Origin of the sequence: Mogibacterium timidum ATCC 33093 (assembly GCF_000525775.1) — a bacterium.
GTDB lineage: Bacteria > Bacillota > Clostridia > Peptostreptococcales > Anaerovoracaceae > Mogibacterium > Mogibacterium timidum.
Genome location: NZ_JALU01000002.1, coordinates 57,672 through 107,937, shown reverse-complemented (window position 1 = coordinate 107,937; position 50,266 = coordinate 57,672). Strand labels below are relative to the sequence as shown.

The window sequence follows — 50,266 nt, the reverse complement described above, 5'->3', positions numbered from 1 at the left end:
TTTGATATCATAGCCTTCTATCTCGGTATTGTAGTCATCTACGGTGTTTTCCGTTACGGTGTACTTGATCACCCTTCCGTTTTCGTACTTCGGAAGATCGGTAAAGCTGTATTTCCAGTCGGTAGCTGCTGTAGCCTTAACATTCTTAACTTCTCTTACATTCGCCAGAAGATTTACAGTGATTTCCTTAGGCCGCTTTCCGTCCTGGTCATCCTTGTCATTCCATACCTTCTTACCGTTGACTTCCGTAACTTCAGGCTTGTGGATGTTCATGATCCTGATATTTCCCGTATTGCTGTTATCTACTTCCGCAGTATAACCTTCTACCTTCGTAGTCTCTTTTACAGTATACTCTATATCTTTCCCACCAGCTTTCTTCGGAAGCTTTGTCCATGTATGAGTCCAGATATTTCCATCACCAAGCTCTACCTCTGCTCCCTTCTTTTCACCATTTGCATACAGCTGAACCTTGACGCTCTTAGGGCGCTTTCCGTCCTGATTGTTCGCATCGTCCCAACCCTTTGTAACCGTTACGCTTGTCTCTTCGGGGGTATAACTGTTCCTGATGTTATAACCGTCAATATCCGGAGTATATCCATTCACAGCATCCTCCGTTACGGTGTACTTAATCACCCTTCCGTTTTCATACTTCGGAAGGTCGGTAAAGCTGTATTTCCAACCATTAGCTGCTGTAGCTTTCACCTTCTTAACTTCTTTTCCGTTTGCCAGAAGGTTTACAGTGATCTCCTTAGGGCGCTTTCCGTCCTGGTCATTCCTGTCGTTCCAGGTCTTCTCCCCTTCTACCTTTGTTTTCTCCGGAACATGTTTGTTGCTGATGATTATATTTCCCTGATTCTCATTATTATAGGATGCAGTGTAGCCGTTTATCGATTCTGCTTCCTTTACCGTATACTTTATAGTCTTTCCTGCCTTCTTCTCAGGAAGGTTATTCCATGTATAGCTCCATCCGCTTCCATCGGTAATTTCTACTTCATTTCCGACTTTATCATCATTTCCGTACAGCTGTACCTTGATGCTGTTCGGACGTTTCCCGTCCTGATTGTCGCTATCATCCCATCTCTTGGTTACAGTAACCGAAGTCTTCTTCGGAGTGTAACTGTTCTTGATGTTATAACCGCTGATTGCAGGTGTGTATTCAGCTACTGCATTTTCCGTTACGGTATATACTATTTCTCTGCCGGCATTATCATACTTGGCTACATCCTTGAAGGTATATTTCCACTTTCCGCTTGCGTCAGACTTTACCTCCATCGATTTAACAGGATTTCCGTTTGCCAAGAGGTTTACCGTGATCTTGTCCGGACGCTTCCCATCCTGATCATCGGCATCGTTCCAAGTCTTCTCTCCTGAAACCTCAGTCGTATTCTTGATCCAGTAGCCAACAAGTTCGACATCACCGTTCGGCATCTCAAACGAGCTGTCATTATCCTTGACAGTGACCTTCTGTCCGCTTTCGGTATGCCAGCCTGTAAAGATATATCCTGACATGGACAGGTCAGGCTTCACGTCAACGGTCGCATGCTGATTGTAAGTCTTGGAATCAACAGGCGCCGTAGGACTTCCTGCAGGGATTTCCTCTCCCGCCGGATTCTTGACGATTTTGTACGTTACCTTGTATTCCGACTTCTTGTTGGTAAGTGTGAAATCCTTATTATCACTTGGTGCATCCTTATCGGTAAAGCTTATTACAAACTCCTTCGATACGGCAGATAGTGATAGGTAATCCTTTGATGTTATCTCCGGATTTTCCCCCACTTCACACCGTGCATGCGACTTTCACCGCACACGGCGTTCCATCACAAGAAAGATTTTCACGTTTTAACTAAGACTTACACACTTCGTAACAAATTATTTTTTCTCTAAATTAGTGGCAATCCTGCCATTTTTCTAAGCTTATTACATTTCTCAATCTGTTTGAACGTTAAACCAAGCTCTTTTATATATTTTTGGATTGTATCTTCTTTTGTTGCATGGATGAGTATATGAACTGCCTCTGTAACAAGAATTAAGTTGCTGTAACTGTCTGTACCGCCTTGTTCAAGCGGTATCTTATGATGGCAATGTATATCGTTTGGTGTAAGTTTTATACCTGTTACTCCACATCTGCCATATTGAGCTGCAAAGAGCGAGATTCTGTTGTCTGCAAACTCTATACTTTTATCAAGCACAGGGTGTTTCATCAGCCAGACAAGTGTATCTACATCAATTTGTAGATTTTTATGAATGAAAGCTCTGCCCTCTAAAGTATATTTATTTACAACCTTTTTCTTGTGTTTTGCGTCCTTTGTCCTGATATATCCCACCGGAATTAACGGATGTCCATTAAGGAAGCGAAGCTGTTTACTTTTTCCATATTTTTCTTTGATAAATCCTTTGTTTAGTGTTCCACTGGTTTTAATATCAAGTCTATTGTTCATCTGCTTTTTAATGTGAAAGGCTATTTTAGTAAAGTCCAAACTCACGTTTGTTGCTATTTGGTAATAATTATGCAAGCCTGAAACAGTGGCATTATACTTAGCTATTGCTTTGTACTGCTCCTTTTCATTTGCAGGTCTTTTTATATCCGCAACACATTTAGAAATATTTTCTTTTGCCTTTTTCAGTGCCTTATCACTTATATGCGACTGTACAACAAACTTTTTGCCTTTTGGTTTCACCTTAAGCTTGAAGCCTAAGAACTCCGAATACCTTTGTTTTAGATTTGTTATTTTAGATTTTTCTTCACTCACATTTAGTTTTAATCTGTCTTGCAACCATTTTGTAACTGCCTGATAAGTTCTTTTTGCATCGTAGTAATTACGGCAAAATATCTTAAAATCATCAGCATATCTTACAATGTATATTTCTTTTAGGTTGCTTGTCCTTAAAGCTCTGTAGGTATGACTTTTTATCTCTGTTCCTTGACTGTTCGTTCTCTGTTTATATGGATAATGCGTGGGCATTGTCAGCCATTGAGAAGAAACCCACCAATCTAATTCGTTCAAGACTACATTAGATAGTAGCGGTGATAATATACCGCCTTGTGGTGTTCCCTTTGTTGGTGTAAATACCTTTTTATCGGGCATAACAATATCTGCTTTCAGCATTTCCTTAATGATACAAAGTAACTTTTTGTCTTGGATTCCCAAATTCCAAAGCTGCCTTATGAGCTTTGCATGATATACATTGTCGAAAAATCCTTGTATATCAATATCGACTACATAATGTAAGTGCTGTATCTGCATTAGTCTTGCACATTCTGCGATTGCATGTTCCGTATTCCTGTTAGGTCGAAACCCATAGGAGCTGTCATGAAACTTGGCTTCACATATCGGCTCCAATATTTGCAAGATACATTGTTGTACAATTCTGTCTACAATAGTCGGTATTCCTAAAGGTCTTATTTTCCCATTAGGCTTTAGTATCTCCACTCTCTTTACAGGACGTGGTTTATACCAATGAAACTGTTTTTGTATGAGAGAAATGTATTCTTCTTCATTTAGCCTTGATAGATGTTTTATTGTTCTGCCATCTACTCCGGCTGTATGACTGCCTTTGTTCCCTTTGATACTACGATAAGCGAGTTTAATATTTTCTCTTGAAGTTATCAGCTCCATTAAATTTGAAAATACTTTATTATTACCGCTATCTTCATATAAATCATCAAGGACTTTTTGCAAGTCATAGTATTCCGTATAACGGATTTTGCTTTGTTTCAGTGTTTGTTTCGAAGTGGACACAGTCACCATCTCCTTTCGGATTTGATTTTCTTTGTCATACTCGAAGCTGTGTTTGTCTTAATTTCAGTTCTTGTACTTTCCTGTGACTGGTGGCTATCCCTCCACGAACTTATTATTTTCGCTTCATAGGTACTGTGCCACCGCTTTCACCAAGATAAAGAACGGTTATATGCTGTTTTTTACAGTCATTTTCCCATTCAACACTTCATTAGCATTAGACTGCTTCCATGTTCCCGGCTTACCACGTTCCGACAATCTTATCTTTGAATACGTTTAGGTTCTTCCTCTAAGCCTGTGTTTAGTTTTCACCATATCGCCTGTAACGATATATGGATTTTCATAACAACCATTCTTACTCATCCACAAACACCCCATCTTTGATGGGAATTGCCGTTAGGCAAATTCAAACGTTTAGACTTGTACATTCGGAAGTGCGTCAGTGCTTTGGTATACACATTCTCACCATGCGTATTCGACACCCGGCATATAGGTAGCACCGTCCACCTCTGAACAGCTTTCGTGTCTGATATGAAATACCAGTCTTACGGCTACTCTCTGCCGACTTCACCGAGCTTTTGACAATGAAATAGTCTAATATTCATTGCCAATCGGAGTATCAGTGCAGGCATTTCAGGGCGTTACCCCGTCATTCTACCTATCAGATTGTCAGTTCTCCTAAGTTTTGAACTTTATGTCCTTAGACTTAGTGCATAAGCTTTTCACTTATGAACGTGTCGCACGATTGCTGTTGTCATATCCCTCCGGAGCTTTAGTCTCCACCAGGCGATATGTCTTACCGTTCAAGAGTCCTCTGATATTCAAGATACCGTTTGCATTGGTATAGAGACGGTCACCGACTTTGCTGCCGCCGTTGCTGCCGACAATCGTTATATGGTCCTTCACATATTGTGAATCCGTATCAATCCAATTTCCGGCGGGAGCCTTCTCCTGAAGCTTGAACTCCGCCTTCTCAACACCCTGTCCCGTCTTGGCGTCCGTCTTCAGGATGGCTGCGCCGTCCTTATATGTATATAGACTGATGTCACCTACGACAAAGAAGTTCCTTGCCGTCACCGACTGGTCTGAAATGGTCGCCGTGTTCTCGACGTAAGCTCCTGTCCGCATGACCGGCTTAACCAGATCAGCGTTAAAGACAAAGTTAAGATCAGTAATAGGCCAGTCCTTGATCTGATCGTATATGGTATCAACCGGTATCTGAACTCTCTGCAAGTCATTGTCCGGGGTGATGTCATATGTAGGGAAAAAACCATTGATCACCTTCTCCTTACCGACCTTGTCACAGAGATCTCCCCATGTGTACATACTCTTGGGATCCTTCGAGCCCACCTTTCCGAGATTCATCACCAGTCTGATATCCCCGTTGGGGTTCTTGTAGATGCCGTATTCCCCTTTCTTGAGCGATGCCTTGAAATCCTCATAGGACTGTCCTACGGCCGCTTCTCTCTTTGTGAAAAAATCATCAAAATTTACGTACCCTGCCTGCGTAGGATTGTAACAGTTGGTGGGCTTGCCGTCGACGTAATTCTGCCGTAAAACCGGTGTCTTCCCGTCCTTATACAGGTGTGTGCCTCTTATTGTAACGTTTTTCTCAAACTCAATATTTTTGTATGTATCGCCCGGAAGTAGGTCCTCCACATAGGTGGTCTCTGTGGCAGAATAGGAACCGAACGCCGCATCGTATCCGAACAGAAAGGCGATCGTTGTAGATGCGTCCGAGATTGTGTCGTTTTCCTTGCCACTGAGAGGAGAGGTCAACTTATACTTATAATTAGGTCTGTTCGCGTCAATGCCCCAGTGGGTGCTGGTATTGGTCGACGACGTTCCTCCGGACTTGCTGTTGCCCTTACTGAAAAAGGTTGCCGGATCGCCGGGCCCCGGCGAGGGATAGGTTCCGAAGAATTTTGCAGTCTGAGTCAGATAGTAATTCGCCTTGACATTGACAATGGGAGTTTTTTGTACCTTTTCGGACTGTAAATTAAAGTCTACTTTTTTTGTCATTCATTGTTTTCACGAAGCCGGTTTAAGCACTTACAGGCATTCACAAACACGCTACACTCTCGTATTCTTCAATGCAATTCCACAATATGTATATTCGCTGTGTTATAATTGTGTAAAATTTGAATAGAATTTAGAGCAGAAAATTAATTACATGCTGCAGGATATGAAAGGAAAGCATATTATGAAGAAATTACTGGTTGTAGATGACGAAGCTAAGATAAGAGAGGTCATCAAAGAATATTCGGAATTCAGCGGCTACGAGGTTACCGAGGCTGCCGACGGAATGAGTGCTATCGGGCTCTGCAAGCTCAACGATTACGATCTTATCATCATGGATGTTATGATGCCTAAGCTTGACGGCTTCAGCTCTGTGAAGGAAATAAAGAAAATCAAGGATATCCCTGTAATCATGCTGTCCGCAAGAGGCGAAGAGTACGACAAGCTGTTCGGCTTTGAGCTCGGAGTAGATGACTACGTCGTAAAGCCTTTTAGCCCTAAGGAGCTTATGGCTCGTGTAAATGCAGTTATCTCAAGGCGGGAGGGTGCCGATCACTCGACAAGCACTGTTATGAAATTTGACGGACTCGAGGTTAACTTCGCGGCGCGTACTATTTACATCGACGGAGAGAGGGTTAATCTCACACCTAAGGAATATGACCTGCTCTTCTATCTGATCCAGAATAGGAACATCGCATTATCAAGAGACAAGCTTCTCTCGGATATATGGGGCTATGACTTCTTCGGTGATGATCGAACAATTGATACTCACATCAAGAATCTGAGAAACAATTTGGGTCCATATAGAGACTTTATCGTTACACTAAGAGGAGTTGGATACAAATTTGAGTACGAAGACAAAGAGAAATAGATGGGATCCAAACAGCATACGTGCCATCTCGCTGATGTACTTCATGATCTTCGCCGGCATCATCCTTCTGATGATATGGTTCATGCAGAGCTTCTTTATGAACAATTACTACGAGCGCATGATGGCTCGCGAGGCGCAGAACACAGCGAACAAGCTCGGCAATTACTATTCCACCAACAAAGGGAATTTTGACGAATATGCACGCAAGGCTGCTGAACGCAACGGTCTCTACATCAGACTCGACACCAAGACTTCAACATCTGAGTACGGCAACGGAGGCTTCGCACCGGACGATTCATCCAAATATCTATTTGAGATATCCAATGCCAAGGAAAAGCTCGAGGAAAGCTCGCTGGGCACAGTCTCTCTGACGATTGCCGACAAAGGCAAGGACGCCTCCAGACTCGTATATGCGACATATCTCGGCAGTCGCTCGGACAGCACCATCCTGTACATGATCGCTCCGCTGTACCCTGTACAGTCGACAATTTCAATACTGCGTTCACAGCTGCTGTACATCACATTTATCACGCTGATGATTGCCAGCATGCTGGCAATCATCATGTCGACATGGCTGTCGCTGCCTATCGCCGGCATCACCAGGTCGGCTGTCGAGCTCAGTAACGGCAATTATAATGTTAAATTCAACGGCGGTATGTTCACCGAGACGAACGAGCTCGCCAAGACGCTCAACAAGGCGTCATACGAGATGCAGAAGACCGACTCATACCAGCGCGACCTGATTGCCAACGTATCACACGATCTCAAGACTCCGCTGACAATGATCAAGTCATACGCAGAGATGATCAACGATATTTCAGGCGATAACCCTGAGAAGCGAGCCGAACACCTCGCAGTTATCATCTCGGAGACTGACAGGCTCAACAAGCTCGTTACGGACATGTTATCCGTATCCAGGCTGCAGTCTAACTCCGCAGAGATCAACATGACGAAGTTCGACATAGTAAAGGCCGCGTCCGAGGTTGAGGAGACGTTTGAGGTACTCAACCAGCAGGAAGGCTATAACATCACATTTAGCAAGTGTCGCTCCGCCTATGTCTACGGTGACTACGATAAGCTCAAGCAGGTTATGGCTAACCTTATCTCCAACGCAGTAAAATACTGCGGCGAAGACAGATACATCCATATTGAGCTCAAGAAGGTCGGCCGCAGCGTCAGATTTGACGTAATCGACCACGGTGACGGGATTGCCGCCGAGGAAATTTCGCACGTATGGGAGCGCTACTATCGAACCAGTGCCAACCGTAACAGGAACATCGAGGGCACAGGGCTCGGCCTCTCCATCGTCAAAGGCATATTGAGTCTCCACAACGCCAACTACGGAGTCGAGAGCGAGGAAGGCAAGGGAAGCGATTTCTGGTTCGAGCTCAATACAGTTCGGAAATAGGACGAATTAGAGGTCGGATATATCCGGTTTCTGAATCTGACAATCTAGCTTCATTAGCGGTCGGAAATAGGACTAGCAGAAATTATATTCCTGCTAGTCCTTATTTACGTAAGCCTTGATGGCATCGCCGAGGCTGTCTGCTCCTATGACGCGGATACCGGTACCCGGCTTGGCTCCCTTGATGTTGCCCTTTGGCAGGATTATGGCTTCGTAGCCGAGGCGTGCCGCTTCGCTTGCTATACGGTCCGCATTCCTCACTGCCCGCAGATTGCCGGTGAGCCCGACCTCGCCGAGCGCGACGATGCGGCGAGGCGAGGTGCGCTCGCGGAACGAGCTGTAGATCGCGAGCGCGACGGCCAGGTCTGCGCCCGGGCCGTCGCGCTTGAGCCCGCCGACAACATTGACATAGACATCATAATTTAACAGAGAGATCCCTACTTTTTTCTCCAGCACAGCCAGTATCATATTGAGTCTGTTATTATCTATTCCGATTGCGCTTCGGCGCGCGAAGCCTACATTGGCAGGTGTCACCAGCGCCTGAATCTCGAAGAATACCGGACGGCTGCCCTCGTAGAGCGCCGAAGCTACCGATCCTTCCTCACGGGCATCTGAGCTCTCCAGCAGCGTGCCGGACAAGTCCCTGACCTCGGTCATACCGGAAGCACCCATGCTGAAAGCCCCGATTTCCTCGGTGGTACCGAATCTGTTCTTGACAGAACGCAGTATCCTGAGATCCCTGTCGCGCTCCCCGACGAAATTGAGCACACAGTCCACCATGTGCTCGATAGTTTTAGGGCCGGCGAGGTCGCCCGATTTGTTGACATGCGCCACAATGAAGATAGGAACATTGTTACTCTTAGCGTATTTCATGAGCAGGTTCGAGCAAGCGCGAATCTGCGTGATGCTGCCCGCAGTGTTGTCCAGCTCATCGGAATACATCGTCTGAATCGAGTCGATAACCAGGAATTTGGGCTTGACCTGTTCACAGGCCATCAGCACACTCTCAAGGTTGGTCTCGGGAAATATCAGAAGGTCATCGGAAAGATTGTCGCACACCCTGTCGGCGCGCAACTTAACCTGCTCCTCGGATTCCTCACCGCTCACGTACAACACAGTCCCATTGTTAACAGCTATGGAATTTGCCGACTGGATGATCAGCGTTGATTTGCCGATTCCCGGCTCACCGGATATCAGTATCATCGATCCAAGTACGATTCCGCCGCCGAGCACCCTGTCGAGCTCTGCGATCCCCGACGTGATCCTCGTGTAGCTGCCGGTGCCCACATTTATCAATTTGGAAGGCGCTGCCTTGTCGGTCGTCCGCCTTCTCGCATCATTGTCCTGAACCGGCTTCACCTTCTGCTCAACAATAGAGTTCCACGCGCCGCAATAAGAGCACTGCCCCTGCCAGCTCGGGAACTCATTGCCGCATTCCGCGCACATATATACAGTCTTCGCTTTCTTAGCCATTATCTCATTACTCCTTAATACCGGAATTTCTCACCTATTCTGACTCCATATGCTCCAGTGCCAATGACGCCACGAACATTCCGGAGAGTGACATCAGTACAGTTATCACGCAGACTGCACTAAAGCCTATCTCCACTCCTATCCCCGTCACGATGCATACTGCCAGCACTGCAGCCGAGATGCCTATTACCAACGTCTTAACCGCAAACTGTATGAGGTTGAGCAGGAATCGGAATGCATCCAGCACCTTGCTGAGATATACCTCTACAACCATGTGATAGTACACGTTTGTAGCATTTATCCCGATAAATGTCATAATGATCAGCAGCATTTGTATAACGGTCAGTCCCAGCACAAAGCCTCCGGGAACAGTTATGAAGGCTGCATCCAGAGCAGCTTTGATGTGCTCAAGCTTGGTCGCATTCCATGTTTTCCTAAGATTCGTATCCGGAATCATAAATATATATGGGTTTTCAATTTCCTTTTCCCACTTTGTCCGACCGATGGACGTAAACAGCTCTACGTACACGAGAATTACAGGTATCGCCAATAGATTTCCAAGACCGAGATCGATATCTATGGTGATGCCGGCGATACTTATGCACCCGAGGAAAATACAGATGTAGCTGCGCAAATTAAAGAAAAACGTAGTCTCCTTTTTATACTCCAGCAGCTGTCTATAATATATAGCTCTGGCATAATCTCCTTTATATCTGACCGTTGCCTCCTTGTACTCCTTCTTGCCCCCAAGACGCCAGCTTGACGTATCGCCCTTATTGGATTTCTTCTTGAGTTCAGCATAATCCTTCGCAAAGGTTTCCGCATCTTCGTAATAATCCCCCTCGCACTTGCTCTTGTAAGCTACCGCGGCAAGCACAGCGGTCGAGATTACATAGAGTCCGCCTGTTATGACGTTACCGACAGTCGGCCCCATGAAGAAGAGTTGAATAAATCCAAGACTCCATCCGACAATCGGAACAGCCTTGATTAGAGGATGCCCGAGAAATTGCACTAGGACTTGCGCTGACAAGCCTGAGCTGATAAACATAGCAACAAATGCCAGGCTGACGGCAATGATGAGGCCGTAGTAAATCCGGCACAGGGCTTTGATGTGCTCCTTGCTTATTACCTCATTGCCGTAACACAGTATTGCCAGACTATGCTCGCAAATAGTACCAAGAATCAGATAGGCTATTCCGAACACCAGAAACTTAGGAGTGCTTTCGGGAAATTTCACGCATCCTGTTATTAGAATTACCAATGTAACTGCCATACTGATCAGTGTTCCCCTTGCTGAGGCGTACATCAGAATTCTCTTAGGAGAGAATGGTGCCGGGAACAGGAAATGCACGTCTGCCGGAGTAAATATTATCCCCTTGCGTCTCAAATAAGTTACGATAGATAAAGTGCCCGCGTATAATTGTATCATGAGCAGCACAGTTATGAATTGATTGACATTCTTGAACTTCAATGAAGCAACCATAGTCTTGATGAGCCACAATACGTATATCACAAGCAATATCAATGTAATCCATGCCAGCGGTTTCTTGAAGTTCGACCGGAGCTTGTTTCTAAACTGGCGCACATATAAATACATCAAGGCATTCATAGCTTTGCCTCCTCGTCGGTACGATGCATGTCATCCTCACCTGATTTTTCATCGTTACATATCTCACCATCAGACTCAGAATCTGCACATTGCTGCAACTCCGTATCGTTCTCGTCATGTGACTGAGTATCTCCGGTTATTTCAAAGAAAATGCGTTCGATATCCCCATTATATTCGGGAGTATTGGAGTATGTCCCGATAAGCTTTCCATCCTTCATTATGAAGACATAATCCCACAGCTCTTTGACCATTTCGAGCATGTGCGTGCTAATCAGCACTGTAACTCCCTGCGATTTTAATTCCATTATAAGCTTCTTGAGCTCCTTGATTGCCACCGGATCCAGTCCAACCATCGGCTCATCAAGCAAAATCACACTCGGCTTGATAGCCAGTGCACAGCAGATGCTCAGCTTCTGCATCATACCCTTGGACAATTCATTACCGAGCTTGCCTTTCTTGTCGCTCATCTCAAATCGCTCCAGCAGTGAATCAAGCTCCGCGTCTATTATCTCCGAGCGGTACGCTCGCTTGATATATTCAAGATGCTCTACTACGGTGAGTGCCGGAAACAGCGCCGGCAGCTCCGGCACGTATGCAAACCTCTTCTTGGCCTCCAGACTTCTGGATGGGATTCCGTCAACCGCAATAGTTCCCTCATATCTGAGAAGCCCCGCGATACTCTTGATGATAGTAGATTTACCCGCCCCGTTGGGCCCAAGCAAAATACCAATCTGCCCCGTCGGTACGGTAAAACTCACGTCATCAACAGCTTTGAACTTACCGTAGTATTTTGAAAGTTTCTTAATCTCCAGCATTATTCCCTTACCCTTTCCTTATCCGGCTGTATTAACGCATTACGTCTGCCTGACCTTCTCTCAACCAGTCTTTCAAACCATATTTTGCATAGAGCAGACACCGGAACGGCCGCGAGCATTCCTACAAATCCGCCTACCTTATTGCCGGCAATAATCGCAATTATCACAAGCATAGGATGTACATCTATACTCTTTGACAGCAGCTTGGGATTTATAACAGCGCCGTCAATAACCTGTACCGCCGAAATGATTATAATTGAGATAAGCATCGTCTTGAGCTCACCTGTTATTACACCTGAAATTATTGTTAACCCGTACCCGACAATCGGTCCCATATATGGAATGAGGTTGGCAATTCCTGCGGTTACTCCTATCATCACACCGTACGGCATTCCAACGATTGTAAACGCTATGCTGATTAGAAGCGCTACCATAAGCCCATCGAGAGCAGCCCCTCGGAAATATCCGCTAAACACCTTGTTGACATCATTGTATATGTAATTCAGTCTGTCGTTGGCACGTTGTGACCAGAACGTTCTTATCACGTAACCCCAATATTTACGTAAATTCGCCGAATCAAACAGGAGGTAGACTGTAAACATCATAGAGAAAAGCAGTGTGCTTGCACCCGAGGCTATATTTGAGAAGAGTGTTTGGAGTCCGCTTCCGTTATTTAGCAGCCTTGTAACCCAGCCTATCAGATTCTGTTCAAATTTGACTACAAAGCCATCCCCTATATTGTATTTTGAAAGCCACAGCCTCAGTCCTCGTTCGAATGCTTCAGCCTGGCTTACGATGCTGTTTATCAGAGTGTTAATACTGCCTGAGTTCAAGGTTTGCACCTGTCTGGTTATTGCAAATACAATCGCAGAAATCGCTGCTGTTGCCACTATTGCAATCAGTATTATCGATAATACTACCGAAAGTGCGTGAAGCCGCACGCTGTTCTTATTGCCAAGCTTGGATCCTGACGCAAGCTTTACTATCAGGCGTTCCACAAGTCTCACAAGCGGATGCAATATATAGGCAATTATTCCTCCTATAATGACCGGCTTAACAATCGCGCCTACCCAGCTCAGGCCATGCAATATCATCCTGCTTATAGATTGATATTGACCCATCACAAGTATCAGCGCATATGACATGCCGACAGTAAGTATCACATATGCCATAAGCTTAAGATATTTTTTATCAAATCTGTCTCTGAATTTCATCCTCGTTGTTATCCTCTCGCCAACAAAATTCCGTTATTTATTGATGATAACAAAATAATACCGGGTACGCCAGTTGGTTCACCCGGTATTGAGCTCTATAATTATTAAGATTTTATAAAAATTCAAGCATGCGGCAGTTTACTTTCGTTCAACATCCTGCTTATGGGCCGAGATTTGAAATGTGCTTCGGGTGTCCCAAATTATCACTTGCTTTAAGCCTCCTGCTTGTGGGCCTCGACGATCTTCTGTGCCAGGTTAGCCGGAACCTCTTCATACTTGGAGAATTCCATCTCGAAGCTGCCTCTTGCCTGAGTCATAGCTCTGAGCACAATTGCATAATCGAAGAGTTCTGCCTCCGGCGCCTCTGCGTGCAGGCAGGTCTTGCCGTCATCCGCCGGATCCATGCCGAGGATGCGTCCTCTGCGCTTGTTCATATCCCCCATCACGTCTCCTGTGTACTTCTCAGGAACTGTAATATCGAGCTTCATAATAGGCTCCAGCAGACAAGGCTTAGCTTCTACGATCCCCTTCTTGAATGCGAGAGAAGCGGCAATCTTGAACGCCATCTCGTTGGAGTCTACATCATGATACGAGCCGTCGTACAGAACCGCCTTGATATTGACAACCTTGCAGCCTGCAAGAGGCCCCTTCTCCATGGACTCCAGCAGACCCTTCTCAACAGCCGGAACATAGCTCTTAGGGATTGCTCCTCCAAACAGCTCTTCGGAGAACTCAAAATTTTCCGTGGATGGAGAGAATCTGATATGCACATCTCCATATTGCCCGGCTCCACCTGACTGCTTCTTGTGCTTACCTTGCACATCCGAGGTGCCCTTGATAGTCTCTCTGTATGCGATCTTCTGAGGAACTGTCACAACATCTATGCCGTAATTCTTCTTGAGCTTCTCTTTGATGATACCTATCTGGAGATCTCCCTGCCCACCGAGCAGTGACTGATGAGTCTCCGGATTTCTCACCAGCTCAAATGACGGATCCTCCTCCATGAGCTTGAACAGTCCTTGCGCCATCTTTTCCTCATCGTTCTTATCCTTAGCCTGCACTGCTATGAAGTAGTTAGGCTTAGGGAAGTCGATTGGCTCGAAGCTGATGCCTTCGCTCTTGGGGGATAGGGTATCGCCTGTCCTGGTACCTGCCAGCTTAGCTAGTGCAAATATATCCCCGGCCACAGCCTCGGTTGCCGGAACCTGTGACTTACCTCTAACGTAGAACATAGAGCCGAGCTTTTCCATTTTCTGAGAACGCGCATTGTACAGCTCCTGCCCTGCCTTGACAGTTCCGGTTATAACCTTTGCGTAGGAAATCCTGCCAAGGAACGGATCCGCCTTGGTCTTGAATATCCAGAGAACCGGCTTATCTGCCGGATCTGTAGTAACCTCAACGTCTTCGCCCTTGATATTCTTAGCTGAATATGGCGGGTGGTCGGTAGGCATCGGCACATACCTGTTGATAGAGCGGAGCACCTCGTCAACACCCTCGCCTGTCTTGGCCGACATCTTGATGATTGGAACTACATCTCCTGTTGCAATTCCCGTCATCAGTCCGTTATAGAATTCTTCTTCTGTAAACGGCTCATCGTTGAAGAACTTCTCCATCAGAGCCTCATCCGTACCTGCAACCGCTTCGTTGAGAGCATCCTTATCATCATCGGTAACTACCGAGTTGCCGAACTTCTCTCTCAGCTGCGCCACTACCTTGTCAACGTCTACGTTATCTTTATCAATCTTGGTGAGGACTATGAATTTAGGATTCTTATGCTTGCTGCATTCCTCCCACGCCTTCTCGGTTCCTACCTGTACTCCCGCGGATGCATCCACCATGATAATCGATGATGCAGCTGTGCTGAGCGCTGAACGAATCTCACCCGTGAAGTCAAATAGGCCCGGAGTATCGAGGAAATTGTACTTATATCCCTGGTACTCAACCGGAACGAGTGTAGTGCTGATGGAATGCTTCTTCTCAATTTCCATCTTGTCGTAATCCGATGTGGTGTTACCATCCTCTACTTTGCCCATCCTGGTGATTGCGCCGGTGGCAAGCAGAGCCGCTTCAAGAAAAGTTGTTTTACCGCAGCCGCCATGTCCCAGAAGTATGACGTTTCTAATCTTATCTGTAGAATAACCTTTCATCCTTAGATCCTCCCATTGATTTTAATATTTTGTTGAGCTCGTAAAATAATTTAAACTCTCGTTACAAGTATAACATAGGTTGTTCCTGTTCAATACAATAATTTAATGTCACTAAAAAGCGCTTAAAAAGCGGCGAATCACCGTTCCCTTGCACGGAAACGAGTCATCACCGCTTATGCTTATCAATGCATTTGGCTGCAAATATATTCTAAAACTCTGCGTTCTTAGGAGTTCTAGGGAACGGCACTACGTCACGGATGTTGCTCATACCTGTCAGATACATAATCATTCTCTCGAAACCGAGTCCGTATCCGGCGTGCTTAACGCCTCCGTATCTGCGTAGATCTACATACCAATCGTAGCTCTCTCTGTTCATGCCTATCTCGTCCATCCTAGCCTCGAGCACGTCGAGTCTCTCCTCTCTCTGACTGCCGCCGATGATTTCTCCAACGCCCGGAACGAGCAGGTCACAAGCCGCAACAGTCTTGCCGTCGTCATTGAGCCTCATATAGAACGCCTTAATTTCCTTCGGATAATCGATTACGAAGATAGGCTTCTTGAACACTTCCTCTGTGAGATATCTCTCGTGCTCGGTCTGTAAATCGATTCCCCACTCAACCGGGAACCGGAAGTCTTTGTCAGCCTTCTTGAGCATCTCAACCGCTTCGGTATAAGTAACTCTCTCGAAATCCGAGTTTATTATGTTATGAAGTCTCTCGAGCAACCCCTTGTCCACGAACTTGTTGAAAAATTCCATCTCCTCAGGCGCATGCTCAAGCGTGTAGTTGATGATGTATTTTACCATATCCTCTGCGACATCCATGTCATCAGCGAGGTCTGCAAATGCTATCTCCGGTTCGATCATCCAGAACTCGGACGCATGCCTGGCGGTATTGGAGTTCTCTGCGCGGAACGTCGGCCCAAATGTATATACATTTCTAAATGCCAGCGCCATCGCCTCTGCCTCGAGCTGTCCCGACACAGTGAGGTTGGTCTCCTTGCCGAAAAAGTCCTGCGAATAATCGATAGAACCATCCTCGTTAGTTGGCGCGTTGTTAAGGTCTAGCGTAGTAACCTTGAACATCTCGCCTGCACCCTCTGCGTCACTACCTGTGATGATTGGAGCGTGTACATATACGTAGTCTCTCTCTTGGAAGAACTTATGAATCGCATAAGCAACGATGCTGCGAACCCTGAATACAGCTGAAAAGGTGTTGCTCCTAGGGCGAAGATGTGCAATCTCTCTCAGGTATTCCATAGTGTGACGCTTCTTCTGGAGCGGATAATCTGCCATCGAATCAGCCTCGACAACAATCTCTGCTGCCTTGAGTTCAAAGGGCTGCTGCGCTCCGGGGGTCAGCTCAAGCACCCCCTTAACCATGAGTCCGGCTGCGAGACGAGCCTTGGATATCTCGTCATAATTTGCAATCTTAGATGCCTCGTACACAACCTGCAGAGGAGTGAAGAAGGTACCGTCATTGAGCGAGATGAAACCGAACTGATTGGATGCACGATTACCTCTCACCCAGCCTCTGACAACAATCTCTTTACCTGCATACTCTTCTCTGTTTCGGAAGAGTTCTCTGATCTCAATATCTTTCATTAGTATATCCTTCCTATTACCGTCTTGTTCTCGCAAATGCACGAATTTATTAATTGTATCACGTTTACATGTGATTTATCGAGTGTTTGAGCCATTTTATAGCTATTTACATGTTATTTTTCGTTGTTTTCATAAACTTCCGAGCAGCTCACCCGATTCTGCTGCTTTTCTACGCTATCTTCTCGATACCGCACTTGTAGGGAGCAACCACTTCAGCAAGTCTACTCAGCACTTCACCTGAAGTAAATACTTCTGGATATCCCACCTTGAGGCTGATGCTCATACAGCGCTCACCTCTATCTATGCTTACGGTTTCAACGCTAGTTCTCTCGTCCCCGGCGATAAGGTTAATCTCCGAGTTGATTCCGTAAGGCTCTTTGTCGAAGAGCTTTAGGAACATGTCGTCGAACCTATTTGCTGTAACTGTGTATCCCCCTAATCTCTCGGGGAGTACCGGCATATTAACTTTAACTTTCATTTCTCTATTTCCCATTGTGTCCACCCTTTTCCTTCGATTTATTTTGATTTACCATGGTTAAATCCATTAATCTGCACCCAGTATAATACCCCTTTTCATCTTCCAGATTCAAGGGGTTTAACTAGGTATTGATTTTAATTCGTCGTATTAACAGTAATCGTGGATTTTGTCTCCGCACATTATCTTTACATATGTGTTATATACTTCCGGAATCGGTCTTCCAAGGTAAATCTCGAGCTCCGGATTTACGTTTTCCCCCAGAAGGCTACACAGGTATAGCCGCTCATTCAAGCCCGGGTACATCTCGACTGACATAGTTTCTATATTTTCAACCATCGGCCAATCTGCTTCTTTTAAACCAGACTTAACCACCGTATGATAGAGTCCGCACGGTGCATTGTTCTTGCTATTATCTATCATATCTCTTTCAACCAATGCTAGTCGAGTGCCGAGTATTACCACACTTCGCTTTACTCCGTCGACGATAATTTCTCGACTTCTGTGACCTAGGCCTTCTGTATGAACCCATCTGGTTGGAAGCTCGTAGTCAGAAATCGGCTCTACACCTTTAATGCTCTCGATAGGACTGTGCGCCTTCCACTGGCGCGTAACCGCATGACAGAACAACACCTTATCATTTGATAGAATCACACCTTCCCATGAGTTATCCTCGCTAAAGAGCTTGAAGAAAACCATGTATGGCGATTTTACCATCTGCGCCAAGATGTATCTCCCATCTCTAAGGCGTACCGATATGACCTTCCCTTCTCTCCAAGGAACCGCTTTTTTCTTGTTTTCCAATATACTAACCTATTTCCCTTCACTTACTTTATCTCACGAACCTTGACTTTGTTCTTCTTCAGCTGCTTCTTAATCTGCGTAAGTCTCGCTTCAGTGGCCTTATCATTTCCAATAATGATACCCTTGTTTCTCCCTTTTTTTCTCACAAACTCTATAAAATATCTGCGACCATTTAGACGCCTTCCGCGCACAAAGTGTATCTCAACCGCTTCGAGCTCCTTCAAAGGAATCACTCGGTTCCCCGGAACAATACCGCTATGAATGTATACATTCCCATTTGAGATATGTATAGGTTCTGAAAATTTTCCGCCGCTCCTGCTGACCATCATCAGCTTGCGTATCGTCGAGACAAGAATGACGGTTCCAACGGTAAATACCACTATTTTAAAGAAGTTGTTATCCCATGTCTCTTTTAGCCCAATCAAAAAATATTGATATATCTTCATTAAACAGCTTTCCTCCAAATTATCTTTTGCTTTTTATACGCAAGCACCGACTCTCGATACCTTGCTTCGCTTCGTAATCTCTTATCAATTCAGCGTATTCTTTTACATATGAATTCATAATCTTTCACCCCATAATTTCACTTTGAAACTTTGCGTTCATGCCCTTGAATTATATCAGATTTTGCCGCTAAATTATAACAGATTGCATCTCTAAATTCATTGACATTTAATACCCTCGGTGGTAGTATAACTTATTATTAAAACGATGACGAGGACAGTAGGTTCGCTTTAAGGCTATGAGAGAGGGATGGACGGTGAGATCATTCCGGCACAGGGCGCTCTGAACACCACCTCCGAGTGGCACTAATCCTGCCCGCCTAGCCGCGTTAAAAGCTTCAAAGAGTGCCGGAGCAGGAGCTTCGGAAGATGGGTGGAACCACGAATACGAATGTATGCGTCCCTTCTGACAATTTGACTGTCGGAAGGGGCTTTTTATATTCCTTCCGCGAATGAAAGGAGTTCTTATTATGATTATTACACTAAAAGACGGTAGCAAAAAAGAATACGCTTCACCGATGTCCATCATTGACATCGCCAAAGACCTAAGCGATGGTCTCGCGAGAGTTGCTTGCGTTGGTGAAGTTGATGGAGAGGTCTGTGACCTCAGAACTGTTGTGGATAAGGATGCTGAGGTTAACATTCTCACATTTGATTCCGATGCGGGAAAGCATGCGTACAGACACACATGTTCTCACGTGCTCGCAGAGGCTGTTAAGAATCTATATCCTGATTCTAAGATGACAATTGGTCCTTCAATCGAAAACGGTTTCTACTACGACTTTGACATGCCGGCTCTCACTAGAGAGGATCTCGATAAGATAGAGGCAGAGATGAAGAAAATCATCAAGAAGGGTGACGAGATTACTCGCTTTACACTTCCTAGAGATGAAGCTATAAAGCTATTTGAAGAGAGAAATGAGCCATACAAGGTTGAGCTCATCGAAGACCTTCCGGAGGACGAGATTATTTCTTTCTATCAGCAAGGAGATTTCATCGAACTCTGTGCAGGACCGCACCTGATGAGCACTAAGCAGATTAAGGCGTTCAAGCTAACTTCAAGCTCCGGTGCTTACTGGAGAGGTGATGAGCACAACAAGATGCTCACTCGAATCTACGGTACTGCCTTCAACAAGAAATCTGACTTAGAGGAGTATCTCGAGTACCTAGCTGACATCAAGAACAGAGACCACAACAGACTCGGACGCGAGATGGAGTTATTTACAACAGTAGACATCATAGGTCAGGGACTTCCTCTATTCCTCCCTAAGGGAACTAAGATGATCCAGAAGCTTCAGCGCTGGATTGAAGACCTTGAGGATTACGAATGGGGTTACGTGAGAACGAGAACACCGCTGATGGCGAAATCGACTCTTTACAAGATTTCAGACCACTGGTACCACTACAAGGACGGTATGTTTGTATTTGGTTACGAAAACCTCGACGATCTCAACAACGCAGAAGATGCAACTCGTGAGATCAGAGGTCTAGAAGACCTGAGCCTCGTTGAGAACGATGCTGACGCAAATGCATTTGCACTTCGTCCTATGACATGCCCGTTCCAGTACTATGTATACAAGGCTAAGCAGCACAGCTATAGAGACCTCCCTTACAGAATGGGCGAAACTTCAACTCTATTCCGTAACGAGGATTCCGGTGAAATGCACGGACTTACTAGAGTTCGTCAGTTCACGATTTCAGAGGGTCATCTCGTATGCACACCTGAGCAGGTCGACGAAGAGTTCAAGAACTGCGTAAAGCTTGCTAAGCACTGCCTCACAACTCTCGGACTCGAGGGAGAGGTTACATATAGAATGTCAAAGTGGGATCCTGAAAACCCTGGCAAGTACCTCGGCACTGCCGAAGAATGGGATAAGGTTGAAGCTGCAATGCGCGATATCCTTGACGAGATTGGGCTCGATTACACGGAGGCTTCCGGTGAAGCTGCATTCTACGGGCCTAAGCTAGACATTCAGGCAAAGAATGTGTACGGTAAGGAAGATACAATGATCACTATCCAGCTCGACATGTTCCTAGCCGAGAGATACGATATGTACTACATCGATAAGAATGGCGAGAAAAAGCGTCCATACATCATTCACCGTACATCGCTCGGATGCTACGAGAGAACTCTCGCTTGGCTTATTGAAAAATATTCAGGTAACTTCCCTACTTGGCTATGCGCAGAGCAGGTTAGAATCCTTCCTATCTCCGATAAGTATCAGGATTATTCAGAGGAAATCTTTGCTGAACTAAGAAGAAACGGTGTTGATGTTACAATCGACAGCAGCTCTGAGCGAATCGGATACAAGATCAGAAAGGCTCAGATGGAGAAGCTCCCTTACATGCTAGTCGTTGGACAGCAGGAAGCTGAGAATAAAACTGTTTCCGTTCGTTCGAGATTCGAAGGAGACGAAGGCAGCAAACCTCTGGGCGAGTTTGTAAACGCAATCTGCGAGGAGATTCGTACAAAGGCAATCAGAGCGAAGAAGGTCAGCGAAGAAGAGAAGAAAGATAAATAGTAGTACATACTATAATATACAGGTGATTTATTAGTGTATATTGTCAGGCTATAAGTCGTGTATTAGTATGATAATAATACGGAGAATTCGACATGCAGAGGGATAAGCGTAAAGATAAGATAATACAGAAATTGCAGTCTGCAGGTTCACCTGTAAGCGCTTCGGCTTTGGCAAGAGAGTTCGGTGTAAGCAGGCAGATTGTAGTCGGCGACATTGCAATACTGAGAGCAGAGGGATATGACATAACAGCCACACCTCGTGGATACGTGTTGCCTCTGAATCAGGAAGCAGCATCAATCTACCAGATTGCGTGTAAGCACGATAGAGCTGAGATTCTAGAGGAGTTGAATGCCATCGTCGACTGCGGCGGCACAGTACTAGATGTCACAGTGGATCATCCGATATATGGAGAGCTCGTCGGCAATCTACACATATCTAACAGGATTGAAGCAAGGGAGTTTGTAGATAGAGTTAACGAAAGCAAGGCGCCACCGCTATCTCTGCTAACGGATGGCATTCATCTGCACGCGATTATTTGCCGAGATGAAGCTACACTTGAGCTGATCAAGGAAAAGCTCCGTTCTATTGGGATACTCTTCGAGTAAATGACAAAATATTTTTTGGCAAACGACAGCATACTTTTGGAGTAGCCGATAACATTTTCTTTAATTTAATATTGACTTTTTATACAGCCTCTTTTAATGTATATACAGGTGTCATGACACCTGTATATAGTTAGGAGGCTTTTTAATGGCTAGTTTCACATCATTTCTAAAACGCAAAGACATAATCATCTCCGGAAAGAGATATGGAATTGACGCCCTCGGTGCCATGGCCCAAGGGCTTTTCTGTTCGCTTCTTATCGGAACAATCATCAACACCATAGGGGTGCAACTTCATATCACTGCCTTGTCGCAGACAGTAGCTACTATCGGTGGCATCAAATACACTGTGGGTGGACTCGCGATGGCTATGGGAGGGCCTGCAATGGCATGCGCGATTGGATATGCGCTCGCTGCTCCTCCGCTAGTTCTGTTTTCACTTATCACTGTCGGATTTGCTTCAAATGCACTTGGAGGCGCCGGTGGTCCTCTAGCAGTGCTATTTGTAGCTATTATCGCTGCTGAATGCGGAAAGGCTATATCCAAGGAGACAAAGATTGATATATTAGTTACACCCAGTGTAACTATAGGTATAGGAATTGCTTTATCCTGGTTCATCGCTCCAGCATTAGGCAACGCAGCAATGAAGATGGGAGATATCATCATGTGGGCTACAGAACTCCAGCCACTACTGATGGGTATCATAGTAGCAGTCGTTGTTGGAATAGCACTAACTCTTCCTATTTCATCCGCAGCTATATGCGCAGCTCTCGGTCTAACAGGCCTTGCTGGTGGCGCGGCTCTTGCTGGTTGCTGCGCACAGATGGTTGGTTTCGCAGTTGCATCATACGAAGATAACGGTGTTGGCGGACTAGTATCACAAGGAATAGGCACATCGATGCTTCAGATGGGCAATATTGTAAGAAACCCTAAAATTTGGATAGCTCCTACTCTCACCTCTGCAATCACAGGTCCTATCGCAACCTGCATATTCCACCTCAAGATGAATGGTCCTGCTATCGCAAGTGGTATGGGTACATGTGGACTTGTTGGTCCTTTGGGCGTTTATTCCGGTTGGGTTGCTGATATCGCAAAGGGAGCAAAGGCAGGTATCACTTCTATGGATTGGCTTGGACTAATACTTATATCCGTTGTCCTACCAGCAGTTCTAACTATACTATTCCACAAGGCTGTTAAACGCGCTGGCTGGGTTAAAACAGGAGACCAAAGACTGTAACCACTCTTTAAGCCATAGAAGATATCACACAATAGGTTTATTTTTCACCCTTTTAGTATCGGTTAATCATATCTAGCTTAGGCTAATATACCCGCTATCAATCCACTATTCAATCTTAAATCATATAACACTATTCAAAATTATCTCTTAACAACCCAACATAATTGAATAGTCTAAATCTTTGCAAAATAAAGGGAAGACTGATTTATAAAACCATGTCTTCCCTTTATTCTTATTCAGGTGTCCTGCCGCAATTATGGAATTTTATATGATTTGTATCCAAAACACCAAATCGCATCAGACAACCTTATACTATAGGGTCTCCACATTCGAATTATGTGCTTGAGCATTCTTTTTCTTTAATTTAAGAATACCAATTGAAGCAAATATGCCGGCAATTAAAACTATAATCTGATATACAAACATATATGTAAATGCTGTTTTCCCACAGTTATCCATCCAGTACCCGAATAACGTAAACTGGAACAGGTCGGGCGAGAAACCTACAGCAGCAGCAACGCCTATTGTAGACGCACTCAATGCTCTTGGTACTCCTGATTCTGTAAGTGTTGCATAGTATGCACCTCTTCCGATATATACGAAGAATGACAGTACCAATGTAACCACTAACACTGTTGCTACAGTTACGCTGGTTTTAGGAACTAGCATATATACCAATCCTATGATTCCAACAATATATACTAGTATCAAAACCTTTGCCGGCGACTTTACCTTATCAGTCGCAATTCCTCCTATAGGTGCTCCTACAAGCTGCATTCCATACTGTCTGGCAATGGCAGCCCATCCGGTTAACGTCACTGTAACACCCATCACCTGAGTAAAATATGGAGTGAAATATGTCAATGTAGACATAAACGAATATACTGCAAAAATACTAATAGCAACTAGCCATGTCGCAGGTTGCTTAGCTATAGAACCAAAGTCCTTAAAGAAGTTTGACTTTTCCTTGGATTCAGCAGCCAGTTTCTCTCTAACAGCTTTCCTTGAGGGACTCTCTAAAACAAAGAAAGCAAGTATAGTGAGCACAAACGATATAACTGCATTGCATATAACGGCAGCTCTTATTCCTCCGACACTAACTGCAAACTTTGTAAACGCCAGCATCATTGCGGAGCTGATGATTATGTTGAACAGGCCAATCGAAGTCTCATTAAAACCAAAGATTTTCCCTTGATTTTCATCACTAGCTAAATTTCTTATAATCTTGATATGTGCCGGATAGTTCAAGAACAAGCTTGCAAACGCAAAACCTATCCACATCAAAATTGCAAATCCGTATGTAGGATGTAGAAGGAATAAAATAGCGAATACGCCGTTCAAAAATACCGACAAAACATAAATTGTCTTGTAGTTGAATCTATCCGATAGCCATCCTCCGACAGGTGCTCCAAAAACGTTTCCAAATCCGTAAATTGTAATCAATAGCCCCAACTTTGTATTGGTTCCACCTATGAATTCTTTAAATGGATCATACCAAGTATATTGTAGGTAAGGTACTAGATATACAACGGACCAACATCCTCCCATTACAAGTATTGTAAGGACAAGCTTGAATTTACTTTTCATAAATCCCTCCAAATTCAATAAATAGAATTTTTTCTCTAACCACTTTATATATATTTTTTAAATACTTCTCCAAGAATTTTAATACCCTCACGAATTTGATCATCATTTACCATAGTAAAGTTCATTCTAACAGTGTTTTTAACTCCTTCATGAGCAAAAAAAGATTCCCCTGGGATATAAGCGACTCCAGCATTTACTGCATCATCCAAAATTTTGTCACTGTCAAGCCCTTCAGGAAGCTCTAGCCACAAGAACATTCCTCCATCCGGTTTTGTGTATTTTATTTCTTTTGGAAAATACCGTTCAATCATCTTGATCATCAGATCAGCTCTGTGCTTATATGTCTCCTGTATTTCCCTGATGTGTTCCTCTAAATCAAACATCTTCATGTAATATGCAACTATCATCTGTGTAATCTCAGGGCTCTGTAAATCATTAGTTTCTTTTAGTTCTTCTGCCATAGATGCAACCTTTGGTTCAGCACACATCCAAGCTACACGCATTCCCGGGCTTAGAATCTTTGAAAATGATCCCAGATACACTACCTGACCCTTTTTATCTAATGACTTAAGATCAGGTAATTGTTCATTTCTAAACCTTATTTCTCCGTAAGGATTATCCTCGATTACTACCACGTCATGTTTAGAAACAACTTCCATAAATTTCTGTCTACGTTCCAGAGTCCATGCCTTACCAGTTGGGTTCTGAAAATTTGGGATTACATACATCAATTTCGCCTCAGGTGTGTTATTAAGCACTTCTTCCAGGTGCTCAATAACTATGCCGTCATCATCAGTATCAACCCCTGCAAATTCAGCACCATAAGGTCTAAATGCGTTAATCGCTCCCAGATAACTTGGATTCTCTGTAATTACAACATCACCTTCATCGATAAACATCAACCCTGCAAGACCAATACCTTGCTGCGATCCACTAAGCACACATATATTATCTTTTGTGCACTTTACGTTTTCTTTCCTATTCATTCTATCAACGATAAACTCAAGAAGTTCCCCATTACCTTTTGTAAGTCCATATGAAAAGGCTCTAATTCCCTCCATTTCAATCATTTCATCCGTGGCAGCTTTTAAATCCTCTAAAGGATATAGTGCCGGATCAGGCAATCCTGCAGCAAAAGATATGATATTATCATTACCTGCAATCCTTTTCTGAACAGCACGAATACCGGATGCTTTTATACGATCCATACGAATAGAAAATTTCATTTTTAACCTCCCCTTATTCATTAATCAGTTCAATATACGTTAGTATATCTTTACATCCTCTTCGCCGTTAAGCACCCTGAGTGCACCTAACGCCAAAGCTATCATCTCGAACTCGCCTGCTACTACTTCTGTAGGAGCGATTGCTTTCGTCATCTTGGACACTTCGCCTGTAATGTAATCGGAATGTGCGATTCCGCCAGTGATGATAATTCTATCAATTGGCTCTGAGAAAGCCGGAACGTAAGAACTTATCTCTCTCGCAACAAAATATGCAAATGCATCGTATATCAGCTTCGCTTCTGTATCACCGTTCTCAATGCGCTTTTCGATTTCTAGAAGATCCTTAGTACCTAGATAATCATAAATACCTCCAGATGTACTAACTTTTTTAACCATCTCCTCGTAGGTGTAGTCACCAGAGTAGCATAGCTTGATAAGCGGATAAGATGGAAGTCCGCCACTTCTCTCAGGGGAGAACGGGCCGTTCGTTCTTCCGCCACTACCATCTACCATCTTCCCGTGGTTATGTGCAACTATCGAAATACCGGAGCCTAAGTGTGCAACGATAAAATTACATTCTTCGTATTTCTTTCCCAGTTTATTTGCAACGAATCTAGAGACTGCCTTGTGATTCAATGCATGAAACCAACTCGGTCTCTCTAACTCTTTAATTCCCGCAATCCTCGCCTTATCCATCATTTCATCCACGGAAACGGGGTCAACAACAAACGAAGGAATTCCAAGTTCATCACCGATAGATTTTGCAAGAACTGCTCCTAGGTTAGATGCATGCTCACCATACTTAGCCTGTCTAAGATCATCAATCATCTTGTCGTTTACCGCATATGTACCACCTTCGATAGGGCGCATTAATCCGCCTCTACCTGCTACACAACCAAGGTCTTTTAGTGAGAAGCCAGCCTCTTCAACAGATTCGATGATTAGATTTTTTCTGTATTCATATTCATCAAATACATGAGGGAAAATACCCAAATCATCCGCAGAATGAATAACTGTTTTTTTAAAAATTTCTTTATCATCTTCATAAACTGCAATCTTAGTGCTTGTCCCACCAGGATTTATAATTAGCAACTTCATATACGTTCTCCTAGTTGTTCAGTCCTTGTTCTATTAATCAGAACTATGTTCTATTTTATAAGTATTTTATTAGTTTTTCTAATCTATGTCAATCAATTTTATAATTAAGAAATTACAGCATACATGTTGAAATTTCAAAACTTCAAAGTTGAATTACATTTATAAAAAGGTTTTTCCATTTCAATTTGCTCTTGATATCAATTCAGAAAATCATTATCCTTAACATCAGAAGCCCAAGTTATTTAAATTACATCAATTTTCCAATGTGCATAGAAGAGGATGAACAGAATGAGTACTTTAAACGTAAGTGTGGAAGTAAGCGCACGTCACATACACCTCTCTCAAGAAGATATAGAGAGGCTTTTCGGAAAAGGATATGAGCTTAAAGTAAAAAAGGAAATTGCCGGTGGTTTTGTTGCAGAGGAAAGGGTAACCCTTGTTGGTCCTAAAAGAGCAATAGATAGAGTAGCGATTCTTGGACCTGCTAGAAAAGAAACACAGATTGAACTTGCTGCTACAGATGCTCGTTTAATAGGAGTAAATGCACCAATAAGAATGTCGGGAGATCTCGCCGGAACACCCGGAATCAAGATTGTCTCTGCTGACGGCACAGAAATCGAAGTAGATCATGGTTGTATTATCGCTCAACGTCATGTCCATCTTTCAGAAGATGATGCTGCCAAGTTTGGTGTAGAACAAAACCAAATAGTAGAATTATCGATTGATACAGGATGTAAAAGAGCACTGGTTTTTGGTGATGTCATTGTTAGAATCGGAGGGGAGGACAGTGTAGTCCACCTAGACACTGACGAAGGAAATTCTGCTTGTGTTGGCTCCGACTGTGTAGGGACATGCATTGCACGCAGTCTGTAAACACCGATCTATGCACATCGGATCCTTCGTCAGTTTTTTCACATACTGTGTTTATATATAGATTGATTGTATAGAATCATTATTTATCATAATATTTGTTAAATGACCTATAGATAAACGGCATAATCATAATCGCAATAATAGAATACATCGTCATCAACATAGGTATTTGCATTACCACTGTTTCTCCAAACTGATATAAAAGTGGCAACTTGATACAGTTATACACATTTATCAGTTGATCCGGTGTAATATTGAAAAATTTTTTAAATGGAAGCACTCTGCCAATAAATGGTGACAATATAAACAGTGATAATGGAAAGCACATAGCCAAAACCAGAGAATGGGTTTTGGCCGACACTAGCATTGTTATCACTACTGCAAGCATAACTCCTACATAACCTGATAACAGCATTATCATATATTTTTGTGCAAATGTGTATGCGTACATACAATAGCTATCCTCTATTTGGATTGGTGAAGATGCTCCGCTTATCCCCATAACCCCAAAGGATATGATTGACATTATGAGCATAGCTCCCCAATAAATTATAGTTGCCATAATTAGACCTGTTGCTATCTTTATTTTCGTTCCTCTGCTTCGACCCATCTTGGTGCTGAAGAAAATCGAATCTGCTCCAAGCCTGAATTCTTCTGAGAATAATCCTGCTGCGAAAAAGGATATTACAATTAACAATATCATCGAATATGTTGTCGCATATAAACCCATGGTTTTCCATGATTCTGCCGGAGCGTATTCAAAAGGCTTACGCACTTTTTGATACTGCTTCTTCAGATATTTTCTCTTCGCTTCTCGAACACCATATTCTTTTATCATGTGATCAATATTCTTTTCTCTTATAGAATATATATTCCTTGATTTGTTAATATCCAATCCATTAATTACCGACTCATCAAAATCTTTATCGTAGCAAAGAATACTAACAATCATATCTTTTATGTCACCGTATTCCTGCTCATTTACTGCATATACAGAATCCGAAATTGTACTCCCATACTTTTTATTAAGATTTTTATCTTTCTGTATTATTTCTGCAAGAATATCAGAGGTTAACGCTCCTTTATATTTTAACTTGACTTCAGTAAGTTTCCTCGGTGCCGATAAACCATTATGGACATTTCCATACTTATCTACAAACTTAACGCTCCATATTGAAAAGAAACTAAATGCAACTGCGATAATAAGCAATGCCAACAACAGAATCCTGTTAATACCCCTACTGAATAATTTGCTGAATTCACATCTAATCATTACTACCACCACCAATCTCGCCAAAATGATATAAAAAGACATCTTCAAGCGTGGTATCAACACATATTGCATTTTCTCCCGGTCTTTCTTCTGCCAAAATACGTGCTTGTGTATACTCTCCATCCGTCTTGATCGCCCCAATAGGATTTACGAAACGGGAAACAAAGCTCTCCGCTTCTTCTGTTTTTTCACGATATATCCATACCTTACAAGGAAGTTTTCTACACAATTCGCCAATTGTTCCTTGATCAATTATTCGCCCTTCCTTCATCACAAATACTTCTTTTGCTATGGCTTCAATATCAGAAACAATATGTGTAGACAACAATACAATTCTGTCATTTGACAGTTGACCTATGAGATTCCTAAACCGTATCCTTTCCATGGGATCAAGTCCTGCTGTAGGCTCATCCAATACAAGTATCTTAGGGTCATTCAAAAGTGACTGTGCAATGCCTACTCGTCTTTTCATTCCTCCCGATAATTCTTTCATTTTTTTTGATGAATCTTTTTGCATGCCCGTAAGTTCCAACAACTCATCAATACGTTTCTTTGAGATAGCTTGCCTGAGGCCTTTTAACGCAGAAATATATTTAAGATAATCTTTTACAGTAAGTTCCGGATAAAAGCCAAATTCCTGTGGTAAATATCCTAAAATATCTCTATATTTCTCATTCATTTCAAATACATCTGCACCTTCATAGTAAATAGCCCCTTCTGTAGGTTTCAGAATTGTACAAATCATTCTCATCAAAGTCGTTTTACCGGCACCATTTGAGCCTAAAAGGCCATATAGTCCGGATTGCATTCTAATCGAAACATCATCCACAACAACCGCATCTCTGAAGCTTTTTCTTACTCTATCCAAAATTAAATCCATTTATTTGTTCCTCCCGATATTTACTGTTTTTATTTAGAACCTTGCGCACATTATAGATAATCAAAGAAATACAAACGGCAAATAGCCCCATCCATATCAATGGTGTTATTTTAGAATAAATCGCTTCATTAAGTGCTACAGACATCCATATTGAATTAGCAACAATACATATAATCATAGTTGCTAATTCATTAAAAGGTTTGCTACACGAAAATGCTATTATGCATATAGTAGCCGCAATCATAACAGGGAAAACAAATTGTTTTAATATATCTACAAACAAAATATTTTGAAGTTGCGTTGCAGCAGTACAAAAGAATGTTAGAAAAATCGTATCCACAAGTCCAAAAGCTATAAGTTTTGCCGCATATACCTTTCTTAAATCAAATAATGAGGATTCCTCGATTTCCATTGATTTGCATTCCATATTTTCCCATAATTCAGGGATGATCAATATGACAAACAACGCAGCCAAAATACTCCATCCTCGATATATATAATCAACATCACCTGAAACAGACAGCCATTCACATGCCAAGAACAATAGTATCCCTTGAAGAATCCACCATCTCTTACGCATTATCTTCATCTGAATAATCAAGAACTCAGCAAAATCAATACGACTTGTCTTCTCTTTAGTAATCATAATTTCTTTTGCTTTAAGAACCGTGCTGTCTATAGCATCCTTTGACGGAGCTGATGTAATCTGCTGCGGAATATTTCTAAGCAGATGTTCTATTTTTTTATCAGAAAAATTCTTATTTTTCATACTTCACCTTCCAAAAACTCTTTTATCATTGCTTTCCCTTTTCTTAATCTATATTTTACAAGAGGCAACCCGATTCCGCATATTTCTGCAATTTCTTTCTGCTTTCTGTCAAGAAAGAAATACAGTACTATAATCTCCCGTATATCATCAGGTAATCTATCAACTGCTGCCTTTGCATCCAAATACTCTATTTCCTCACCGCAATCATCGTTGTTTGAATCGATCGTACTCATCACACGATCGATTGAAATTTCCATATTTCTCATCCTCTTTTTTTCATCAATACATTTATTTCTGGCAATTGTATAAAGATAATTTAGAAGTTTGCCATTATGCCTATATTGGTTAATTTCTTTTAATAAAGTTAAAAACACCTCTTGAGTTAAATCCTCAGCTGTATGTATATCAGCCGAGTGATATCTGCAATAATCAAATATATTCGCATAGTATTTACGGATTATTGACTCCGCAGCCTTAGTGTTTCCATCTTTTGCACTACGGATTAATATATAATCCGTATTCATGTTTATCACCAATAATCCTCCTCTTATAATCAAGTGCTAATTGTTAAAAATTCAGGTTTTCACCCTGTTTATCTCAGTGAATAAGCTTCAGCTCCTAATTCTGAAAAACTCTCTTTTATTAAATATAACGATTCATATATCCAAAAGGATAGCGTATTTATTTTATTTTTTATAATATTAGTTTTTGACATTCGCCTTCCGAGGAGAGAAAAGGGGTTCTTTTCAGGGATGCGTGTTGACATAACTCCACATTAACCGCAAAAAAAGTTATAGCCTCAATATGAAAAAGTGGTGTCCCTATGCTTCCTTTTAAAAAACTAAAGAACACCGCTTTTTATGCCCATGTTACGAAGTAGAAACAAATACGGGCTTGAAATATAAGGCTTTCAGAGGACGGTTTTGACAAGTTAAAGGGAATATACCTTTTTCCTTAAAATCGTCTTTGTACTCACTTGAATTATCAAGCTAAGTGCAACACAGTTGAATAATAGACTTCATATGGTGTTTTGAACCCCAGGCATTTTCGCGGGCGCTTGTTCATTTCATCCACTTTGCTTTGTATATATTCTTCTGACACATCATTAAGGTCGTAACTCTTAGGAAAATACTCTCTAAGAAGTCCATTTGTATTTTCATTTGTTCCTCGTTGCCAAGGATGATGTGGCAGTAGAAAATAAAATTTAACTTTTTCGAGTGCCACAGAAATTTCAGCATGTTTTGCAAATTCCATACCTCTATCAGGTGTAATTGAATGACAAGGTTGCCCCGTAAGACAGGAAATCATAGTATCTTTTACAGATACAGAATCTTTCTTCTTTGCTTTAGAACTTATGAGAAAACGACTCTTTCTGTCAACCAGAGTAACAAGGCAACCCCCGCCACTCTTACCAATAACTGTATCGGCTTCCCGGTCTCCTATGCGGATTCGGTTATTAGCTTCTTGAGGTCTGTCTGAAATATTATTACTGATTGGAATTTTGCCACGTTTTTCAATGTACCCTTTTGTATGTCGTGATTTCCCACGATGACGAAGTTTACGGATGGCACCACGATTACCATTCGAAGCACGCTCCTTGTCAGTGTCAAATTTTCCAGAATATATAGCACGATATATTGTTGTATAACTGACATACAGATCTGATTTCTCCAGTTTTAGCCGACCGCATATTTGTTCAGGTGACCATTTTAATTCCAGAAACTTATCTCTAACATATTTGAATATTTCAGGATTAGAGAACTTGAGTTTAGGTTTGCAGTTGGTACGACGTTCTAAATATTTAGTATGAGCTGCACTTGGTGAATAAGCCCCATTATAGCCATTGCGAGCTATTTCTCTGGAGACTGTAGATTTATCACGATGAATAATCTTAGCTATATAGCTTAATGCTTTATTTTGAGAGTGAAGAAGAAATAGCTTTTCTCTCTCAATTGGTGTAAGATGCTTGTAATGACTCATAGTTCCTCCTTGGATATGGGATGTCTTCACAAACACCATTATACCAAGGGTATGGGTCATTATTTAATTGTTGCACTTAGAGTGTAAATTAAAGGGTTCGAATGTTGGACTCAGTTTAGAGCCAACTTTCTAACAACGAATTGTTGAGCATACACTAATTAAGGTAGTATTATATTGCTGTTTATGATATGGTTACAGCGATAGAATTTTATTGTACGCTTTGCTTTCAAGTTTATATAAAGCTATCCATCTATAGTTTGCATTTTTTCAAGCAATTATAAGGCTGTAAACTATAATGACGAGCGGAATACAAATAGAAAGGAGAACAATTATGAAAGCGAAACTGAAAGCGACAATCCGAAAGTTGTTTACAGTGGGATTATCGTGTTTGATGATGTTTAATACGATGGTCCCGACTATGCAAGCTTTTGGTGCAGATGCCACAAAGGGTATTGAAACCAAAGTGGATCGAACAGAATTGGATAAGGCTGTACAGTCCGCAAAAGACGCCGGAGTACCTGTAAATAAAACTCAGGATATTGACAAAGGCATAGCTAAATCCAAAGCTGAAGTTGATGCCAAGATAAGTGAAATCAAGACGGATTATCAACAACAGATAAAGGAATTGGAGGAAGCTAAGAAAGCAGTAGCCAAATGCAAAGAAGAGAAGAAGGCTTATGAGATTGCTAAGAAAAAATATGACGAAGAATTAGCAAAATACAACATTGCCAAGAAAAAGTATGATGAGGAAATGGTCAAGTACAACAAGGCAATGGAAGAGCTTGAAAAAAAGAAAAAAACAGATGGCTATATGGAAGAACCAAATTCACAGACGCTTCTTTTCAAAGCGGAACCAAACGCTAAACCATCGGTTAATACAAAAATTTATCGTAGTACTGATTGGTTAAATGAAGTTGTACGAATGGGTTATCCAGTAGGGAGTGAGATTTATAATATTGCATTAAAGTATGATAGGTACTCAAATGACGAGGGAGCTTTTCGAATTTTCTTAGAAAAAAATAAGACGGTGACGGCTTATTATTCAAATTTGCAAAACTCCTATTTTGAAGGGAAAAAAATTACTAGAGTAGAATATAAGTATACTTTAAGAACACTTACAGCAAGTGGAAAGACTAAAATCCCTGCAATTCTTTATTATGATCCAACCGTTACAATCAACTATTCCGATTTGGGAGCAAATGCCGAAATTGAAATGGAAGTTACTTATTATGGAGAAGATGGTCAGCCGATTGATGTGACTGGAGCGCTGATAAGTTTTGCTTCTTTAAATCGTGACTATGATAATGGTGTGGATAGAAGCGAGTATGTTCGTGATTTTAATGGACAGTACATTCAAATTCACGGATCTTCAATAAGAGATAATGGTAATGGAGTCGCAATATCAAGCACACGATCAAATGAGCATGTTAAAAATGGTTCAAGATTTGAGGTTGTTGCTTGGGATACAAGTAATTCTCCAAATAAATGGTATGGGGCTATTGTAGGAAAAACAGTAGGGAAGACGATTAAAGTCACTTTTGGATCAAGAAACAGAAAAGCAATATGGTTTGCATTTAACTCGGACATCAAAGCAATCGGTGTACCAGTTAAGCCGGTAGAACCTGTAAAACCGACACCGCCTGAGGAACCACAGTGCCCTAATATACAGGCAAGCTATCATTATGATGTGTTGTTCTATCAACCATCTGTTGAAAAGAAAGTAAACGATCAGAATGATGCTGATATAGATAATCATGCGGTCTTGAAAGACTCTATTGTAAAATTCGTTTTGAATGTAGCGTCTTTACCTGCCGGTCATGAGAAAATTGATTCACTTGTGTTTACCGATAAGCTACCGGAAGGATATAAGCTGGATCTAGCGGGAACAAAGCAAGCGAGTCCTAATTATGATGTTGCTTATGATAAAGATGCTAATGAGATCAAATTTAGTGCAAAATCAGATTATCTAAACACGATAAATGCAGATTTGAATGCAGAAGTGAATATCTCTGCACCTGTAATAACTGGAACGGTTACAAAGGAAGGAACAACTTATAAAAACGATTTCAAATTAACTATCAATAATGAGTATTCGGTTAAGTCAAAACCGGTAAAGGTACATACCCCAACCGAGCCAAAGAAAGAAGTATTCAAGGGCGGTACAACAACTAAGATAGATGGTAAGGTAGTACAGCCAGAAGAAGAACTCACATACGAGATCACTTACAAGAACACAACAGGTAAGGACGTAAACGCTACAATCAAGGATAAGATACCTGCTCACACCAAGTTTGTATCGGCAGACAATGGTGGAACAGAATCCGGCGGAATTGTTACATGGAATGTTGCTGTACTAAAGGGTGAAAGCAAAACAGTAAAATTCACTGTAAAGGTGGATAAGAATGTTAACGGAGCACCTATCGATAACGTAGCTAAGGTTAATGACGGAACAAATGAGTACAAAACAAATGAGACTCATAACCCAACACCAACCGAGCCAAAGAAGGAAGTGTTCAAAGGTGGTACAACAACCAATATTGATGGTAAGCGTGTAGAACCTGAACAGGAACTAACATATGCAATCACCTACAAGAACACAACCGGCAAGGATGTAAACGCTACAATTACAGATAAGATTCCTGCACACACCAAGTTTGTATCAGCAGACAATGGCGGAACAGAGTCTGGCGGAATAGTTAAGTGGAATGTTGCCGTAGCAAAGGATCAGAGTGTAAAAGTTAAATTCACTGTAAAGGTGGATAATGATGTTAACGGAGCACCTATCGATAACGTAGCTAAGGTTAACGATGGAACTAATGAGTACAAAACAAATGAAACTCATAATCCAACACCAACTAAACCAAAGAAGGAAGTATTCAAGTATGGTACAACAACCAATATTGATGGTAAGAAAGTTGAACCAGGGCAAAAATTGACATATGCAATTACTTATAAGAATACAACCGGATCGGAACGTGATATAACCATTACAGATAATATACCGACATACACAACATTCGTATCTGCGGATAATGATGGTGTATTTGCTGATGGAAAGGTAACATGGACGAAAAAGGTAGCGGCTGGAAAAACCTATAAGGTAACATTTACCGTACAAGTTAACAAAGATGCTTATGAAGTGATGGTAATTAACAAAGCAACTGTTAGAGACGGATTCAACGATTCAGACACTAACGTTGTTAAGAATCCAACACCTAAGAAAACAGTTCCAGGCATACGTAAGCCTAAAACTGGTGATGATAATAACATCATACCATTCGCAATTCTTCTACTTGCATCTCTTGGAGGTCTTGGAGGTACTGTTACTATCAGGAGAAAAAGACATTAGTGTCTAATGAAGATGATTAATTTTAGATTGATTATCCTTTAGCAAAAGAGGGAATTCGTTAATCGGATTCCCTCTTTTGCGGTTATATTGGTGCTATAACTTTTTCGGTGGTCAAGCGGAAATGACGCTTTGGGATATAATGGACAGTAGAAAAAGAAGAGTGGGAGTAATCGAATTTAGATAGCCTATTAAGCTCCTAGCCGAATGTAAATCCCATATAAGGCAGATACTCACCTTGTTCTCCCCCGTATATCTCCGTCAGATCATCGTCGTCGGCAGCAAGCAGACCCAACGCAGCAGTCGATTTGCTGCCGGCTATGCCGGGCATCATGTATTCACAGCTATGCTTGCCGGATCTGGCAGCGAGCGCCTTCGCAATTGCAGTGCCAAGCTCCTTGTCGCCTCCGACTTCACTAAAGGTAAGGAGCTCGGACGCAAAGAGAGAGCCCGGCACCTCGCCGGTCTCACATGCTGCGATCGCAAGGGGCAGCGCATCCCCTGTATCGAGTCCGACATCAGCCGATGAAGCTCGGTTCACACTCGTAGCAGCTTCATCCCGCGCAGCTCGGTTCACAGCAAATCCGACCTCATTCCGCGCAGCCCCTTGCGCCCCATCCGCAGCAGCCTCGGCTGCTGTAGCCACATGCGCAGTGTGCGCAGCCTCGGCGCGCGCAGTCCGCTGCGCCCCATCTGCTGATCCTGCGCATCTGACAGCGCTGACAAGCAGTAGGCCGGCACAGCCCGCACCGGCGGCAGAGCCGGCCACGAATCGAAGCGCGCCCTCTGACAATTTGATGTGGGCGCGCTCCGCTAGAATCGCTTCCCGGTAGCAGTTGTATTTTTCGGGGGTAATATTCTCGAATTTTATTATCCAGTCGTCAGAAACCGGGAGAATATTACCATCTGTATCATCACTATTCGCCTCAGCACAGCTCACAGTCAGGGTATCGGACTCAGCGCAGCCCGCAGCCGCACAGCTCACAGTCAGGGTATCGGACTCAGCGCAGCTCGCAGCCGCACAACCCGCAGCCGCACAGCTCGCAGTCAGGGTATCGGACTCAGCGCAGCTCGCAGCCGCACAACCCGCAGCCGCACAGCTCGCAGTCAGGGTATCGGACTCAGCGCAGCTCGCAACCGCACTGCTTGCAGCCAGTATATCCCTAATTTCGCATTGCGCAGCGGCAAGATCTGCGGCTACGACGCCTTGCTCTGCGTACATGAATTCTCTGTAGCCGAGCGGAGCATAAAAATCTATCAGACTCGGCTCAGCAGGTGAGAGCATCGACAGCTTGCGGCTGCTCTCGGCCAATTCTCTGGCATATACTGTAATATGAGAGCCGTAGCCCTTACCGCGTGCGATTTTATCAGTGCAGATGGCATAGCTGATCTCGATCTGTTTGCCGTCTAGGGAAGACTGCTTCCAGGCGGGAACTACGAGCTGTCCCATATTGAACTGGGTGAGCGCTGCCTGCAGGACTTCCTTGTCATCAAGTGATTCGATGATTACAAGATCCAGATAGTCATCTTGGAAGCAGCTGTCAAAAAAGTCTATAAATTCCTTGTCGTCCCCAAATACTTTTCTGCGCAGATCGATGAACTCGCTGTCGTCGTGGGCTTCTCTGGGTCTGATGATATATTTATTTTTCATAAGCTGTATACTTCATGAGCAATATGTCAGGATGATAGCTCTCCTTGGCCTTGCGGAGACCTTCAATGCCCATGTCCTCCTCGCGGTTGATGTATTCCACGTCAGGGAACCTCTCGGAGATTGCCCTGGCAAATTCACGGTTGACCATAGTATAGCCGCCCTCGACTCCGGGGAGAGCCTTCTCAAAATGGACGTCCATCGTGAGAGGATCGAGCTGCGTTGCTGCTGTAAAAGCAACGGGCGCGCCCTTCTGGTATAGTAGTCCCCCAAAAAATCCGAGTGCCTCGTAGTGCTCGAACATCTGATCTATAGCGTCGGCCTCCCTGACCAGATCCGAGTCGCCTTTCTCCTTGTAGAACTCTGTCACAAAAGCCTTGGCAATTTGTATATCCTTGCCTCCTTCGATAAGCTTGAACTCCCATTCGCCGTTTCTCTCGAAATGCCTGATATGATTGCGCTTGGACGAAAGCTTGCGGCCACGCAGATCGCGGAGCTTCTCGACTGTGTAGATATAATCGGCATCTTCGCGGTTCTCTTCTATGTTGAACTGATCCCCGTAGATTGGTTCAAATTCCTCCATTGTCTTAGGTGTGAGTCCGCGCATCACCAGCCTCTGTCCGCGAGAGTGTGCGTCGGTGCGCAGCTCTTCGATTATCGGCTTCACGTCACCGCTGCCTTTAGGATATGCAAATATATATCCGTACTTCGGCATTCTTATGACTATACGCTCCCTCACGAACGCAATTTCAGGCTCATATGCGTGCCTCCAAATGTATAGATTTGCAAAGCTGTAGTCAGCGCCGTGACATCCGCTTGAGCAAATGACGGTCTTGACAAAGTCTTGATCTTCCAGTTTTACAGGTCTGAATTCTAACATTAGCATCTCCCTTGTGCATCCTTTTTATTGCATTGTGCGATTAGATTTTGCAAAATTGACAATTCATTATAGCACTAAATTTCAATATGTAAAGTGAATTCACAGTGAATTAGTAGGAATTTAAAAATGTACGTAAGAGCTATTGCTTTTATAAAGCCAAAAATGTTAATGTTGCAGTAGACGTTTAGAAATGACATTCGGAAGGGGGATGAAATATATATGGCTACTATCAACAAGGATATGATTATCGGAGACGTTATCAACGAGAACCCTGATCTGATTCAGACATTCTTCCAGCACGGAATGATGTGCATCGGATGCCCGGCTTCTCAGGGCGAGTCAATAGGCCAGGCAGCTGCAGTTCACGGAATCGACGCCGATCAGCTGGTGAATGCGCTCAATGCAGCATTAGAGGCATAGGACATATTCCGATTGGAATTTAGGACTTCGATACGACGCAGGGCATGATTGCCCTGCTTTTACTTTTATAGATTGCTGACAGATAATTGCAGATGGGGATTATAGGGTATGAAGAGTGAATTAAATCATCATTACATAGGGAATTCATATGGCGGCAACCAGGATTGGTTCCGAACCTACTGGATGCGGCTCGGTGGCTGCGGTGCGGAGACAGCGTGCGAGAGCAGCATTTATTTTGCGCGTGAATTTGGCATGACCGAGCTATATCCCTTCGATTGCAAGGAGATAAACAGGAAGGAGTACGTGGATTTTGCTCACATCATGGAGCCATATCTAAGTCCGAGACTGACGGGCATCAACAAGCTATCCATATATGTAGACGGTTACAGCAGATACCTGCGTGATGCCGGGGAAGAGCGGATAGCGGTGGATGCTTTTGGAGGCGATAACCCCTACAAGGTGGCTGCGGAAAAGGTCAAGCTGCAGATAGACGCGGGACTTCCCATACCGTTCCTGACTCTCAGGCATAAGGACAAGCGATATGAGGAGTACGTGTGGCACTGGTATCTCGTCAACGGATACGAGGAGACACTTGAGGGGCTTAAGGTAAAAGCTGTCACTTACAGCGAGTACAAGTGGCTCGACCTGCGCGGTCTGTGGAATACGGGCAGCAAGCCGACTGGCGGCATGATTATATATAAGGTATTAGGACAACAGAGTATAGGACATAACCACGGAAATACAATAGCGAATGCTATTATATAAGCTTCACACGTCTTATCACCATCTCCGACGCAATACCTATAGCAATTCCCGCGACGGTCCCCGATATCATCAGCACCGGCAGATAGTAGAAGATCCTTATATCTTGAATCAGGATAGCTGCTATCATCAGCTGCCCCATGTTGTGCAGGAAGCCTCCGGCCATGCTGACACCGGTGACGCTGAAGATGTCGGTTTTCTTGAGCAGGATCATTCCGATAAGGCTGATTGTCGCACCTGCGAGTGAGTACAGCATGCCAAAAACTCCCGTGAAGAGCAGACCTGCAACTACAACACGAATGGAACTTAACAGAAGCGCATGCTTGGCAGACAGCTTGTAGAGCGCAACCACTGCAACCAAGTTAGCTATCCCTAATTTGATGCCCGGAATCCCCGGTGTATATGGTATAATAGCTTCGACATACGATAGAATTAGCGCTAGAGATGCAAGCAGCGCAACGGTTGCGACACTTTTGCTGCGGCCGCGCGGTGTGCCGAGCTGTGAACCCTTTGAGCGTTTAGCTCGAGACCGAGTCATACCTGTTCGCCCCCTTTCCGCTGATTGCAACGACCACCTTGTTAGGCAGGCAGATGATGCTCTCGCCGGTTTTGCTGATCGATTTATGCTTGACGCATACCTGATTGTTGCACGACGCTTCGGACATCGTCACGGAACCGTGTTTTATTTTGACTATGTTGAGCTTATTGCCTCGCTTGATAGCGATTGTTCTATCCTCGGACAGCTTGTACACACCGTACTCTCTGCCGTCTACTGTCACATTCACCTTGTCACCCGAATGGCTTGTCATGCTGAGCCATACTGATGAGGCGATACCACACGATATGAGGATGATGAAGAGGACAATATCAGCTTTTCTTACAAATCCTTTGATCATTATATGTTATTCCCCGTCACCCCACGATATGAGGTACTACATTGATAAGAATTAAAAGACAAACCATAAAACTTTCATTATTATTCATAATAATCGCAACGGTAATTATAACACAGACCGCATGCCATAACACCAAGGATGTTGAGCCGATTTCAAAGGAGGGCTTCTATCTGGATACTGTCTGCAAGCTATCTGTATACGATATGAAGGGCGGACTGGATGCGGATCGCGCCAACAAGGCTATTGACAAGGCTTACAACCGCTGCCGCGAGCTTGAGAACACGCTCAGCAACACCATCGATTCCAGTGAGGTCAGCCGGATCAACAATGCCGGCGGAAACTGGGTTACTGTAGGGAAGGATACCCTGAAGGTCGTAAAGGCAGGTGTCAAATACGGCGAGCTGTCCGACGGCGACTTCGATATTACCATCGGCTCCGTATCGGGTCTGTGGAATTTTCAGGCGGAAAATCCGCAGGTTCCCGATTCTTCCAAAATTTCCGAGGCACTGAAGCATGTCAACTACAAGAACGTGCAGTTTGACGGCAACAAGATCAGATTGGCTGACCCGCAGGCCAAGCTTGATCTGGGAGGAATCGCCAAGGGTTATGTTGCAGACGAGATAACCAAGGTGCTGGAGCAGGAGGGTGTAACCTCGGCGGTTATCAACCTCGGCGGCAATATTGTGACTATTGGAGGTAAGCCGGACGGCAGCGATTTCGTTATAGGTATCGAGAAACCTTTTACAGACAGGACAGAGATAATCGGTACAACAAAGGCCGAAGATCAGACGGTCGTAACCTCGGGAATCTACGAGAGGCAGTTCAAGCAGGGCGGCAAGATCTATCATCACGTGCTGAGCAGCAGGACTGGCTATCCGGCAGAGACTAAACTTGAAGCAGTCAGCCTGGTAGCAAAGAAAGGTCGTTCGATGGATGTCGATGCTATGAGCACAATTTGTCTTATGAAGGGTGTCGACGGCGGCAAGGCCTTCATCAAGAAGCAGAAGGGTGTCGAAGCTGTATTTAGCGCCGAGGGCAAGGAAGTGGCCAAGACTAAAGGCATGAAGTTTGAACCGGAGAAGTAGCTGTCCTGCAGTTTAAGCAAAGTTTGAATTGAAAGGTTGGTGTAGGCATTGAAGGAGGATCAACTGTTGGTCGACATGCATCTGCACACCAACGCATCCGACGGATCTTACAGTCCGGAGGAGGTCGTGCGCAGAGTGCAGGCGTCTGGGGTGAGAGTATTCTCGCTTACCGATCACGACACGGTAGCCGGGGCGACTCGAGTGGCAGACATGGTTCCGAAGGGGATGGAATTTTACAGAGGGATAGAATTCTCTTGCAAATCCGGCACTATCAAATGCCATATCCTCGGATACTCGTACGATGAGACACATCCGGCCTTCGTAGAGGCTCTCACGGAAGCCGAAGCCAAGCGTGAGGCTAAGCTGGCTATCAGGATAGAGCACCTCAAGGAGGTGAATGGTATAGAGTTGACCGCCAATGAGATAGGTGAGCTGGAAGCGATTCCGGCTGCCGGCAAGCCGCATATCGCCAACATTCTGATGAGGCGAGGTATCCCGGGAACCAGAACTGAGGTTATAAACAGGTATCTGGAATTTGGAGTTGACAACAGGATCCCCGCAGCGCAGGCGATACGGGCTATCCGAAGGTCCGGGGGAATTGCCGTCTGGGCACATCCGCTGGGTGGTGAGAACGAGAAGCACATGGGCAGAGCCGAACTCGAGAGTAGACTGGATATCCTGCAGACCCTCGGAATTCAGGGTCTCGAATGCTACTATTCCAGATATGACGAAGCGGAGATATCCATGCTGATCGAGATGGCTCGAGAGAGAGGCTTGCTCGTCAGCGGAGGCAGCGACTTTCACGGAAAGAATAAGAATGTGTCGATCGGTGAGCTCAATACCGCCGGAAAGCCGGTTTACGATTCGGATTTGAGTCTGATAGAGGTGCTCAGGAAGCTTGGTAAATAGCAAGTTAAATAAAGCCTGCTCTTAATGACTGCTATGCGGAAGATTGATATTGCTGCGGCAAGTCGGAGCAGGGGCAGCATCGTTTAGATGCAGTCGTTAAATTCACAAAAAGAGGATATAGACTCACCTTTGGTGAATATTTATATGTCTGCCTAGCTGTATACGAACCAGATAAATACATATCCGACTGTAGCAGCCGTCAGCGTAAACGGAACACCGATCTTCATGAAGTCGGCAAAGGTTACTATCTCGCCGTTCTTGCGGAGAATCCCCACCGCAGTGATATTTGCAGATGCTCCGACCGGAGTGAGGTTGCCGCCCAGCGTTGCTCCGCAGAGCAACCCGAAATACAGCATTGTCGGGTCGATACCCAACGAAGCGGTTACACCCTGCAAGACAGGGAGCATGGTTGCAACGTATGGGATATTGTCGACAAATGCCGAGATGAGTATTGAACCCCAGACGATAATAGTGTATAGGAGAAACATATTGTTCCCACCTGTGCGCACGATAAGATTTGAAATGTCTCTTATCACACCTGCTTCGGTAAGCCCGGCAATTATGATAAACAGTCCGAACAACAGGAGCAGTGTCTCTATATCCGCGCCGTTCAAAGCTGCGATTGTACGGTCTCCATCTCTTGTTCTCGCATAGTCGATAATGATGGAAACGACTGCAAACGTCATGCAGATGGCGCCGTTCGTCATATCCGGCTTGTTAGGAAAGAATGACACGAATATCAGTGTTGCTATCAATCCGATCAACATGTAGGTTGGAACTATATTCTTGATCTCAGTAAATTCTTTAGCCTCAACAGGTTGTTTGCTTTTTCTAAATAACACCATCATAACAGGTACTGTCGCAAGAGCTCCCAATTCAACGGCAAAGAACATCCCCGGTTTTCCGTGGAATATGAAGAAGGATGAGAAATCCATCTTTGCATAAGAAGCGAGCATCATTGAAGTCGTATCTCCAACGAGTGTTGCCGCCCCCTGCAGATTTGAAGAAACTGCGATCGATAGAGTCATCGGAACCGGAGATACATTGAGCTTGCGGCAGATGGCGAGTCCTACAGGCGCAACCATTAGAACCGTTGCAACATTGTCAACAAATGCGGAAATAAATCCGGAGAAAAGGGACATGAAGATGATGACCATCATCATGTTTTTTGACCTGTCCAGAAGTATGTCGGCAAGCTTGTTCGGCATCTTTGAATCGATGAAATAATGCACGAGAATCATCGTGCCGGATATCATCAGCAGGATATTCCAGTTCACAGATTGAATCGCAGTGCTCAGTGACATTACACCGGCTATTAAAAAAACCGCTGCTGAAATCAACGCGGCATGCACGCGGAATTTCTGGAAGAAGATCATCACAACGTACATGAGTATAAACATCACAATTACTAAAATTTTCATAGGTTGGATTTTATCATAAAAGAATCTGAAAAGGGGCAGTGTGAATGAAAATTTACAATATTCCGAGCACAACAATGAAGAATGATTGCGCTATTCACCTACCGAAGAAACAGCCTTCCCCGCCGGGAATCTGTTTTGAAGAACGCCCGGCAGGAAAAACCTATAATATAAATAAGCTTGTTTTAGGCAGACCTTATGAATCTGACTAAACTGCTGTATTATTGAAGAGTGGGCAGAAACCGAAAAAGCGGTTCTTGCCCATCCGTAATTTTTAACAAATCCTATATCAGCGCTTGTAGTTTGCACAAAACATGTACAGTCTCTTATTTTAACAAAAACTCCTGCTGCTGTAAGCGGCACACAAGCCGGTGGTAAGCACGTACAGCTTCTTATTTTAACAAAAACCCGCATCAGCTATATAAATCTATAGTATAGAGGTTTATCGTTTGACATCCATTCGGCGCTAGGATCATGGGAGCCTTTGCTTGTGCAAATGCCAACATTAAAGCCCTAAAAGCTTACCAATTTGTCGCGATGTCTATCTGAGTTGGATGACTCGCTGCAAAACCTCCTGTATCACAGACGATTCCGGTTCCAAGTGATGTAGCAACCAGAGAACCCTTAGGGTGTTTATTATAGTTAGCAGCAACCATTACATATTTGCCGAGCATCTTAGCTCCATCTGCTCTGACCCAGTAGTCTGAGGACGAATACCCGTATCTGCTCATAGCAGCAACCACTCTCGACATGTTGAGGTTGTAGTAAGTCTCCTTGCCCGAAGGTCCATTGTTGGTGCCTCTGGACTTGCTGAGAATGCTTCCGTTGTAAGTGTAAGTAACAGAGCCGTCACGGCTTGAACCACCTGCTTTAGCCTCTTCTGCAGCCTTTTTCCTGGATTCTTCCTTCTTCTGTTCTTCGGCTTCCTTGATCTTGCTGTTTCCGGTTGCAACCAAAGGAGCTGAATACGTGCTGGCGGTCGCATGATCAGCGACCCTATCTGCTGCTGCATCTGCTATGTTAGGAAGAGATACGGAAGCAGCATCGACAGCAACTTCGATCTCAGTGCAATCTGGAATGTCGGATTCCTGCTTGTGCTGAGCAGTTATCTTAGCGGGGATGCCGGTACGAGTAGAATCAGATTGAGTAGCAGCTGCAACATACTTGCTCGTAGATACTACGAAAATGAGTAGTAAGCATATGAGTGACACGATGTGTGCAGTCGTTCTAATCTTAGTATAATTCATACAGTCTCCTTACGTTCAGAATAACTTACAGAGCTGATTGTACCAAACACGTCTAAATTGAATCTAAAGTCTGTGTGAAAATTCCGCACACAAAGCGATGCGAAAGTTTCGTACAAAGAACGTGCGCCTTATTTTTATATAAAATTTGTGATATCATATAGGACGAAACTCTGAAAATAGGGAAAACGAGCAGGGGGAGCTTGCCATGAATGAGAACAACAGTGTGATTGAAGCCGGAGCTGCAGCAGAATCCGTGTCAAAGCCGTTTGGGGCAAATGACTTCATTGAACGAAGGGGCTCGGAATGCGGTCGTTATTGGTACAAGGATATCAGAGAGATGACTACGCTCAAGGATCTGCTGAATGGTAGCGTAGAGCGATACAGTGAGAGAGCGGCCTTTTGGGTCAAAGCCGAGAGAGGTGGAGAATATCTGCCCATCTCGTATGAACTGCTGGCTCACGACGTTGAAGCACTTGGAACTATGTTGCTGCAGTTAGTCGATGACGAACGCCGCGTTGCGGTTATCGGCGAGGGCAGCTATGAGTGGATTGCTTCATATCTGGCAACCATGAATTCGGGAATGGTTGTCGTACCGATCGATAAGGATCTCAGCGGAGATGAGATCAAGAATCTGCTGGATGCTGCAAACTGCCATACGGTTGTGTGCTCGGCAGAATGCGCTTTCAAGCTGTCAAATATCATCACAATCGAGAACCTGATAGTCACCGAGTTCTACGGGGATAGAACGTCTCTCGACGCGAAGCCGGAATCGCTGCTCAAGGATACAAGTGCATTTGAAAGAATCGGTAGAAGGTTATACCGCTGGAGAGATTTGTTAATGCAGGGCGAAGCTGAGCTGAAGAAGGGTAACACTGCATTCACGGATGCAGAGCTTAATCCTGACGACATGGCGGTAATCCTGTTTACATCGGGAACGACCGGCACCCCTAAGGGTGTGGTGCTCAGCCACCGAAATATCACGGTCAACATCATGGACGTGTGCCGTATCGCCAACATCCATCCGTGGGACAAGACGCTGTCAATCCTGCCTATCCATCATACGTACGAATGTACACTGGGAATGCTGCTGGTACTCTACCGCGGAGCCAGCACAGCGTTCTGCGAGGGCATGAAATATATAGTTAAGAACATGCACGAGGCGCAGAATACCGTAGTCATCGTAGTACCGAGGGTGCTGGAGATGATTCACGGTCGCATCATGAAGACTATCAAAAAGTCCGGTAAGGAGAAGACGTTCAGGAGAGCCGTTAAGGCTAGCCGCAATGCACGCAGGTTCGGTATCAACGTCAGCAGGACAGTATTCAAGCAGATTATCAACGAGCTCGGCGGCAAGCTGCGCATAGTTATCACGGGAGCTGCAGCACTGGCACCTGATATTTGCAGGGATTTTGAAGACTTCGGTATCATCGTGCTTCAGGGCTACGGTATGACGGAATGCACGCCGCTGATCACAGGCACTCCGCAGAGCTCTGCTAAGACCAGGTACGATAAGTCAGGCTCGGTTGGAGTTCCGGTCGAGACAGGTATCGTGCGCATCATCAACCCGGACGCCAAAGGTGTCGGAGAGATCATCTACAAGGGGCCAAATGTCATGCTTGGTTACTACAACCTTCCCGAGGAGACTTCGGCAGTGCTTGAGGACGGCTGGCTGAGAACCGGGGACGTCGGATATTTTGATAAGGATGGTTGGCTGTTCCTGACAGGACGCGCCAAGAACGTAATCGTCACAAAGGCCGGGGAGAACATTTATCCGGAGGAAATCGAGGATTATATCAACAGACATCCTTATATCTCCGATTCGATGGTTTTTGCGTCCGGCAAAGCCGAGGACGTGGTTGCAGTGCAGCTGCTGCCTGACAAGGATGAGATAAAGTACGAGCTCGGTAGCGTTCCGGCGGACGGTGAGCTGGAGACATTGCTCAAGGGCGTGATCACTGAGCTGAATATGGGACTCGCCCCATTCAAGCGTATACGCGAGGTCTACGTGCGCAAGGAGGACTTCGTCAGGACGACTACGCGCAAGATAAAGCGACAGGACAACAAGCTGGAGAATTTGAAATTGTAGTAGAAGGATGATATTAGTGGATAAAACAAAATGAAGAGGTTTGAATTTGTAGCCGGGACATCAAAGGATGATATTGTTATGGGGTTATGCTTGCCGGTAAGTATTTTGCTTCCCGCGCTGACAACTTATTTGATAATATTTTATTCAGAAATGTATGCTTCTTTCAGAAGCGCACCGCTACTCTTTAGAGCTTTTGTATTTGTGCCGGCACTGTATCTGACATATTTTTTGATTAAGAAAGCTCGGAAAAATGCAGCAAATAAATTTGTTGTGAATTTAGACGAGCTCAGTATAAGAATTTGGAAAAATGAAAAGGAAGTTGTGTCGGGTAAAATCCTGTCCTGTAAAATAAAAGCTTCAAACGATAAGCTGGTCCATGTAGATATAGGAACTGAAGAAGATAATATATCATTTAGAGCCAGGCCAAAAGAATACAGAACTATTACAGGGAATACGTCGTTCAACCCTTTCGGAACAGGTACGGTATCCGATATGGAAACGGTATTGGCTTTGGGTGTAAAAATAAAAAATACTATTGAGAAACAAGTGTTAGATGATAATGCATATGTGGCAAAAAATTAAAAAATAGAAGGCCATTCGGCAAAAGGAGCTTAGCTGCAAGAGCATGATTAATCATTCGTATGACATGAAAACTGTCAACGCAAATCACTGCTTTAGGAAAATACTCAGAGACAATATCTCTATAAAGTATTCCACATATCAATACTAACATACTTAACTGACAATCTTGTGCATTTATGAACTAATGAGAAAAATCGTAGATTATGCTGGAGTAGTTACTACATCGAGGGCAAACAGCAGGTTTAACTTGTAATGTAATAGTTACAAAACTCTCATTACCGCACGATATAATATCCAGTTGTTCAATATATGCTGTTCCAGGTTAAACATATTTATGATAAGTTTTTTCGTATATTTATTAAGTTCCTTTCATGCTTTCTCGATTCCCCAAAAATGATAGCATGGCAAAGGGAAAAAGCACCGCACTTACACCACAAAAGCTGACATAGGCACGGTGTATTTTAGACCCCAATCTGCGGAATAGCTACCCCTTAAACCACAAAGAAAGGTATAGACCCAGAAAAACACCGCAACTCATTGGAATTGCGGTGTTTTGCGTGGTGCGTGATCAGGGGTTCGAACCCTGGACACCCTGATTAAGAGTCAGGTGCTCTGCCAGCTGAGCTAATCACACATATTAATTTGTCTGCCTGACAGCTTATGTATTCTAGCATCGATTTAATATCTCGTCAAGCATAATAATGGGATTTTTTGAAAAAAGTATCCGCCTGTATCCGCCGGCAACAATAAAGATTGCTAAGAACTACCGGCGTTGATCCAAGATCATGATCGAGCCGGTGCGCTATTATACAGCTATATAAATGAATTGGCGGAGACAGTCAATAAAGCGTGGGAGCAGCACCATCGCCGCGGTGCAATTAAATAGCCTCGGAATCGAAACACAAAAGGATAGTGCAAAATCAGGATAATTTACCGATAATTAACTCATATAGTGCGCAAATTCCACTAATTGCAAGCGAAATCTTGATATTAATATTTCCTTGATGTATAATTTCCAATGAATCTTTATAGAAGATTAACAACCGGGCATGCTGGATGGTATATCAAGTGTGTGCTTAAGCAATTTGGGAGGTAATAATGTTCTGTAGCAATTGTGGCAACGAAGTAGCAGAGGGCGCTAGATTTTGCAGCGTATGTGGTGCAAGAATCAATCCCGATGCAGAACAGTCAGTACACGAACATACAGCATTTAGTTCGTCGAATACAGAAGGAAATATGATGGACAAGAGCGAATCTTCTACGAAGTTCGACTTTGGTTTCGGAGCTGTAGACTCCGAAGTTACAGCGCCTAAGAAGAAAACCGGCTCAGTCTCTTCAGTCTCTTTTGATTGGAGCTCGGTGATCGAGGAGAGTCATAAGAAACCTGTGAGAAACGTCAGATCGCCTTGGGAGACAACCGGCATAGACGATGGAGACACGGAGACGGCAACTCATTCGTTCAATGCATTCAATACCGGGTGGGAAGCGCCTAAGACAGCCGAGCCCGAGGTTAAGACCGAGACAGTTGATCCGCTCGAGGAAATGATTAAGCGCGATTCTGCCGCTGCTCCGGCAGCCGGGCGTGGACGCACGATGAATTTTATCGAGGTTATGAAGCAGGAGAAGAAAGAACGGGAGAAGGCGGCTAAGGCAGCTGAAGATGCGTCGACTGCTGACGATTTTGACTACAGCGAACCGATTCTTCCTGACGCAGACAGAGAACATACACATGGTTATACAGAACTCAAGGATGATATAGTTGCTGAGCTCGAGCAGAACGAGAAAGCAGCAGAATCAGGTGAGAAGGAAGCTTCGGATAGACTCGATGCAGCTTCGGCTGATTTCGATGAGTATATCAACGCTCGTCGCAAGTCGCACGAGGAGGTGTTCCGGGCAGAGCCGCCACATAACTTTGTTGACGACATGGTTCACGTTTCAGCGGCTGAGACCAGAGATGAGTTTAAGCTTCCGGAGGATGAATTTGAGTCCGAGCTGTCCAAGTTTATGCACGGAAGCGATGACAAGGACGAAGAGCCGGCAGACAAGACCGACGATGACCTGTTTAACTTCGATGTAGATATCAAAGACACAGATGAGGACGAAGAAACTTTAAGTCAGTATCTCGACTACGTGACGCCAAGTAGAGTCTCACGTGCCGAGGAGCGTGCAGCTGAAGACGTAGAGCTTGACGATGAGGATGACGACGATGAACCGGAGACATTCTCGTACGATGAGGTTACAGACGACAGCAAGGAACCGGAAACA

42 protein-coding genes and 1 tRNA gene (1 of these 43 running past the window's edge) are annotated in these 50,266 nt (G+C 43.9%); 15 read left to right on the top strand and 28 right to left on the bottom strand.

Going from position 1 to position 50,266, the window contains the following annotated elements; genetic code table 11:
* The 3 genes from HMPREF0581_RS00590 to HMPREF0581_RS00580 form a co-directional block, all read right to left on the bottom strand.
* A partial coding sequence (locus HMPREF0581_RS00590) for a Cna B-type domain-containing protein (RefSeq protein ID WP_156918774.1) occupies positions 1-1,776 on the bottom strand: 1,776 nt, incomplete at its 3' end.
* A gap of 104 nt (positions 1,777-1,880) precedes the next feature.
* Positions 1,881-3,749, bottom strand: coding sequence for a group II intron reverse transcriptase/maturase (gene ltrA, locus HMPREF0581_RS00585; RefSeq protein WP_456299002.1), 1,869 nt, complete (start codon positions 3,747-3,749; stop codon positions 1,881-1,883).
* Between the two features lie 714 nt (positions 3,750-4,463).
* Positions 4,464-5,759, bottom strand: coding sequence for a prealbumin-like fold domain-containing protein (locus tag HMPREF0581_RS00580; protein WP_036379340.1), 1,296 nt, complete (start codon positions 5,757-5,759; stop codon positions 4,464-4,466).
* A 181-nt stretch (positions 5,760-5,940) separates the two neighbouring features.
* Between HMPREF0581_RS00580 and HMPREF0581_RS00575 the strand changes: the two genes are divergently transcribed.
* Positions 5,941-6,627: a response regulator transcription factor gene (locus tag HMPREF0581_RS00575; RefSeq protein WP_036379381.1), complete on the top strand. Its 687-nt coding sequence runs from the start codon at positions 5,941-5,943 to the stop codon at positions 6,625-6,627.
* Positions 6,602-8,035, top strand: a complete 1,434-nt coding sequence (locus HMPREF0581_RS00570; protein WP_083844350.1) for a sensor histidine kinase — start codon at positions 6,602-6,604, stop codon at positions 8,033-8,035. The genes HMPREF0581_RS00575 and HMPREF0581_RS00570 overlap by 26 nt, the downstream gene beginning before the upstream one ends.
* 93 nt (positions 8,036-8,128) lie before the next feature.
* Here the strand turns inward: HMPREF0581_RS00570 and radA are convergent, their stop codons facing one another.
* The 9 genes from radA to HMPREF0581_RS00525 form a co-directional block, all read right to left on the bottom strand.
* Entirely contained in the window at positions 8,129-9,505 is a 1,377-nt protein-coding gene (gene radA / locus HMPREF0581_RS00565) for a DNA repair protein RadA (RefSeq protein ID WP_036379336.1), read from the bottom strand.
* Positions 9,506-9,539: 34 nt separating this feature from the next.
* The gene (locus HMPREF0581_RS00560) at positions 9,540-11,114 is read right to left on the bottom strand and encodes a putative ABC exporter domain-containing protein (protein WP_036379334.1); all 1,575 of its coding nucleotides are present in this window, start codon (positions 11,112-11,114) and stop codon (positions 9,540-9,542) included.
* Positions 11,111-11,929, bottom strand: a complete 819-nt coding sequence (locus tag HMPREF0581_RS00555) for an ABC transporter ATP-binding protein (protein WP_036379332.1) — start codon at positions 11,927-11,929, stop codon at positions 11,111-11,113. The genes HMPREF0581_RS00560 and HMPREF0581_RS00555 overlap by 4 nt, the downstream gene beginning before the upstream one ends.
* A complete protein-coding gene (locus HMPREF0581_RS08160; RefSeq protein WP_051426856.1) occupies positions 11,929-13,143 on the bottom strand; it encodes an AI-2E family transporter in 1,215 nt (404 codons plus the stop codon). Before HMPREF0581_RS08160 ends, HMPREF0581_RS00555 begins: the two co-directional genes overlap by 1 nt.
* A 212-nt stretch (positions 13,144-13,355) precedes the next feature.
* The gene (locus tag HMPREF0581_RS00545) at positions 13,356-15,290 is read right to left on the bottom strand and encodes an elongation factor G (RefSeq protein ID WP_009644502.1); all 1,935 of its coding nucleotides are present in this window, start codon (positions 15,288-15,290) and stop codon (positions 13,356-13,358) included.
* Between the two features lie 208 nt (positions 15,291-15,498).
* On the bottom strand, positions 15,499-16,893 hold the full coding sequence (gene asnS, locus HMPREF0581_RS00540; RefSeq protein ID WP_009644534.1) for an asparagine--tRNA ligase: 1,395 nt from the start codon (positions 16,891-16,893) through the stop codon (positions 15,499-15,501).
* 169 nt (positions 16,894-17,062) lie between these two features.
* Positions 17,063-17,371 (bottom strand): hypothetical protein, encoded by a 309-nt coding sequence (locus HMPREF0581_RS00535; RefSeq protein WP_156918771.1) that lies wholly within the window; start codon positions 17,369-17,371, stop codon positions 17,063-17,065.
* A gap of 147 nt (positions 17,372-17,518) precedes the next feature.
* A complete protein-coding gene (locus HMPREF0581_RS00530; protein ID WP_156791982.1) occupies positions 17,519-18,172 on the bottom strand; it encodes a hypothetical protein in 654 nt (217 codons plus the stop codon).
* 23 nt (positions 18,173-18,195) lie between these two features.
* Entirely contained in the window at positions 18,196-18,618 is a 423-nt protein-coding gene (locus HMPREF0581_RS00525) for a hypothetical protein (protein WP_009644536.1), read from the bottom strand.
* A gap of 527 nt (positions 18,619-19,145) precedes the next feature.
* On the opposite strand from HMPREF0581_RS00525, the gene thrS reads away from it, so the two are divergent.
* From thrS to HMPREF0581_RS00510, 3 genes are all read left to right on the top strand, one after another.
* Positions 19,146-21,197: a threonine--tRNA ligase gene (thrS, locus tag HMPREF0581_RS00520; protein ID WP_036379327.1), complete on the top strand. Its 2,052-nt coding sequence runs from the start codon at positions 19,146-19,148 to the stop codon at positions 21,195-21,197.
* Positions 21,198-21,289: 92 nt separating this feature from the next.
* Positions 21,290-21,802 carry a transcription repressor NadR gene (locus HMPREF0581_RS00515; RefSeq protein WP_009644550.1) on the top strand — a complete coding sequence of 171 codons (513 nt, stop codon included), beginning with the start codon at positions 21,290-21,292 and terminating at the stop codon, positions 21,800-21,802.
* A 145-nt stretch (positions 21,803-21,947) separates the two neighbouring features.
* A complete protein-coding gene (locus HMPREF0581_RS00510; RefSeq protein ID WP_009644482.1) occupies positions 21,948-23,036 on the top strand; it encodes a PTS transporter subunit IIC in 1,089 nt (362 codons plus the stop codon).
* Between the two features lie 312 nt (positions 23,037-23,348).
* On the opposite strand, the gene HMPREF0581_RS00505 is transcribed toward HMPREF0581_RS00510, so the two are convergent.
* From HMPREF0581_RS00505 to buk, 3 genes are read right to left on the bottom strand one after another with little or no spacing between them, the layout of a single operon-like run.
* Positions 23,349-24,623 (bottom strand): MFS transporter, encoded by a 1,275-nt coding sequence (locus HMPREF0581_RS00505; RefSeq protein WP_009644508.1) that lies wholly within the window; start codon positions 24,621-24,623, stop codon positions 23,349-23,351.
* Between the two features lie 44 nt (positions 24,624-24,667).
* Positions 24,668-25,849 (bottom strand): aminotransferase-like domain-containing protein, encoded by a 1,182-nt coding sequence (locus HMPREF0581_RS00500; protein WP_051426855.1) that lies wholly within the window; start codon positions 25,847-25,849, stop codon positions 24,668-24,670.
* Positions 25,850-25,888: 39 nt separating this feature from the next.
* Positions 25,889-26,947 (bottom strand): butyrate kinase, encoded by a 1,059-nt coding sequence (buk, locus tag HMPREF0581_RS00495; protein ID WP_036379322.1) that lies wholly within the window; start codon positions 26,945-26,947, stop codon positions 25,889-25,891.
* Positions 26,948-27,235: 288 nt separating this feature from the next.
* Between buk and pduL the strand changes: the two genes are divergently transcribed.
* The gene (gene pduL, locus HMPREF0581_RS00490) at positions 27,236-27,820 is read left to right on the top strand and encodes a phosphate propanoyltransferase (RefSeq protein WP_009644530.1); all 585 of its coding nucleotides are present in this window, start codon (positions 27,236-27,238) and stop codon (positions 27,818-27,820) included.
* Positions 27,821-27,899: 79 nt separating this feature from the next.
* Here pduL and HMPREF0581_RS00485 read toward each other — a convergent pair whose 3' ends face one another.
* The 5 genes from HMPREF0581_RS00485 to HMPREF0581_RS00465 form a co-directional block, all read right to left on the bottom strand.
* Entirely contained in the window at positions 27,900-29,093 is a 1,194-nt protein-coding gene (locus HMPREF0581_RS00485; RefSeq protein ID WP_009644526.1) for an ABC transporter, read from the bottom strand.
* The gene (locus tag HMPREF0581_RS00480) at positions 29,086-29,973 is read right to left on the bottom strand and encodes an ABC transporter ATP-binding protein (protein ID WP_009644504.1); all 888 of its coding nucleotides are present in this window, start codon (positions 29,971-29,973) and stop codon (positions 29,086-29,088) included. Before HMPREF0581_RS00480 ends, HMPREF0581_RS00485 begins: the two co-directional genes overlap by 8 nt.
* Positions 29,954-30,742: a hypothetical protein gene (locus tag HMPREF0581_RS00475; RefSeq protein WP_009644520.1), complete on the bottom strand. Its 789-nt coding sequence runs from the start codon at positions 30,740-30,742 to the stop codon at positions 29,954-29,956. Before HMPREF0581_RS00475 ends, HMPREF0581_RS00480 begins: the two co-directional genes overlap by 20 nt.
* Positions 30,739-31,266 (bottom strand): RNA polymerase sigma factor, encoded by a 528-nt coding sequence (locus tag HMPREF0581_RS00470; protein WP_036379374.1) that lies wholly within the window; start codon positions 31,264-31,266, stop codon positions 30,739-30,741. The genes HMPREF0581_RS00475 and HMPREF0581_RS00470 overlap by 4 nt, the downstream gene beginning before the upstream one ends.
* 460 nt (positions 31,267-31,726) lie before the next feature.
* Positions 31,727-32,722 (bottom strand): IS30 family transposase, encoded by a 996-nt coding sequence (locus HMPREF0581_RS00465; protein WP_036379317.1) that lies wholly within the window; start codon positions 32,720-32,722, stop codon positions 31,727-31,729.
* A 331-nt stretch (positions 32,723-33,053) separates the two neighbouring features.
* On the opposite strand from HMPREF0581_RS00465, the gene HMPREF0581_RS08155 reads away from it, so the two are divergent.
* The gene (locus HMPREF0581_RS08155; protein ID WP_051426854.1) at positions 33,054-36,071 is read left to right on the top strand and encodes a GbpC/Spa domain-containing protein; all 3,018 of its coding nucleotides are present in this window, start codon (positions 33,054-33,056) and stop codon (positions 36,069-36,071) included.
* A 196-nt stretch (positions 36,072-36,267) separates the two neighbouring features.
* Here HMPREF0581_RS08155 and HMPREF0581_RS00455 read toward each other — a convergent pair whose 3' ends face one another.
* Positions 36,268-37,719, bottom strand: a complete 1,452-nt coding sequence (locus HMPREF0581_RS00455) for an N-acetyltransferase (protein WP_036379315.1) — start codon at positions 37,717-37,719, stop codon at positions 36,268-36,270.
* Positions 37,709-38,596, bottom strand: coding sequence for a DUF2156 domain-containing protein (locus HMPREF0581_RS00450; protein WP_036379313.1), 888 nt, complete (start codon positions 38,594-38,596; stop codon positions 37,709-37,711). Before HMPREF0581_RS00450 ends, HMPREF0581_RS00455 begins: the two co-directional genes overlap by 11 nt.
* A 219-nt stretch (positions 38,597-38,815) precedes the next feature.
* On the opposite strand from HMPREF0581_RS00450, the gene HMPREF0581_RS00445 reads away from it, so the two are divergent.
* Both HMPREF0581_RS00445 and HMPREF0581_RS00440 read left to right on the top strand, forming a co-directional pair.
* On the top strand, positions 38,816-39,016 hold the full coding sequence (locus HMPREF0581_RS00445) for a DUF1858 domain-containing protein (protein WP_009643732.1): 201 nt from the start codon (positions 38,816-38,818) through the stop codon (positions 39,014-39,016).
* 108 nt (positions 39,017-39,124) lie between these two features.
* Positions 39,125-39,781 carry a hypothetical protein gene (locus HMPREF0581_RS00440; protein ID WP_036379310.1) on the top strand — a complete coding sequence of 219 codons (657 nt, stop codon included), beginning with the start codon at positions 39,125-39,127 and terminating at the stop codon, positions 39,779-39,781.
* Here the strand turns inward: HMPREF0581_RS00440 and HMPREF0581_RS00435 are convergent.
* Complete coding sequence (locus tag HMPREF0581_RS00435; RefSeq protein WP_036379307.1) at positions 39,774-40,316, bottom strand: Gx transporter family protein; 543 nt, start codon at positions 40,314-40,316, stop codon at positions 39,774-39,776. The two genes, HMPREF0581_RS00440 and HMPREF0581_RS00435, sit on opposite strands and share 8 nt — an antisense overlap.
* Complete coding sequence (locus HMPREF0581_RS00430) at positions 40,297-40,674, bottom strand: NusG domain II-containing protein (RefSeq protein WP_036379305.1); 378 nt, start codon at positions 40,672-40,674, stop codon at positions 40,297-40,299. The genes HMPREF0581_RS00435 and HMPREF0581_RS00430 overlap by 20 nt, the downstream gene beginning before the upstream one ends.
* A 41-nt stretch (positions 40,675-40,715) precedes the next feature.
* On the opposite strand from HMPREF0581_RS00430, the gene HMPREF0581_RS00425 reads away from it, so the two are divergent.
* Positions 40,716-41,759 (top strand): FAD:protein FMN transferase, encoded by a 1,044-nt coding sequence (locus HMPREF0581_RS00425; protein WP_051426853.1) that lies wholly within the window; start codon positions 40,716-40,718, stop codon positions 41,757-41,759.
* Between the two features lie 75 nt (positions 41,760-41,834).
* Positions 41,835-42,668, top strand: coding sequence for a PHP domain-containing protein (locus tag HMPREF0581_RS00420; protein WP_242835176.1), 834 nt, complete (start codon positions 41,835-41,837; stop codon positions 42,666-42,668).
* A 152-nt stretch (positions 42,669-42,820) separates the two neighbouring features.
* Here the strand turns inward: HMPREF0581_RS00420 and HMPREF0581_RS00415 are convergent, their stop codons facing one another.
* On the bottom strand, positions 42,821-44,089 hold the full coding sequence (locus tag HMPREF0581_RS00415; RefSeq protein WP_009643755.1) for an ArsB/NhaD family transporter: 1,269 nt from the start codon (positions 44,087-44,089) through the stop codon (positions 42,821-42,823).
* A 44-nt stretch (positions 44,090-44,133) separates the two neighbouring features.
* Between HMPREF0581_RS00415 and HMPREF0581_RS08670 the strand changes: the two genes are divergently transcribed.
* Positions 44,134-44,298 (top strand): hypothetical protein, encoded by a 165-nt coding sequence (locus tag HMPREF0581_RS08670; RefSeq protein WP_009643735.1) that lies wholly within the window; start codon positions 44,134-44,136, stop codon positions 44,296-44,298.
* 309 nt (positions 44,299-44,607) lie between these two features.
* Here HMPREF0581_RS08670 and HMPREF0581_RS00410 read toward each other — a convergent pair whose 3' ends face one another.
* Entirely contained in the window at positions 44,608-45,333 is a 726-nt protein-coding gene (locus tag HMPREF0581_RS00410) for a hypothetical protein (protein ID WP_036379297.1), read from the bottom strand.
* A gap of 205 nt (positions 45,334-45,538) precedes the next feature.
* Here HMPREF0581_RS00410 and HMPREF0581_RS00405 point away from each other — a divergent pair, with 205 nt between their 5' ends.
* Positions 45,539-47,419 (top strand): AMP-dependent synthetase/ligase, encoded by a 1,881-nt coding sequence (locus HMPREF0581_RS00405; protein WP_009643767.1) that lies wholly within the window; start codon positions 45,539-45,541, stop codon positions 47,417-47,419.
* Positions 47,420-47,449: 30 nt separating this feature from the next.
* Positions 47,450-48,001, top strand: a complete 552-nt coding sequence (locus HMPREF0581_RS00400; RefSeq protein WP_036379295.1) for a hypothetical protein — start codon at positions 47,450-47,452, stop codon at positions 47,999-48,001.
* Here HMPREF0581_RS00400 and HMPREF0581_RS09065 read toward each other — a convergent pair.
* On the bottom strand, positions 47,952-48,152 hold the full coding sequence (locus tag HMPREF0581_RS09065; protein ID WP_083844312.1) for a transposase: 201 nt from the start codon (positions 48,150-48,152) through the stop codon (positions 47,952-47,954). The two genes, HMPREF0581_RS00400 and HMPREF0581_RS09065, sit on opposite strands and share 50 nt — an antisense overlap.
* A 407-nt stretch (positions 48,153-48,559) precedes the next feature.
* Positions 48,560-48,635, bottom strand: a tRNA-Lys gene (locus HMPREF0581_RS00395).
* A 464-nt stretch (positions 48,636-49,099) separates the two neighbouring features.
* On the opposite strand from HMPREF0581_RS00395, the gene HMPREF0581_RS00390 reads away from it, so the two are divergent.
* On the top strand, positions 49,100-50,266 hold the 5' end (the start) of the coding sequence (locus tag HMPREF0581_RS00390; protein WP_009643772.1) for a zinc ribbon domain-containing protein. The gene runs 1,320 nt beyond the window's last position; 1,167 of the gene's 2,487 nt are visible here — the first part of the coding sequence; the start codon lies at positions 49,100-49,102; its stop codon lies off the right edge, out of view.

What these genes read in the sequence shown, in the direction of transcription:
- ltrA (WP_456299002.1), bottom strand. Translation starts at nt 3,749, where the DNA reads ATGGTGACTGTGTCCACTTCGAAACAAACACTGAAACAAAGCAAAATC.
- HMPREF0581_RS00580 (WP_036379340.1), bottom strand. Translation starts at nt 5,759, where the DNA reads ATGACAAAAAAAGTAGACTTTAATTTACAGTCCGAAAAGGTACAAAAA.
- HMPREF0581_RS00575 (WP_036379381.1), top strand. Translation starts at nt 5,941, where the DNA reads ATGAAGAAATTACTGGTTGTAGATGACGAAGCTAAGATAAGAGAGGTC.
- radA (WP_036379336.1), bottom strand. Translation starts at nt 9,505, where the DNA reads ATGGCTAAGAAAGCGAAGACTGTATATATGTGCGCGGAATGCGGCAAT.
- HMPREF0581_RS00560 (WP_036379334.1), bottom strand. Translation starts at nt 11,114, where the DNA reads ATGAATGCCTTGATGTATTTATATGTGCGCCAGTTTAGAAACAAGCTC.
- HMPREF0581_RS00555 (WP_036379332.1), bottom strand. Translation starts at nt 11,929, where the DNA reads ATGCTGGAGATTAAGAAACTTTCAAAATACTACGGTAAGTTCAAAGCT.
- HMPREF0581_RS08160 (WP_051426856.1), bottom strand. Translation starts at nt 13,143, where the DNA reads ATGAAATTCAGAGACAGATTTGATAAAAAATATCTTAAGCTTATGGCA.
- HMPREF0581_RS00545 (WP_009644502.1), bottom strand. Translation starts at nt 15,290, where the DNA reads ATGAAAGGTTATTCTACAGATAAGATTAGAAACGTCATACTTCTGGGA.
- asnS (WP_009644534.1), bottom strand. Translation starts at nt 16,893, where the DNA reads ATGAAAGATATTGAGATCAGAGAACTCTTCCGAAACAGAGAAGAGTAT.
- HMPREF0581_RS00535 (WP_156918771.1), bottom strand. Translation starts at nt 17,371, where the DNA reads ATGAAAGTTAAAGTTAATATGCCGGTACTCCCCGAGAGATTAGGGGGA.
- HMPREF0581_RS00525 (WP_009644536.1), bottom strand. Translation starts at nt 18,618, where the DNA reads ATGAAGATATATCAATATTTTTTGATTGGGCTAAAAGAGACATGGGAT.
- thrS (WP_036379327.1), top strand. Translation starts at nt 19,146, where the DNA reads ATGATTATTACACTAAAAGACGGTAGCAAAAAAGAATACGCTTCACCG.
- HMPREF0581_RS00515 (WP_009644550.1), top strand. Translation starts at nt 21,290, where the DNA reads ATGCAGAGGGATAAGCGTAAAGATAAGATAATACAGAAATTGCAGTCT.
- HMPREF0581_RS00510 (WP_009644482.1), top strand. Translation starts at nt 21,948, where the DNA reads ATGGCTAGTTTCACATCATTTCTAAAACGCAAAGACATAATCATCTCC.
- HMPREF0581_RS00505 (WP_009644508.1), bottom strand. Translation starts at nt 24,623, where the DNA reads ATGAAAAGTAAATTCAAGCTTGTCCTTACAATACTTGTAATGGGAGGA.
- HMPREF0581_RS00500 (WP_051426855.1), bottom strand. Translation starts at nt 25,849, where the DNA reads ATGAAATTTTCTATTCGTATGGATCGTATAAAAGCATCCGGTATTCGT.
- buk (WP_036379322.1), bottom strand. Translation starts at nt 26,947, where the DNA reads ATGAAGTTGCTAATTATAAATCCTGGTGGGACAAGCACTAAGATTGCA.
- pduL (WP_009644530.1), top strand. Translation starts at nt 27,236, where the DNA reads ATGAGTACTTTAAACGTAAGTGTGGAAGTAAGCGCACGTCACATACAC.
- HMPREF0581_RS00485 (WP_009644526.1), bottom strand. Translation starts at nt 29,093, where the DNA reads ATGATTAGATGTGAATTCAGCAAATTATTCAGTAGGGGTATTAACAGG.
- HMPREF0581_RS00480 (WP_009644504.1), bottom strand. Translation starts at nt 29,973, where the DNA reads ATGGATTTAATTTTGGATAGAGTAAGAAAAAGCTTCAGAGATGCGGTT.
- HMPREF0581_RS00475 (WP_009644520.1), bottom strand. Translation starts at nt 30,742, where the DNA reads ATGAAAAATAAGAATTTTTCTGATAAAAAAATAGAACATCTGCTTAGA.
- HMPREF0581_RS00470 (WP_036379374.1), bottom strand. Translation starts at nt 31,266, where the DNA reads ATGAATACGGATTATATATTAATCCGTAGTGCAAAAGATGGAAACACT.
- HMPREF0581_RS00465 (WP_036379317.1), bottom strand. Translation starts at nt 32,722, where the DNA reads ATGAGTCATTACAAGCATCTTACACCAATTGAGAGAGAAAAGCTATTT.
- HMPREF0581_RS08155 (WP_051426854.1), top strand. Translation starts at nt 33,054, where the DNA reads ATGAAAGCGAAACTGAAAGCGACAATCCGAAAGTTGTTTACAGTGGGA.
- HMPREF0581_RS00455 (WP_036379315.1), bottom strand. Translation starts at nt 37,719, where the DNA reads ATGAAAAATAAATATATCATCAGACCCAGAGAAGCCCACGACGACAGC.
- HMPREF0581_RS00450 (WP_036379313.1), bottom strand. Translation starts at nt 38,596, where the DNA reads ATGTTAGAATTCAGACCTGTAAAACTGGAAGATCAAGACTTTGTCAAG.
- HMPREF0581_RS00445 (WP_009643732.1), top strand. Translation starts at nt 38,816, where the DNA reads ATGGCTACTATCAACAAGGATATGATTATCGGAGACGTTATCAACGAG.
- HMPREF0581_RS00440 (WP_036379310.1), top strand. Translation starts at nt 39,125, where the DNA reads ATGAAGAGTGAATTAAATCATCATTACATAGGGAATTCATATGGCGGC.
- HMPREF0581_RS00435 (WP_036379307.1), bottom strand. Translation starts at nt 40,316, where the DNA reads ATGACTCGGTCTCGAGCTAAACGCTCAAAGGGTTCACAGCTCGGCACA.
- HMPREF0581_RS00430 (WP_036379305.1), bottom strand. Translation starts at nt 40,674, where the DNA reads ATGATCAAAGGATTTGTAAGAAAAGCTGATATTGTCCTCTTCATCATC.
- HMPREF0581_RS00420 (WP_242835176.1), top strand. Translation starts at nt 41,835, where the DNA reads ATGCATCTGCACACCAACGCATCCGACGGATCTTACAGTCCGGAGGAG.
- HMPREF0581_RS00415 (WP_009643755.1), bottom strand. Translation starts at nt 44,089, where the DNA reads ATGAAAATTTTAGTAATTGTGATGTTTATACTCATGTACGTTGTGATG.
- HMPREF0581_RS08670 (WP_009643735.1), top strand. Translation starts at nt 44,134, where the DNA reads ATGAAAATTTACAATATTCCGAGCACAACAATGAAGAATGATTGCGCT.
- HMPREF0581_RS00410 (WP_036379297.1), bottom strand. Translation starts at nt 45,333, where the DNA reads ATGAATTATACTAAGATTAGAACGACTGCACACATCGTGTCACTCATA.
- HMPREF0581_RS00405 (WP_009643767.1), top strand. Translation starts at nt 45,539, where the DNA reads ATGAATGAGAACAACAGTGTGATTGAAGCCGGAGCTGCAGCAGAATCC.
- HMPREF0581_RS00400 (WP_036379295.1), top strand. Translation starts at nt 47,450, where the DNA reads ATGAAGAGGTTTGAATTTGTAGCCGGGACATCAAAGGATGATATTGTT.
- HMPREF0581_RS09065 (WP_083844312.1), bottom strand. Translation starts at nt 48,152, where the DNA reads ATGTTAGTATTGATATGTGGAATACTTTATAGAGATATTGTCTCTGAG.